Below are 56646 nucleotides of genomic sequence, written 5' to 3'. Positions count from 1 at the left end.
TGAAGGAGATGCGGTCATCGGTATCCGTAATCACGCAGGGCAGGCCCATGCCCCGAAGGAGCCCCTGGGAAAAGCCCAGTTCGGTTTTGAGGTGGGCGATCATGGCTGCCAGGCTGTCTCGCAGGCTGCGCAGCTCAAGACAGTTGGGCACGGGGAAGGGCGCGTCGAAATCGCCTCCGGCCACCTTGCCGGAAGCCGCGGCCAGTTCCGCCACGGGCCGGACCACGGTGCGGCGCAGAAAAAGCAGCAACGCGGCGATGAGCAGACACATCCCCGCCAGGGACAAGGCAATGTTGCTGAGCGTGCGCGATTTCAAGTCGTTGATGGTCGGGGTGACATCCTTGGACACCACCAGAGTGCCCAGAATGGCTTTGGACGCGCCGTGGCAGTGATGACAGTCCTTGCCGTTGGGAATGCTGGAAACCATCAGGAAGCGACTGAAGCCGTCCCCTGCGACCAGACGGCCGACCTTGAGGGGCGCACGCAGGGAGTCGGCGGCCAGTTGCCGCGCTTCCGGCGTCCGCAGGCGTTCCCGCAACGGCGCGCGCACGGCTGAAGCGTCCGAGGCATAGGTGATCTCGCCGTTGAAGCCCGCCAGATAGACGGACACGTTCTTGTAATTATCCGCCAGAAGACGCACGACCTCGCGGGTTTCCGCGTCATTGCCCCGCTTCATGGGGGCTTCCACAAGCCTTGCCAGCAGCTCGGCGTCCAGACGGGTGGAGGATTCCAGACTGCTCAGAGTGGCGTTGCGGCTCTGGATACTGTTGAAGACGATCAGGCAGCCGAAGACGACCACGGCCGTGATCACGACCAGCAAAGCGCATTTGCGGACCAACGGCATATTCCGGGTGGAGAAAAGCATGCTGTTCTCCTAATGTGCTCCGCTATGGATCAGCGGCTTGAAGTTGAAGGCTTTGACGCGGCTTTCATTGTGACAGGCGAGGCAATCCTCGTGACGCGGCGTGCGCCGGATGGCGGCGGGGTCACCACTTTCGGCATGCGCCGCTCCCGGACCGTGGCAGGTTTCACAGCCCACATCCGCAAGATGCGGCGTGGACTGATAGTCCACAAAGCCGCCCTTGCCGTAGCCTGTGCTATGGCAGGCGTAGCAGCCCCGCAGCTCTTCCGCCGTCAGCTTGGGAGCCATGGTGCTGATGTGTTTCCAGGTGCCGGCCTTCTTGGAATATTTCCGGAACGTCTCATATTCCTCAGCATGGCACTCGGCGCATTTCCGGGAACCCACATAAGGACCGGCGGCGGCGTTGATGGCTCCCGCGCTGGCCGGAACAGACGTCAGCATGCAGACGGCGACAGCGAGACACAGTAGGCAAGGGCGCATATGCATTCCCCCCATGCATAGAGGATGACGGCACGGAGCTGTGAACTCCCCGCCGTCCCGGTACGGCGGGGAAGAGCGCCGGGGCCGGAGCCCGGCACGCGAAGGCGGACTTCAGAAGCAGCTTACCGTTTTCAAAACAGAATGGTGTCGCGTCAAGCGGCACATGCCGCAAACCCGTCAGGAGTTGCGCGCCGCCCCGGGCGGCTAAGCACAGCAGAAACCACGCTTTTTTCGAAGTCGTTGCGGAAGCGGGAGCGTCGCGGGATCAGCGATGCTCTTCGTCCTGGAGATCCCGCACCAGGCTCCCCAGCAGGCGTGTCTGTTCCAGCAGATCCCTGACGGCTTTGGCGGAATGGTCCATGCCCGCCGTATTTTCCACAGCAATGCGGTTGACTCCGGTCACACTTCTGCTGATGTTTTCACTGCTCGCGGCCTGCTGCTCGGAGGCGGCGGCAATGGAACGGATCTGTTCGCTGGTCTTGTCCGACAGGGCCACGATCTCGCGCAGGGCTTCGTCGGACTGATGGGTCAAATCCGTAGTCCGGCTCATGCCTTCCACGGTCTGATCCACAGTGGCGATATTATGGGCCGCGTCCCGCTGAATGCCGGAGAGCACCTCGGCCACTTCCCTGGTGGCGGCCATGGTCTTTTCGGCCAGCTTGCGCACCTCGTCGGCCACCACGGCAAAGCCGCGCCCGGCCTCGCCCGCGCGGGCAGCCTCAATGGCGGCGTTGAGCGCCAGCAGATTGGTCTGGTCCGCGATATCCGTAATCACGTTGAGCACCTTGTCGATGTCCCGCACGCGCAGGCCCAGGCGGGTCATGGATTCCTTGAGTTCTTCGGTGTGGCGCAGCACCCTGGTGATATTTTCGGCCACTTCCGCCACGCTGGCCGAGCCCTGTTGGGCCTGCTTTCCGGCAACTTCAGCGGTTTCGGCGGCGGCCGAGCTGTTTTGGGCCACCCCGTGCACCGTGGCGCTCATTTCCTCCATGGCAACGGCTACCTCGCCCAGTCGCGCGGACTGTTCCTTGGCTCCCTTGTCGGACTGCTCGATCTGGCTGGAGATGCTCTGGGTGGCGGCGGACATGGCCGTCACGGCCGAGGCGATGCGTTCCGCCGCCAGAGCCATGCCGTCCTGTCGGCGCTCTGCCAGGGCGCGGGCCTCCTCGGCCGCAGTCGTCGAGGCCTGGGCCCGTTCGGCCTCGCGCTGCGCGGATTCCGCCGCCGCGTCGGCTTTTGCCAACGTTTCCCGGATGGAGACGACCATGGTCTGCAACGCCCTGCCGAGCACGCCGAACTCGTCCTTGCGGACCATCTGCAATTCGGCGTCCAACTCTCCGGCGGCCACTTTCTGGGCAAAAGCCACGGAGCGGCGCAGTGGTCTGGTGACGTTGCCGACCAGGCTGCGGGCCAACAGCAGCGTGCACAGGATCACCGCCAGGGTCACGCCCAGCGAAATATACAGACTTTGCCGGGTCGCATCGCTCAGCGCGTCCGCCGTCCGCTCCAGATCGCGCGCGGCGGCGGCCTCCACCTCGTAAAGGGCGTCAATATAGGCTGTGGAGGCCGCGAACCAGGCCTTGGCGTCGCCGCTGAGCCGAGGTTCGTCCTGGCTCTCGTAGGCTTCCCGGCGGAAGGTTTCCACCTTCTCCAGCAGAGGCGGCACCTTTTGCGCATAGACCCGCGCCAGTGCTTCGTCCCGCTCCAGAAAATCCTGAAGATAGGCCCGCTGCAAGGCGACATGTTCGATCCAGTCGCGGTACAGAAGTTTATTGAAACGCCGGGACGACAGCGCCACATTCAGCGTGGCCCGCTCCTGCCCGGCGAATTCCTTGGCATAGATGAGATTGAGGAAATTCACCGCCCGCGCGTAGAGCCCGACATCCAGATACCGGTCCAGTACGCCCCGGAGAATATCCTCCATATGGAGGATGAGGCCAGAGTACACGGCGATGGCCTCGGACGGGGCGATATTATAATCGTCGATGCGCGAGCGCAGATCTTTCAGGGATGCAAGTTTTTCCGTCAGCGGGGCGAATTGGGCATTGACCGCGGCCGTGGGATTGGCCGCGCTGAAAACAGCCATTTTTTCGGCCATGGCCTGCCGGGCTGCCTCGGTCTGTTTGCGCTGGCCCGGCAATTCCTCGGCATAGGCTCCCCGCCGGGCCACAAAACCGGCGGACAAACCGCGTTCTTTCTGGAGTTCATGGATCAGGGCGCTGCTGGCCGAGGAAAGGTCCACCACGTTTACCGCCATGTCCATGGCGCGCATGGTCTGGTATTTTTCCAGAGCATTTCCGGCGGCCAGAGCGATCAGCGCGGCCACGGGCAGAATAAGCAGGACAAAAAGCTTGGCGCGGACACTGATGTTTTTCAACATGACTTCCCCACCAGAAAGAAATAAAATGTTTATGTATTTTCAGTCTTACATAGGACCATTTAAAAAATCAAGCACAAGCCCCATATTCACCCAGACATGCAACATATTGCAATAACTATTAATGTATTTATTCTTATACCGGACAGATTTTATCAATTTTCATTCAGCAAACACCATGGCGTTGCACACAACAGCGACCATACACATCAAATCAAAATATTCCCACTCCGCGACAAATCCCCAGCCGTTCACTACGCTCCGCCGCCACGCCGGAATTATCGGATGCCGTTATGCCGTAACCCTTCCCTTTTCTTTACGGACGGTTTGCCGAAGAGTTTATCTATACATGTGCGTGGATATAAGATACGGCCCAAATCCGCAGGGGCACATGGACAAGCGGACGTAAAATCGGTAAAAAAAATTTTACGGGCCTGAAACAGGTCCGCCCGGCCCCGGCCGGAAGGGGGATAGCTATGCACCAGTATATACGGATATACGCGCTGCTGGCCCTGCTTGCCGTGACACTGCCCGCCACGGTCCAGGCGGAGGACAACGGCATGACGGCCAGGGGCATTTTCACCCTGCTGCCCGCCAGCATTTTTGAGAATACGGCTGAAGGCCTTTCCGACGCGGAAAAGCAGCAACTGCTGGCCGAAGGCCATACGGAATTCTGGGAAGTCGCCGGAGAGACCGAAGACGTGATTGTTTTCGCGGCCCTGCCCTTCCGGGACAGCGCCGTAGCCCTGCGACTCTTCCGTAATACGGCGGACGGCTCGGTGGAGGCGGCCATCGGCACCTTGGGCGGTCCCATCTGCACCATGGAATTATGGCGGGTGGACGCTTCGGGCCGTATGGTGCCCATCGACACCCCGCCGGAACCGGACATCAGGGATTTTCTGGACCAGGGGCAGAAGTTGCCGCCGGACATCAATCCCACGGTGCTGATCTGCCTGGGCCTGGGCGGGCTCAAGGCCGAACCCGTCTTCTGGAACAGCTCGGGCATGGCCCATGTGCCCCTGGCCAACGAGGTCAGCTTTCAATGGAACGGCAAGGCCTTTGAGAAGCAGGTGACTCCACGCAAGGAACAGAGCGGGGAACGCCCCTGATCCGGGACCAGAGCATTTCAAAGGCGATCTGTTCCGGTTTGATGAGCCGCGCCGCATGCGGCGCGGCTTTCAGTTCGTCCGGAAAGAACAGGCCGCCGCAAATCCCCGCCAATCATGCGGCAAAGCGCTACTTCTTCAACCATTCCTCCAGCTTGGCCTCCAGCTCGGCCTCGCTCAGCCGAGAGGAATCGTACATTCCGGCGCCCTCGCGCTGGCGCGCGGCTTCGGCCAGAATGATGGCCGCGGCCACGGAGACGTTGAAGCTCTGGATCATGCCGTACATGGGGATGTAAAGCTGGCCGTCGGCCAGGGAAAGCAGCTCCTCCTCCACGCCGCTGTGCTCATTGCCCATGATCACCGCCGTGGGACGGATGAAATCCCAAGCCCGCAAAGGCCGGGCCGTTTCCGAGCAGGAGGTCGCCAGCACCTGAAAACCCTGGCCGCGCAGAGTGCGCATCAGATCCGCGCTGTTCTTGTGACGCTCGCTTTCCACCCACTTGCGGGCCGAAGCCGAGGTTTTGCGGCCCAGCGTCGGAAATGGGGTGTTCGTATAATAGAGATGCACTTTGGACAGGCCGAAGGCGTCGCAGGAGCGGTAAATGGCCGAAACGTTGTGCGGATCGTGGATGTTGGCCAGCACCAGGGTCAGATCGTTCTGGCGGTGGCGCAGCACTTCAAGCAGGCGCGCCCTGCGCCTGGGAGTGGGTTCCTTGGGCATGCTGATGACTTCCTTACTCATGTGTACTTCTGCAACAGGCCTGCGCGCAGCGAAAAAAATACGGCTCTTGCTTTACCGCCGCAGGCGGCGTGCCCCGCACGCTGCGAATGACATGGCGGCAGCGATGCAAATGCTTGTGAAAGGTGTGTCAGAAAAAACTTTTTCAGGCAAGCGCATTGCCAAGGGTGTGGATTTAGCCTAAAAAAACGGAAAATATCTGTTTTTTTCGCGGCCCGGGGCCGCGACATTTTCCATTCAGGAGTGCCCAATGTCAAAACTCTGGTCTTTGTCTCTGACCCTGGTTACGGCCCTGTTCTCGGCCCTGGTTCTGCCCGGCGCGGCCCTGGCCGCCGCGGGACATCCCACCATCCCCGGATCCGAGCTCTCGGCCGTCTGGGTCATTCCCTTCGCCTGCATGCTGCTTTCCATCGCCATCATGCCGCTGGCCCTGCCGCACTTCTGGGAACACCATTTCGGCAAAATCGCCGTCTTCTGGGGTCTGGCCTTTCTGGTGCCCTGTCTCCTCGTTTACGGCTTCAATGTGGCTTTGTACGAATTTCTGCATATCATTCTGCTGGACTACATCCCCTTCATCGTCCTGTTGTTCGCGCTGTTCACCGTGGCCGGCGGCGTGCGTCTCAAAGGCTCGCTGGTGGGCACGCCCGTGGTGAACACTCTCCTGCTGGCCGTGGGCACCGTCCTGGCAAGCTGGATGGGCACCACCGGCGCGGCCATGCTGCTGATCCGCCCCCTGCTGCGCGCCAACGCCCACCGCAAATACCGCGTGCATTCCGTGGTCTTTTTCATCTTCCTGGTAGCCAATATCGGCGGCTCCCTGACCCCGCTGGGCGACCCGCCGCTCTTCCTGGGCTTCCTCAAGGGCGTCAGCTTCTTCTGGACCACCACCCATCTTTTCCTGAAGACTCTCTGCCTCTCCGTGGCCCTGCTGGCGATCTTCTTTGTGCTGGACACGGTGCTTTTCAACAAGGAAGGCCGCCCCACCCCGCCGCATGATCCCGATGCCGTGGAAGAAAAACTCGGCCTGGACGGCAAGATCAACCTGCTCTTCCTGCTGGGCGTGGTGCTGGCGGTGCTGGCCTCGGGCATGCTGCCGCTGGGCACCTGGATCGAAGTCTTCGGCGTGCCCGTGGAAGGCCAGAACCTGCTGCGCGACATCGTGCTGCTCTGCCTGGCCGGTCTTTCCTGGAAGTTCACCAGCCGCCGCTGCCGCGAGCTCAACGGCTTTTCCTGGGCGCCCATTGAGGAAGTGGCCAAGCTCTTCTTCGGCATCTTCCTGAGCATGATCCCGGCCATCGCCATTCTGCGCGCCGGTACGGACGGCGCCTTGTCCTCCCTGATCCAGATGGTTTCCACCCCGGACGGCCAGCCGGTCAACGCCATGTATTTCTGGCTCACCGGCGCGCTGTCGAGCTTCCTGGACAATGCGCCCACCTACCTGGTCTTCTTCAACACCGCCGGCGGCGATGCCGTTCACCTGATGAACGACATGGCCGACACCCTGATCGCCATCTCGGCGGGCGCGGTATTCATGGGCGCCAATACCTACATCGGCAACGCGCCCAACTTCATGGTCCGCTCCATCGCTGAAAACCAGGGCGTGCGCATGCCCAGTTTCTTCGGCTACATGGCCTGGTCCGTGGGCATTCTGATCCCGCTGTTCGCCGTGCTGACCTGGGTTTTCTTCATCTAAGCCGGATAAGCTTTTCACCAGCTCAAAAAAACGGCAGGCCGCAAGCCTGCCGTTTTTTTGAGCTCCACCCCCCGCACGAGACAAAGGAGAACCGCTCATGAACCACAAGGAGCGCATGCTTGCGGGCCTTCCCTACAAGGCCTGGCTGGACGGGCTGAGCGAAGAACGCCGGGCCTGCCGGGAAAAAATCTTTCGCTACAATCATCTGCCGCCCGACCGGGAAGGCGAACGGGACGCGCTGCTCCGCGAGATTCTCGGCGCATGCGGCAGGCATGTACGCATTGAGGGGCCGTTTTACTGTGATTACGGCTATAATATCGACGTGGGCGAAAACTTTTTCGCCAATTACAATTTCACGGTGCTGGACGTGGCCAGGGTCAGCATCGGCCGCTACGCCATGATCGCGCCCAATGTGGCTATTTATACGGCCGGGCACCCCCTGCATCCCGCATCCCGGAATTCGGGCTATGAATACGGCAGGCCAGTCGCCATCGGCGACAATGTCTGGATCGGGGGCAATACGGTGATCAATCCCGGCGTGCGCGTGGGCGACAATGTGGTGATCGGCTCCGGCAGCGTAGTGACCAGGGACATTCCGGACAATGCCCTGGCCGTCGGCAATCCCTGCCGCGTGCTGCGGTTTGTCACCGAGGCCGACCGCTGCCGTTATTTCAAGGATTGCCGCTTTGACGTGGACGACTATGAACACCCCTTTAACGCGGAGGAATGACCCGCGGCAGCGTCGGAAGCTACAATGTCCGCGTTCCCGCATGCCTTGACTCCCGGTTCAGGTCTGCGTACAGAGATTCAATGCTTGCATGCCGGAAATATTCACGCGAAATCTCGCTGAAATGCCAGCGTCTCAGGATTCTGAAGGACGCAGAGGGCATGCATGCGCGTACCGGCGCCACCTGACCGGCCGTTGGGTGGGGCTGGATGTCTCCCTTCATCCCTTAGCGGCCGGGCTTTCTTTCTCTTTCATGGCCGCATCAGGCATGACGCGGCTCCTTCTCCCTCCTGCAACGGCTCAGTGACGCCGCACTTGCGGCAATGGCCTGGTTCGGACACAGCTCCGGATCGTGTCGCTCACACGGCAAAACAGGAGAACTCTCATGCATCGTTGTCTTATGGCGCTGGCCTGCCTGGCTTTCAGCGCTTCCACGGCTCTGGCCGCCGGTCCTCTGGACGCTTTCAACGGCCTGAAAGGCAACCTCGACATCGCGGGAGGCACCGCCCATATCCCGGTGATGAAGGGCGCGGCCAAACAGATCATGGCGGCCAATCCGGACATCCGCATCACTGTGGCCGGGGGCGGCTCAGGCGTAGGCGTGCAGAAAGCGGGCGAGGGCCTGGCCCAGATCGGCAACACGGGCCGGGCGCTCAAGGAGTCCGAAATCAAGAAATACGGGCTGGTCAGCTTTCCCTTTGCCATCGATGGCGTGGCGGTGGCCGTCAATCCAAAAAATCCGGTCTCCGGACTGAGCAAAGCCCAACTCAAAGATATCTTTGCCGGTAAGATCACCAACTGGAAAGCCGTGGGTGGGGCTGACGCGCCCATTTCGCTTTACGTGCGCGAGGACGGCAGCGGAACCCGCGAAACCTTCGAGGAACGCGCTCTGGACAAGGGAAGTTCCTCTGCCGGGGCCAACGTGGTCAATTCCAACGGGGCCATGAAAACCGCCATTGCCCAGGATCCCAACGCCGTGGGCTATGTGGGCATCGGACATCTGGACCCGAGCATCAAAGGCCTGGACGTGGACGGCATGAAGCCTTCCCAGGAAAACGCCGCCAAGGGTACCTACACCGTGACCCGGCTGCTGTATATGAACACCAAGGGCGAGCCCGAGGGGCTGACCAAAGCCTTTGTGGACTATATCTACTCGCCCGCGGGCAAAGAGATCGTGTCCGGGGCCGGTTATATTCCCTATGAGAAAAAATAAGGACGCTGACGGCCCGGCGGCAGGAGAAGATCTGATCTTCACGGCCGCCGGGCCGACCGCACATCAGAGCGAACCGGGCGACCGGGCGGGCCTGGGCACACGGCTGGCCGCGATCCTGGCCGTCGGCGCGGTGTCCTTGCTCTTCGTCATGATTCTGGCGGCCGCCCTGCCCGCATTGATTCAGCCGGGACCGGGAAGCCCCCTGGACTGGGTCTGGCAGCCCTACCAGGGGCATTTCGGCATTTTGCCCATGTGCCTGGGATCTCTGGCCCTGGCGGGCTTTGCCCTGATCATCGGCTGGCCCCTGGCGCTGGGCTTGTGCTGCTGGCTGCTCACCGAAGAGGCCCGCGCCGCGCGCCCCCTGGTGAAGCTGACAGGAACACTGATCCGCTTTATGACCACCATTCCCACCGTGGTCTATGGCTTTGCGGCCGTGTTCCTGCTGACGCCCTTGGTGCGCACGGCTTTGGGCGGTACGGGCATGTGCCTGCTCTCCGCCGGAATCATGCTCACCCTTCTGATTCTTCCCACCATGGTTCTGGTGCTGGAAGCCGGGCTCGGCCCCCGCCTGGAACGGCTTTGCCCCTGGGGGCAGGCGCTGGGCTTTTCCCGCCTGGACCTGCTGCGCTTTTTTGTGCTTCCGAAAGCCCGGCGTAACCTGACGGCCGCGGCTGTTCTGGGTTTCGGCCGCGCCGTGGGCGACACTCTTATCCCGCTTATGCTGGCAGGCAATGCCACGCAAGTTCCCGGCGGCCTGACCGAAAGCCTGCGTACGCTTACCGCGCACATGGCGTTGGTCACGGCCAACGAAGTGGGCGGCGCGGCGTATAATTCCCTCTTTGTGGCCGGTCTGATTCTCCTGCTGGTCAACGGCGGGGTAAGCCTGGCCTTGCGCCGCCTGGAGACGGACGCGCGCCGCGGCAAGGAAATGCGGTCATGCTGATCCGCCGGGTGCCCTCCCTTGCTCCGTCCGGCGCTTTTTTCCGCTGGGCATTGCGCACATGCGCCCTGCTTCTGATCCTGGGAACAGGCACTTTGCTGGCCTTTCTGCTTTTCAAAGGGCTGCCCACATTGGGCGCGCGGCTTTTTTTCGGGGATGTCCCGGCCCTGGACGCGCTGCTGGGGCGCCAAGCCGTCTGGGACGGGCTCTGGCCCGCCTGCGCGGGTACGGCCTGCCTGGTGGGCCTTACCGTACTGCTGGCTGTTTTCCCCGGCGTGGGCTGCGGCCTGTATCTGGCCGAATTCGCGCCGAAACGTCAGGCCGCCCGCATCCGCCTGGCTATGGATGTACTGGCCGGAACGCCTTCCATCGTTATGGGGCTGTTCGGCTTTACGCTGATTCTCTTTCTGCGCAAGACCTTCCAGACGGAAGCGAACACGTCGTTGTTTCTGGCCGCCGCCTGCCTGGCATTGCTGGTGCTGCCCGTACTGGTGACCACCACGTGCGAAGCCCTGGAGGCCGTTCCCAAAAGCCTGAGAACTACCGCCACAGCTCTGGGCTTCACCAGGCGGCAGGCCGCGCGCCACATTCTGCTTCCCGCCGTTGTTCCGGGCATCCGGGGCGGCGTGATTCTCGCCCTGGGCCGGGCCGCCGAGGACACGGCCGTCATCATGCTTACAGGCGTCGTAGCCAATGCGGGCCTGCCCGCGGGCTTATGGGGCAAGTTTGAAGCCCTGCCTTTTTCCATCTTTTACACGGCGGCCCAATACCAAAGTCAGGAAGAGCTGCTCCGGGGCTTTGGCGCGGCCCTGGTTCTGCTTATGCTGGCCTCGGGCCTACTGTTCTGCGCCCGTCTGCTGGAAAACCGCTTTCACCGACGCTGGCGGGGGGAATCATGAAAATTGCCGCGCGCATTCATGCGCTGTGCGTTTCCTTCAACAAACGGCAAATCTTGCACAATGTGGCTTTTTGCGCCCCGGCCGCCGGGATTACGGTACTGGCCGGGCGTTCCGGCTCGGGCAAGACGACCCTGCTGCGGGCCTTGAACCGCCTTAATGAAACGTTTCCCCACAGCCAAACCACCGGCCGGGTGGAACTGGACCTGGGAAACGGCCTGGAGGCCATCTATGAGGCGTCCGGCCAAGACGGGGAACGGGCGCGTCCTCGCCCCTTGAGCGAACTCCGCCGCCGGGTGGGCATGGTTTTTCAGACGCCCAATGTCCTGCCGGTCAGCGTGGCCCGGAACCTTGCCCTTCCCCTGCAGGTAGTGGCGGGCGTTCCTGCTCCGGAAATACAGAGGCGTATGCAGCGGGCTCTCGTTGACGTGCGCCTGTGGGATGAGGTGGCCGACCGGCTGGATATTCCGGCGGAACGTTTGTCCGGCGGCCAGCAGCAGCGCCTTTGCCTGGCCAGGGCTCTGGCGCTGGAGCCCGCCGTGCTTTTGCTGGACGAGCCCACGGCCTCGCTCGACGTACACGCCGCCACCGGTATTGAGGATCTTTTGCTGCGGCTGGCAAAGCGCTATCCGCTGATTGTGGTTTCGCACAGTCCGGAGCAGGCGGTGCGACTGGCCACACGCCTGGTGGTGCTGCATCAGGGCCAGGTACTGCATGTGCTGGAAAAGGGGGAGATCCAGGCCCGAGAGCTGGCCGGTCTGCTGGCGAAGTGAGGACGGAAGGGTGCAACTCGCCGGAATGCAAAAAGCCCTTACGGACGCTACCGTAAGGGCATGATTTCATGGAGCCAGCTAAGAGACTTGAACTCTTGACCTGCTGATTACGAATCAGCTGCTCTACCAACTGAGCTAAGCTGGCGACCGGCTTCTATTGCCAAAAAAGAACCGCTCTGTCAAGAAGGACGTCAGGGCCGCTCCAGCACCAGCGGGATGGCGTGCAGCTCATGGCTGATTTCTTCCGTGGGTTCCAGGCTCCAGCGGCTGGTTTCGGGCCAGCCCAGGCGCGCCGCCACAGCTTTGGCCACACCGGCCACATTGAGCACCGGATGGCGCTGGAAAACCTGGGGCAGGCCGTAGGTCAGATTACAGACCAGGCATTTGCCCGGCCGCCGGCGCAGTTCAAAGGCCAAAACCGCCCGGTCGGGCGTCACGTTCCGGCAGACCAGCCGGATGTCGTAGGCCCCCTCCTCGGCGCCGCCGAACAGCGCGTCAAAAAAATCATCCGTCCGCTGGGCCGGAAAAGCTGCATCCAGAAAATCCTGATCAAGCGTTGCCACGGTTCTACACACTCCTGCTGAGAGATACGCGCCACTGGGGGCTGCTTCACAATACCATTGCTTCTTAGCGGTAAAAATGCCCGGCCATGTTTCACAAGGCCCGCGAGTTTTCCGCAGGAGGGCTTTGCCCGCCGTCAAGCGGAAATCTCAAGCGTACGATGCGTTATGACGCAAGCCGACGCAAATCCTGATCCGTCACGCGCTGGTCCGCGCCGGGCAGGCGCTCCAGAGCAAAATCCGGCAACAATTCCGCCGGGAGCACGGACCAACCGCGCGGGTTGAGCCCGGCCAGCCGGGCCAGCAGGCCCACAATGCGCCTGGGGTCCGCGCCCCGCTCGCGTAAAACCCGCAGCGACAGGCTCTGGTGGCGCTTGGCCAGGCGCTGGCCCTCGCCGTCCAGAAGCAGCGGAATGTGCGCATACGAGGGGACAGCATACCCCAAAAGCCGCAAAAGAGCGATCTGGCGCGGCGTGGAAGACAGGATATCCCGCCCGCGCACCACCTGGTTTACGCCCATAAGCGCGTCGTCCACGGCCACGGCCAGTTGATAGGCCAGTACGCCGTCGGAACGCCGCAAGGCGAAATCCCCACCGCATTCCACCAAACAAAAAGATTGGGGCCCCAGCAGCGCGTCCACAAAATCAACGCGCTCCGCCGCGCAACGCAGCCGCACGGCGGCCTTGCGCCCGGCCCGGAGCAGGGCCTCCCGCTGTTCCGCGCTCAACTCCCGGCAGATGCCGGGATAGGGCGCGCCCGCGTCATCCACATGCGGGGCCGCGGCCAGCAGGCGCAGTTCCTTTCGGGTGCAGAAACAGGGATAGGTCAGGCCTGCGGCCTCCAGCCGGGCCAATACGTCCGCGTATACGGCTGTGCGTCGGCTCTGCTCATACGGCCCGGCGGGTCCCCCCACATCCGGCCCCTGATCCCAGTCCAGACCCAGCCAACGCAGATCTTCCAATAAAGCCGTTGCGAATTCCGGCCTGGAACGCTGGGGGTCGATGTCTTCCAGCCGCAGAATAAGAACGCCCTTGCGCGCCCTCACCGCCAGCCAGGCCAGCAGGAAGGCCCAGGCATTGCCCAGATGGGCGTAGCCCGTGGGACTCGGGGCCAGCCGACCACAAATGCGGTCCGCAGGCTGTTGCGGCGGGCCGCCCTCATGACCGCGAGGCGGCATGGGCTTATTTTTTGTTCCAGGGCATGGCCGAAAGCAGCAAGCCCAGGCCGCAGAAGCCGGTCACTCCGGCAAAGACCAGACCCGCGCCCACAAAGGCGGACAGCCAGATCATGGGCGGCCAGACGAACACTCCGGCCAGGCCCAGCAGCACCAGCGCGCCCGCGCCGATCTGAATCTGGCGGAACAGAGGCATGCTCTGCCGACCGCGCTCCACCGGCAGGCCTTGCTTGGCCCAGGTGCTGACGCCGCCTTCCATCTGCAAGGCGGGTCCTCCGGCCAGTTCTTCCAGCAGGTCACTCTGCTTGGTGGTGCGGTTGCCGGAATTGCAGGTGAATACAATGGGCAGGTCCGGGCTGGCCGGGGCCAGACGCGTCCATTTGATGACGGAAAGCGGGGCCACTTCAGCGCCGGGCACGCGCACGGCGTTTACTTCATCGGGCTCCCGGATGTCCACGAGACGGATTTTTCCGTCCCGAAGTTTTTGCAGGGTTTCAGCGGGACTGATAACAGGAAGCATGAATATACCTATGATTGCTTGCGGCTCTTGGTGCCGGAAGATTTTTTACTTTTCTGGTGGGAAGAGGAGGCCACCTTGGGAGAGGCTTTCTTATCGGAGGCATGGGCAGCGGTTTTGCCGCCCTTGGAAGCGCGCTCGGCCTTGCTTTTCCCAACCTTGGCTGCCTTGGCGGGTGCGGCCTTGGCGCTGCGCCGCGTATCGTTGCTGGCGACCTGCACCACTTTGTCGCGAGAGGCGCGGCGTGTTTTCACACTGCGGCGGGATTTGGCCGGGCTTTTTTTCTGCACGGAGAGTTCGCGCACGGCTTTTTCCTCGGCATAGTCGTTGAGACGGCTTTCGGCCTGGGCCACCAGGTTTTCATTGCCTTCAAAATTCACACGGCGCGCGCCCAGAAAAGTGCTGCTGAAATAGGGGTCACTGAGAGAGTTGATCCGCACTTTGGTGCGGCGGCGCGGGCTGTGGATGAATTTGCCGTCCCCCACGTAAATACCCGTGTGATAACCCCGGCGGGGATGGCGGAAGGCCACAATGTCACCGGCACGCATATCTTCCTGATTCTTAATGCGCTGGCCCACCGCGGACTGCTCCCGCGCGGTGCGCGGCAACTGCACGCCCACGCTTTTGTAGGCCCAGCAGACAAAGCCCGAGCAGTCAAAACCGCCCGGACTGGACCCGCCCCGCACATAGGGGGTCCCGATGGCCGAACGGGCCTTGCGCAACAGCTGCCTGCTGGCCTGGGCCTGGTCTTCGTCCAGAGCCGCCTCATAGGAACGGCGGAAGCGCTCCACACGCATATTCTCATCGGCGGCATTCTGTTTGGCCGCGCACCCGAAAGCCAGGCCGCAGCCCATAATCAGCGCACACAGTTTCAGATATTTACCCATTCGCACTCCATTCCCAGCATGTTGCGCTTGAAATTGCCGCGTAACGGTGAAGTCAATTCACCTTGCGACAATTTCGCGGCGCGGATCTTGTAGAAATCCGCACAGAGCATTCAGACATTTTCAATGCAAGCCATTCCGGCAATGACCGTCCTACCGGCAAGCGGCGGGCAACGGGATAAAAAAACGGGCAGGTCCATCCCGCCCATTCCGGTAATTGCGTCATTCAGGCCTTAAGATCCAGCAGCGTCCCCAGCATGGCGTCGCCGGTACGGACAACCTGGGCGTTGGCCTCATAGGTCCGCTGCGTGGAGATCATCTGCGTCATTTCACGCCCCAGATCCGTGCCGCCGGGATTAACAAAGTCCGACTCCACAGACGCCGGAGCGGCGGATACGGCCGGGTTATTGCGGACCTCGGCGGGAAGCCGTCCGGCAACGCCGGAATCCTGAAGCACGGCATCCAGCCGCACGCCCCGGCCGCCGGGGCCCGTGGCATAGACCGCGTGTTGCGGCGCAAAGCCCGCCGTGTTCACGTTGGCCACATTGTGCGCCGTAACAGCCATACCCCAAGAATGGGCATTCATGGCCGACGCGCCCAGGTTCATACTGCCGGTAATGCCGCTCATCATTTACACCTTAGCGGCTTTCATAGCATAAAATCAGCCCACTGCAAAACGCTTTTTCCCGTGCCGGGCCGGATCCGCCAAACCCTACGGCCGAGCGCCTTTCCGGGCTCCGGATGCGGCCAGACTGCGTTCGATGCGGGCAAAGGCGTTATGGTTGTGGATGGACTCCATGCTCTCCACCTCCACGCTGAACCAGTCCACATGCGTGTGCCGGGAAAGGCGCTGCGCCACATTGCGCACCACGTCCTCCACAAAGGCCGGGGCGGCAAAGGCGTGCTCGGTGACGAATTTTTCGTCCTCGCGCTTGAGCAGGGTATAGACCGCCGAGGAACCCGACTCCTCGGCCATCTCGATGAATTCCTCCAACCAGGAAAAGCCGGTCATGCGCACGCGCATGCGCACGATGGCCCGCTGGCTGTGCGCGCCCTCACGGCTGATGGCCTTGGAGCAGGGGCAGACGGTCATCACCGGCACGTCCAGATCCAGCAGAAATGACTGCCCGTTTTCATCCAGTTCGCCGGTAAGGCGGCAGGCATAGGCCACGGTGCCGGGGCTGCCCGAGGCCGGGGCCGCCTTGCGGATGAAATAGGGAAAACTGAAGCGCGCCCAGGCCCGCCGCGCGCCCAGGCGTTCCTTGATGTTTTCCAGCAGGCGGCGCACCGACTGGTAGCTGATTTCCTCATTCCACTCCTCCAGGGCTTCCACAAAACGGCTCATGTGGGTTCCCTTGAAGGCCGAAGGCAGGTCCACGCCCAGGTCCACGCTGGCCACGGTCTGCTGGCTGCCCCGGGCGCGGTCGCGCACCAGCAGGGGCAGCCTGAGTTCGCGCACACCCACGCGGTCGATATTCAGAGGCACTGTGGGGGCATGGCTTTGTACGTCTTCCATCAGGCCAGATCCTGTCCGGTTGTGGTCACGCTGAACGTGCCGTGTTTGACGCCGCGGCAGGAGATCAGCCGATCGGCCAGAGCCCGCACGCGCTCGGCCTCGCCCTTGAGCACCAGCACCTCCAGGCAGTTGTAATGATCCAGATGCACATGCAGGGTGGTCACGATGATGTCGTGATCGTCGTGCTGAATACGCATCAGCCGCCGCGCCAGATCGTTTTTGTGGTGGTCGTAGACCAGGGTCAGCGTGCCCGCGCCCTGCCCCTGGGATGTCCGCCAGTCCTCTTCGACCAAAGCCTTGCGGATCAGGTCCCGGATGGCTTCCGAACGGTTGGAATAGCCCTTGCGCGCGCAGAGCGCGTCAAAAGGCCCCAACAAATCCTCATCCAGCGATACGCCGAAACGCGCCAGTTTGCCCATACATTCCGCCTGCCGTCTGTAGAAATAATTCCAGCCCGTGCGCGCTCAGTCCGCCCGCCGCCGGATTTCCCATACCTGCACGGTCACCGGCACGGGCTGGGCATAAAGGGGCTCCACCCGCGCGGTATGCACACGCCGCCCCTGCCAGCCGCCGCAGTGCAGGGCGTGCAGAAAAGCCTCATACACCGAGCGCCCCGGCTCGGCCACCCAGGCCGCGCCGTCCGGGGCCAGGGCATGCTCCAGAAAACGCAGCACCGGCGCCACAAAGCGCTTCTCATACATGATGTCCCCGCCCCAGATCCGCGCCATGCTCCGTGCGCGCACCGCCGGGCGCCGCCAGTCCATGAGCGCCCAGCACGGCTGCGTCACGCCATTGAGAGCCGCGTTGCGCGACGCGAAATGCAGGGCGGCTTCCTCGTAATCCACAGCCGTGACCCGCGCGCCCAGCCATTGGCCCACCAGAGCGGTGAGTCCCAGGCCGCAGCCCAGATCCAGGCAGACGCGGCCCGCGATCTCCTCTTGCCGGGCCGCCAGCCAGCCGGCCAGAGCCACGCTGGAGGGCCAGAGCTCAGTCCAGTAGGGCAGCCGCTCGTCCTCGAAATTATGAGGATCGGCGGTCATGGCATCCCAGAGTTCCTCCAGGTCGGCGGCCCGCGTCAGACGCCATTGCCGCCCCGCCGCGGCCACGCTGATTTCCGGCGTGTAGGCCTCAAGACCGGCGCTCCGCCCTCCGGGCCCTTGGGATTCCGCCGGGGCGGATGCTGCGGATACGTATTTCACGCGAAGGAATATAGCCCAACGTCCGGGGGCTGTACAGCGGGCCGCATTGTCTCACAGCGGCGCTTCTGCTATGGTGCGTCGCGGAGGCTGAGGGAACCGCATATGGGGCAAGACATTTTTGATCTGATCATCGTCCTGGCGTTGGTCTTTTTTGCCGGACGGGGCTTTGTGCACGGTTTTGTGGGCGAAGTGGCCGGGGTGGTTTCGCTGGTGGGCGGCTTCTGGGCCGCGCACGCCTATCACTCCCTGCTGTCCCCGCGCCTCACGGCCATTGCCGACCCGGCCTGGCGGACCATCGCCGCCTACGTGCTGATCTTTCTGGCCGTGATTCTGGTCGTGGCCGTGCTGGCCCGCCTGCTGCAGAAAATCCTTTCATTTTCCTTCGTCTCCTGGGCGGACAGGCTGGCGGGCGGCCTGCTGGGCCTGGCCAAGGGCGTTCTGCTCTGCGCGCTGGCGCTGCTGGTGCTGCAAAAATTCTTTCACGACGCGCCGTTCATGCAGCATTCGCGCGTCCTGCCCTATTTCAACGCCCTGATGGAACAGGTGCGCACCTGGCTGCCGCCCGATCTCGTGTCCCGCCTGGGAATCTGAACCGGCGCGTCATATGCCCATACTCATACCAAGGATGCACAGCGTTATGGAAAAAAGCGCATTGGAAGAGTTGCAGAACGTCATCGAACGCCTGACGGGTCCGGACGGCTGCCCCTGGGACAAGGAACAGAGCCCGGAAAGCCTGGCCGACTACATTATTGAGGAAAGTCACGAGCTGGTCAGCGCCATCCGCTCGGGCAAAACGGACGACATCCGCGAAGAGCTGGGCGATGTGGCCTTTCTGCTGCTCTTCGTGGCCCGTTTGTACGAAAAGCGGGGGCAATTCAACTTCAGCGACGCCCTGAACACCAGCCGGGCCAAGATGATCCGCCGCCATCCGCACGTCTTCGGGGATACGGTCTTTGAAAACCTGGACGAGCAGCTCAAAACCTGGGAGGCCATCAAACGCGCCGAACACGCGGACGCCGACGGCGCGCCCCAGGGCATTTTCGACAGCCTGCCCGCCAGCCTGCCGCCCCTGGTCAAGGCCTACCGCATCCACTCCAAGGCCGCGCGCGCGGGCTTCACCTGGCCCGAAGACGAAGAAGTGGAACAGCAGGTGGAGGCCGAATGGCTGGAATGGCTCGACGCCTCGGCCAACGGCGACGCGGAGGCCCAGAAGCACGAACTGGGCGATCTGCTGTTCAGCATTACGGAGCTGGGCCGCCGCAAAGGCATCAAGGCCAATGAGGCTCTGGATCTGGCCACGTTGCGTTTCCTGCGCCGCTTCGCCCGCATGGAAGAACTGGCCCGGGAGCAGGGCCGGGACTTCACGGAGCTTTCCCTGGACGACAAGGACGAGCTCTGGAACGCGGCCAAGGCGGAGGAAGAAGCCCAATCCGCCGCCAAGGCCTGACGGAGACGGCCCATGCCGCTGCGGACGCGACCTTCAGCTTCCTCCAGGGCCGGACGGTCGGCCGGGCTGTCCGTCCTTCTGTCGGCCGTCATGGCCTGTTGTCTGGCCTCTTGCCTAGCCTGTTGTCTGGCGGCCTGCACGCCCTCAAAACACGCGGCGCGCCCGGCCTCCGGCGCAACGGCGGCCCAGGCCGCAAGCAACGGCCTGCCCAGAGCCGACCCCGGCTATCTGCAATGGCTTGAGCGGCAATCCATGCTCGGGGCCGCGCCGGAACTCACCGCCCAGGTTTCCGGCACGGAACGCATCTGGCGCAACAGCAGCACGGCCCGGCGGTTGCCTGTGCTGCTGGGGGCCGCGCCCAACTGGTTCGCGCTCAATCCGTATACCGTCAGTACAGGGCAGCCCGTGTTCCGCGCCCTGGCCGGAGGGGCCGGGGCCGGTTTTCCGGACGCGCTGCCCCAGGCCGGGCTCAATGGGCTGTTCGTCTCCCCCACCGGCGAGCGCGGCGACCTCTGGAACAAGCATAACCAGTCCTCGCCCGGCGGGGAAAACGTCGCCTCCCTGCGTTTTGACCCGGCCCTGGGCTCGGACGCGGACTTCGAAAAACTGGCCCAACGCCTGGAACCGTTGCAGATCCAGATGGGCGGCGAGCTGCCCCCGGCGGCCACGGGCCTGGGACCGGACTTCATTCTTCAGGCGCGGCGGGCCGCGCGCTTTGACGGCATCTACGCCATGATCGCGGTGCCGCAGAAAGACTGGGATCTTTTGCCCCGCCTGCCGGACGAGTGGGAATGCCTGCCCCTGCGGCCCGAAGCCGTGGCGCAACTGGCCCAGCGCGGCCTTTTGCCCGACGCCCTGGTGCGCGATTCCCTGCCCTGGGCCACGCCCGGCGGCTGGGCCGCGACCGGCGAAGTGCGCGGGGCCGACGGCCGGATCCGGCGCTGGGTCTACCGCTACAGCGGCGACGCCCTGCGGCCGGTGCTGCTCTGGCAGGACCCATCGGGCCAAGCCAGGCGCATTTTTTCCGCCGCCATCATCCGGCATACCGGCCTGCAGCAGCAGACCCTGACCGGCCTGCGCCTGGAAGCCCTCATGGGCCTGGACGTGCCCGCCGGAGCGGCTGAAGACGCGGCCGCCGCGCAGGCGGCCCATCCCGGCGCCGGGGATGCGACCCGCTTCGCCCGACTGACGCCGGGCCTGGACGCTCTGGATGAAGCCGCGCGCGAAGTGCATCGCTACGGCGGCTGGGCCATGCAGGACGATGTGCTGCCGCCCTCGCTCACGCCCGTTGTGCTGGCCGGGGCCGTGGATTTCAGCCGCGACAGCATCACCCCGGCGGCCGCCGCCTATGCCCTGCTCAGCGGCGACGCGGCCCCGCTGGCAGCCCTGCTGCGCGCCTCACAGGCCTCCGGCGTGGACCAGAGCCGCCTGGCGCGCGGTCTGCACGACTGGCAGGCCGTGGACTGGCGGCCCCTGCTGGACCTGCCGCAGGGCCGGGAACTGATCCGCAAGGCGCAGCGTCTGGCCGGAGCCCCGCCCGAGGCCATGCAGCTCTGGACCACGCCCGCCTCTCTGGCCGCGCGCGCTCTGGGCCTGAAAACGGCGGAAGCATCGGCTTCGGCGGCGGACGGCAGCGGCAAAAGCGCGGCCCTGCGCGAGGCCTGCCTTTTGCTGCTGGGCTGGCGTGTGGGCCTGCCGGGCCTGAGTTTTGTGAGCCCCCAGGATCTCAGCGGGGCGCTGGACCTGTCGCGCTCCACGGCGGATCTGCCCGCCAGCCTGGGCCTGACGCCTCTCTGGGGCGGTAATCCGGGCGGCGTCGCACCGGACGCGCCGTCGGCTTTCGGCGCTCTGGAACAGCAATGGGCGGACAGACAAAGTTTTCTGCACAGTATGGCCCGCCTGTTGCGCGCCCGCCGCGACGCGGGTCTGGCAGAGGGCAAACTGCTGGCGGTATTCAGCGGACCGCCGGGCTGCGTGGCCGTGCTCAGCGCCCTGCCCTCGGGCGGCTGCTGGCTGCTGGCAGCCAACTTTTCCGCTGAAAAACGCATTTTCCCTCTGGCACTGCCCGCCGGTATTACGGCGCGCACTGTCCGGGACATCGGCGGCGGCCAGGACCTGTCTTCCACCTTGACGCGGAACGGGCACGGCCTTGAACTGGAGCTGGACGGCCGCCATTCCCGCCATGTGCTGCTGGACGGCCCGGCAGCGGGCCTTGGCCGATAGTATTTTAAAAGCATCCACCCTTGCAGCAAGGAGCGACGCCATGACTTCAGACAAAGCCCCCACCCCTTCCCCGGACGCTTCTCCGGAGAGCAGGACGGACGCCATGCCCGACGCCGCTCCGGAGACCACGCGGGCCGGAAAGCCGGATGACACATCCGCCGCCGCGGGCACGCCCGAACAGGCGGAACAGACAGGACCAGGCGGACAGGACGCCGTTGCCGGTCAGCCTGAAGCTGCCGCAACGCCGAATGACGCGCACGCCGATAAGAGCAATGGCGGCCATGTGCCGTCGCGCGCGGAAAAACAGGCCGCGCCGGTCCCGCCTGCGGGCCGGGCCGAAAAATTCTTCCAGACCCTCTGCTGTCTGGGCCCCCTGGTCTTGTTGGCAGTGCTGGCGGCCCAGGCCTGGCCGGATTTCTGGCAGGGCTGGCGGGGCGATGCCCTGTATTGCCCGGCAGAGGTCCGGAACATCCAGATATTCCTGCACGCGCAACAGGACGGGCAATGGCTGGCCCCAGGGGCGGGCCTGGCAACAGAGTCGGCGGCAGGTTTGGCGGCGCAGTGGCCGGGCTTCACCTGGTTTTTGGCCTCCCTTGCCGCGCTGCTCCCGCCCGCCCTGCTCTTTCCCCTGTCCGGGGCTCTGGCAGCCGCCCTGGCTCTGCTGGGCGTCTGGGGCCTGAGCCGCGCGGCGGGCTTCGACTCCAAGGCGGCCCTGGCCGCCGGGCTGATTCTGCTCTGCATGCCTATTTTCGCGCCTCTGGCCCATTTCACGGGTCCGGCGGCTCTGGCGGCCGCGCTGCTGCTCTTCTCCCTGATCTGCTTCTGCCGGGGCTGGCAGGCGCAACGCGCCTGGTTCTACCTACCGGCGGGCTTTGTGCTGGCCGGTCTGGCAGGCCTGACCGGCGGGCTCTTCCATCTCTTGCTGCCCCTGCTCGCCAGCGCCCTCTTCCTGCTCTGGCGGGCCACCTTCCGCCGGGCCCAGGCTCTGGACGCCCTGACCGGCTTTGTCCTCCTTCTGCTGCTTCTGGCCCTCTGGCTGGGCGGGATCATCCTCTGGACCAACGCCGAAGGCTATATGCAAGGCCTGTTCGCCACAGTGAGGCAATGGCACGGCCCGGTGACCGCCCGCTGGTGGCTGCCCCTGTCCGTGGCCGGTCTGGGCCTCGTGCCCTGGATCGGCATGGTGGTCTGCGTTTCCTGGCAACGGGTGCTGCGCTCAGCCTGGAGCGATCTCAAGGCCTCCCGAGCGGAACGCGCCGGTTCGGCCTTTGTCTGGATAGGTATGGTGCTGGCTTGTCTGCTGAGCCTGTTCATGCCCATGGCGCAGCTCCAGAGCGTGGCAGTCTGCCTGGCCTGCCTGGCCGCGCCCCTGCTGGGCAAGGCCCTGCTGCGCCTGCCCCATCTGGGCAGCCGCCTGTTTTACCTCATCGCGGCTCTCTGCCTGCTGCACGCGGGCATGGCTCTGGTAGCGGCGAGCTTCGGCTTTTCCCTGGACTGGATGGCGCGCTTTTTCTCCTGGCCCCTCAGCCCGGAACAACGCGAAATGATTCTGGGGCTCAGGGCCCTGCCCGTGCTCGGCACGCTCTGCCTGCTGGCCGCCGTGGCCATGACCCGTTTTATCCGGCGGGACCATCCGGGCGGCGCGCTGCTGTTCTGCACTCTGGTGGCCGTGATTCTCACCCAGCCGGCGGCCCTGATGCTCGCGCCGGAGCTGGCGGCCCTGCCTGAGGCCCATCTGAGCCGCCTCCAGGACATCCGGATGCCGACCATGCCGGAAAACGCCGTGACGCCCGCCGCGCCCGCGACGCCGCAGGAAGAAGGCACGCCGCCCGTCCCGGCCGCGCCGGAAGCAACTCTGCCGGACCAGGCCCCGAACCAGGCCTCGGACCAGGCACGGGAGAATACCACACCCGCGCCGGAACCGACAGCGCAGCCCGAGGCCGCCCGGCCTGAAACACAGCCGGAAACGCCGCAAGCCGTCGAGCCCCTGCCGGAAACCGCGCGCGAAGCCGGGCCGGAACAGACGACCGCTCCCGCGCCCGCGGCAACGCCCGAGGCCGTTCCCCAACCGCTGCCGCAAAGTGAGGAACAGGAAAACGCGCCCGCCGCGCCCTCTTCCGCCAACTGATTTATTCCATAACACAAGAAGCCAAGAGAGCCGCTCCGGATGTGTTCCGAAGCGGCTCTCTTGGCTTACGCCGCGATCAGACGCGGAAGTCAGGGAATTTCAAGGTTGAAATGCTCTAGGGCCTGTTAACGCTATGCCTTTTTGCCCTCCTGCCGCGTCAGATTTCACCTGCTTTTTCGGTCGAGTACCAGAAGAGTACACTCCCTCAAAGCAGATTTATCTTCCTTGCAGGCGAACAAAAATTCTATAGTGTTAACAGACCCTAAGGGAGCTGCGAGAGCAGTGCTTCTGCTACGAAGCCGAAGCGCAATTTATTTGCGCTGTTGCCTCTCCCGTTAGCGAGTCTTCGAGCGTTACGGACGAGGACAACATAGCCAAGCGGCAAAGTAAGCGTGTTTTTACCTCTGGAATGCGCAGCATTTCAAAGGTAATCCGCTCTGAAGCAATTCACCTTTGAAATAAGCGAATTCTATCTGTTGATGGGCGGCGCATTGCCCCCGGCCTTGAGCATGGTGCCCAGATGGCGACGGGCCAGAGCCAGCTCTTCCTCGGTGACGCCGGGCATGTCGCGCGGGCGGGTGCCGCTCATGTCGTTGCCTTCTTCCACAATGACCAGGGCCGCGGCCATGCGGCCCATGACGCAGAAAAAGCGTACCGGGTCCCAGCCCTGGGCGCGCACCCATTCCGCCGCTTGGGGCGAATAGAGGAAGTCCGCCTTGCCGTTGCGCAAGACCGGATGGGCCTCTTCCTTATGCTCCTTGGCCCAGGCCCGGAAGCGGGGCAGAATTTCCAGAAAACCCACCAGTTCCTTGTCGGTGACCGGCGGTTGATTCTCATACACCGTGACGGCCTGGGCGGCCTTTTTCTGGACGGCGCGCGCCGCCAGGGCGTCCTGGGCCAGGACCGGCGTCAGGCTCAGAGTCGCGACCAGCACCGCGACCAAAGCCAGCCCGGCCCGAAAAAGCCGACGCCGCAACGTCGGCGTTCTGTGATAACCGTTATTCATTCAATACCGAACCGCACTAAATTTAGAGAGTCTGTCCATATTGTGATAGGACTCCACATACCGCAGTGTGCCGGTTTTGCCGCGCAAAACCAGCGAATGAGTCACCGCGTGGCGGGCGCTGTAGCGCACGCCGCGTAAAAAGTCGCCGCCGGAAATGCCCGTGGCGGCGAAGAAACAGTCGTCGCTGCGCACCAGGTCATTGACCGTGAGCACTTCGCGCAGATCTATACCGGTCTCGTTGATAGCCTCTTTTTCCACATAGGACTGCGGGTCCAGCCGGGCCAGAATCTGCCCGCCCATGCCCTTGATGGCGCAGGCGGCCAGCACGCCTTCCGGAGTGCCGCCCGTGCCCATCATCACGTCCACTTCGGAACGCGGGTCCACAGCCATCAACGATCCGGCCACGTCGCCGTCGGTCTGCAACTGGATGCGCGCCCCGGCGGCGCGGATTTCCTCGATCAGGCGCTGGTGACGCGGCTTGTCCAGCACAAAGACCACCAGATCCTGCACGCTCTTGCCCATGGCTTTGGCCACATTGTCCAGGTTGACCCTGACCGGCGCGTCCAGGTCGATAACGTCGCGCGCCTCGCGCGCCACCACCAGCTTCTGCATATAGTAACTGGGACCGGGATCGAACATGCTGCCCTTGGGGGCCACGCCCACCACGGAAATGGCGTTGGGCCGCCCGTAGGCCAGCAGATTGGTGCCTTCCACCGGGTCCACGGCCACGTCCAGACGCGGACCGTCGCCCATGCCCACCTTTTCGCCGTTGTAGAGCATGGGCGCGTTATCTTTCTCACCCTCGCCGATGACCACCATGCCGTCGATGTGCAGGGTGGAAAAACTGATGCGCATGGCGTCCACAGCCGCGCCGTCCCCGGCCTCCTTGTCGCCGCGGCCAAGCCAGCGGGCTGATGCCAGGGCCGCGGCCTCGGTGATGCGTACAATATCAAGGGCCAGATTTTTCTCCGGTGCTTCCGCCATGACATCCTCCAGCTGATGGAACTGCATTGTTTGAGAACTGATTTTACTCCACTGCGCGCCGGGCTTCAAGGGAAAAGCCCGGTGGCTCCGCCCCGGCCCCGCTTACGGCAGCCGGTAGCGCCCGGCCACCGGCGCCTGCCAGCCCGCACCGAAGGGCACACGGCTGACGTGCAGGGCCAACGGTTCCTGGCGGCGCTTGAATTCCGCCCGGAACAGCTTGTCGCGTACCTCGCGGCAGACATCGCTCATGGGCTTGTCCCGCCCCTGGGCGGCAGGCTCCAGCAGTTCCTCCAGCATGGGGTCCAGCTCCTCGTAAGGGGGGATGCTGTCCGCATCCTTCTGGCCGGGCCGCAATTCGGCGGAAGGCGCTTTGTCAAAGACGTTCCGCGGGATGATCTCCGCGCCCCGGTGGGCATTGTACCAGCGGGCCACGGCATAGACCTGGCTTTTGGTCAGATCCGCGATGACCCCCAGCGCGCCCACGGCGTCGCCGTACAGGGTGCAGTAGCCCATGGCCCCTTCGCTCTTGTTGCCGGTGTTCAGCACCAGGGCCCTGGCCCGGTTCGCCAGGGACGTCAGCAGCGTGCCCCGGATGCGGGCCTGCACGTTTTCAAAGGTCACCTCGCCCGCATACGGCGGGAAAAGATCCAGGCCCGGCTTGAGCGTCGCTTCAAAGGCTTGCATCAGAGGCTCAATGGGCAGGGTCACGGTGGACACGCCCAGATTGTCCGCCAGCCGACGGGCGTCGGTCAGCGAATCCTCGCTGGTGTACGGCGAGGGCATCAGCACGCCGGTGACCTTGTCCGCGCCCAGGGCTTCCACCGCGATGCAGCAGACCAGGGCCGAATCCATGCCGCCGGAAAGCCCCAAAATGGCTCGTTCCGCGCCGCACTTGCGCACAAAGTCGCGCGTGCCCAAAGTCAGGGCGCGCCAACCGGCTTCCTCGGCGCTTCGGCAAAGCTCCTCCACCCTGCCGGACCCCCGGGCCGTGTCCACCACCAGTACGTCTTCGGCAAAGGCCTTGCCGCGCGCCAGGAGCTGGCCGGTGGGATCAAAGGCCAGACTTTGGCCGTTGTACACGCGGCTGTCGTTGCCGCCCGCCGGATTGACCGAAAAAAGATGTATGTGATGCCGGGCCGCCACATGCGAAAGCATGTGCTCGCCCGCCTCCTGCGCGCCCACGCAATAGGGCGCGGCGGCCATGTGCACCACGGCGTCCACCCCGCGCTGGACCAGCTCCATGAGCGGATTGTGGCCACTGGCGTACTGGGTTTTCCAGAACGCGCCGTCCTCGGCCACGGCGTCCTCGCAGAGCACCACGCCCAGCCGCCAGCCGCCCAGGCTCAGGATGCCGCAAGACACCCCGCGGTCGAAATAGCGCACATCGTCGTCCTGGCCCGAATTCCGGCCCATATTCTGATAGACCTTGCGCGAAGCCACCTGCCACTGGCCCTTGTCCACCAGCACGCCCGCGTTGGAGAGCAGACCGGCGGCATAGACGCTGGGCACCGGCGCGCCCACCAGCAGGGGCGGCCCGTCCTTCAGGGCCTCGGCCAGATTCCGCAAGGCCGTGCGGCAACCCTCGGCAAAATCAACGGCGCGCAGATAGTGGCCGGGAGCCACGCCGCAGAGGGCCAGTTCCGGCGTGACGCACAGATCCGCCCCTTCCCGCGCGGCCTGGCGCGCGGCCTCCAGAATGCGCTCCTGATTGCCGGCCACGTCGCCGGTGACGCTGTTGCACTGCAATAAGGCGATTTTCATTCCACGGCCTCCCCCGCGATTAAAAAATAAAGGAACTACTGATTAATGAAGATTTTTATTCTCCGCCAAGAAGGGCGAACTCCGGGCGGAGGGAGCATATTCAAACATATTCGACCACCGCACGGAGTTCGCCCGACACAGGCGGAGGGCAAAAAGACCATGAATCAGTGTTTCCTTAAAAATATCCATGCAAAGGCCCACCCGGCGCGGCCAGCGCTTCCACTCCGCGCGTGACGGCCGGATCCTCTTCCAGAGGGGGGGCATGGAAGGGCTTGAGGCGGGCGTCCAGAACCAGGGGCGCGGCGCAGGACCAGTGCTTGGCGCGTGTCTGGGCATGCGCGCCGTAGCTGTCCGTGGCCGGGTCCGAACGGGTGAAGACCACCCAGAGAAAATTGTCCAGCCCGGCGGCGCAGAAAGCGGCATCGTCCACCACGGCCATCAGCGGAAAGGCCTCCCGCTCGGGCCAGGCTTCCAGGCGGCGGGCCAGTTCCTCCATACGTGGGTCCGGTTCGCCGCGCTCCAGCGAGTGCGCCGGGCCGCGCACGACCAGCAGGCCCGGTCCGGCCACACGCGGCTCGGAAAAGCCCTCGGGCAGATCCGGAGCGCCGCGCAGTTCCAGGCCCAGCTCGCGCCGTTTTTCCCCGGCCGAGGCCCAGATCAGCTTGGAGCCCTCGTGCAGGCCGCAGCCCGTATAATCCAGGGTATCACTGGTACTGCGGGTCAGGAAATGCAGGTCGCGGCTGAAGTCGGTCCGCTCCAACAGGTGACGCAGAAAAGCGGGCACGTCGCGGGCGCACAGGCCAGGCGCGTCCTCATGCGCGGCCAGCAGCACATATTTGGCAAGGGCGGTCTGGGTGGCCCCCAACAGATGCAGGGCCGCCGTGAGCAGTTCGCGCGGCCTGCGCCGCGCCTCGTAAGGAGTGTAACGCTCGCTGCCCAAGGCCAGCAAAAGAGGATGCACCCCGGCGACGTCCACGGCATGCACCTCGCGCACGCCCTGGAAAACCTGGGGCACCAGGGGCGCGGTGAGTTCGTGGATGAAGTCGCCGAAAACCGTATCCTCCTGCGGCGGGCGGCCCACGGCGGTAAAAGGCCAGACCGCGTCCCGCCGGTGGTACACGGCGTCCACCTTGAGCACCGGGAAATCGTGCCGCAGGCTGTAGTAGCCCACATGATCCCCAAAGGGACCCTCGGGCTTGAGGCCCGGCACGAGACGCCCGCTGATGCAGAAATCCGCCTCGGCCAGAACGGGCAAACGCAGCTCCGGGGCGCGCGCCAATTCCACCCGGCGTCCGCCCAGCAGACCGGCGAAGCGCAGTTCCGAGAGTCCCTCGGGCAGGGGCATGACCGCCGCCACGCTGAGGGCGGGCGGGCCGCCCACATAGACATGCACCGGCAGTTCCACGCCCCCGGCGATGGCATTGGCGTGGTGCGCGCCGATGCCCCGGTGGATCTGATAATGCAGGCCCGCCTCGTCGGACGCGTAGGCGTTGCCCGCCAGCTGCACCCGGTACATGCCCAGATTGGAGGCGTTCAGGCCGGGGCGGCAGGGGTCTTCGCTATAGACCAGGGGCAGGGTGATGAAGGGTCCGCCGTCGCCCGGCCAGCAGGTCAGGCGCGGCAGATCGGCGAGATTGCAGTTGCACTCCAGCACCGGAGCGCCGCCGTTCCGCTTCGCGCGCGGCAGCATGCGGACCAGTCCGGGCAGCGCGGCCAGCGAACGCCAGGGCCGCCGCAGGGCCGCCGCGGGATCGGCCTTGGCCGCCAGCACGGCGTCCACGGCCCGCAGACTGTCCCGAAAAATATAGCGCAAACGCTCGCGCGTGCCGAAGAGATTGGCCAGCATGGGAAAACGCGTGCCCTTGACTCTGGTGAAGAGCAGAGCCGGGGCCTTGGCCCGGAATGCCCGGCGCTGCACGGCGGCCAGTTCCAGATAGGGGTCCAGTTCCACATCCACGCGCCGGAGCTGCCCTTGGGCCTCCAGATCCGCCAGGCACTGGTTCAGATTGGCGTAGCCCATCAGCAATCCCCTTTTCGCGCCGGGAGCTCCACCGCGCCCAGCGTCCGCCGTCCCGCGAGAACCTCGCGGAAGTCGGCCAGGATGCGGGCGTGGTCAAAAGCCAGTGGTTCCGGCAGATCGTCCGGCGGGTAAAAAGCAGCTCCGGCCGCGTCGTCTCCGGCGCACAGGGCTTCGGGATCACGGGGCCTGCCGGTGAAGACCACGCTCAGGGTATGTTGACGGGGATCACGGTCCGGGCGGGAATAGACGCCCAGCAGGCCGGTCAGTTCCACATCCAGACCGGTTTCCTCATGCATTTCGCGCACGGCGGCGGCCTCGGCCTGTTCGCCCTCGTCGATAAAACCGCCGGGCAGGGCATAGCCCAAAGGAGGATTAGCCCGCGTAATGATCACCACGCCGCGTCCCGGCTCATAAATAACCACGTCCGTGGTGGGCGTGGGATTGCGGTAACAACTGTAGGGCTTGCCGCAATGCGGGCAGATCACGTCTTTCTTCATGCGCTTTCCCGGAAAAATGAAGTGCGGCCGTATGGTAAGCCAGTCCGGCCCGCGCCGCAAGGTACAGCGCCGTGCCGGGCCATTCCGCTCTTCGTCCGTTGTTTTATTCTGCCCTCCGGGCATTAGGGTTCTCGCTTCGCTCCGGCTTGGGCCGCCTCCGGCGCGGGCAGGCGGCCCAAACGCCGGGAAAGGCCGACGCCCTGACCTTACAGACAAAGAAAGCCCGCATCCGTGAGTGCCCGAACGCCGACCGCGCCGACACGCAACAGGCGCAGGCGCGCGCAACCGCCTTCCTCGCCCGCCGGAGATTCGGGCAGCGGTTCCGGCAGAGGTTCCGCCAAGGTGGAGGGCTCGCCCCCGGCGGGCTGTTCGGCCTCGCTCAGAGCGGGCAGCAGGCCGCCCGCATCGCCCGATTCCGCCAGGGCGGACAGCAGTTCCGGGTCCAATTCCTCCAGAGTGCGGGCCGGGGGACGCCCGCTCAGATTGGCGCTGCTGGCGGTCAGCACGCCGCCCGCCAGATGCGCCAGCCGGGCGGCCAGCGGATGCGGCGAAACGCGCACCGCCGCCTTGCCGCCCGCACTGAGCAGAGGTTCGGGCAGGCCGGGCCGGGCCGGGAGCAGCAGGGTCAGCGGGCCGGGCCAGAAACGCGCGACCAGCTCCGGCGGCGCGGCTTCCAGCCGGACCACGTTTCCGGCCTGGGCCGCATCGGCGGCCAGCAGGGGCAGGGGCCGCTGGACGGGCCGCCGCTTGAGCTGGTAGATACGGCCCACGGCCGCCGCGTCGGCGGCCAGACAGCCCAGACCGTAAAAGGTTTCGGTGGGAAAAATCACCACGCCGCCCCGGCGCAGGCATCGGGCCGCGGCTTCAAGATCAAGCACGCGGCAGGGGGAATCGAACATGACAGGCAAACCTTTGCGGCTGATCAGCGTGGGCCGTCTGAAGACGCCGTTCTGGAAAGACGCCGCCGCCCACTATCTGGCGCGGATCACGCGCTGGCGGCGTCTGGAATGCACGGAAGTGCGCGACGGGGACGCGGCTCTGCCTCCGGACCGGCGCAACTCCTTGGAAGGCCGGCGGATTCTGGAGGCCCTGGCCCCGCAGGACGTGCCCCTGGTGCTGGACGAGCGCGGCCTCAGCCTGACTTCGCCGCAGCTGGCGGCCCTGCTGGGGCAACTGGACCAGGAGGCGCGCGGCCGGGCCTGCTTTATTGTGGGCGGGGCCTGGGGCCTGGACGAGGCCGTGCGCGGCCGGGCCTACCGCCTGATCAGCCTCTCGGCCATGACCCTGCCGCACGAGCTGGCCCGCGTGGTCCTGCTGGAGCAGCTGTACCGGGCGGAGTGCATCCTGCGCAAGGTGCCGTACCATCATTGATCCGGCGCTGGTCCGGCGCTTCCGGGCCGCCGCCGGTTTCCGTTTCTTGTAGAGATTGCCGCCGTCGCCGTCAATGTGCGGCGGGCGCACCCTTTCCGCTTCAACCTCACCTATTTTCAAAACGGGCTTGACTCGCCTCTTGTATCAGCATAGCTTCGATAGCACGTTTTTTATATACATAACATATTTTGCATACGCATATAAAAAACGTAGCACTTCGGCAGGCTGACGCGCCGCGTCATGGGGGAAACACCACAATAAACGCGGCTGGAGGCCGCAAGGGGGGAGGTTTCGGCATGGGGAAGGTTTTCAAGCTGATGCTCGCGCTGGCCGCGTGTCATGTTCTGGCGGCAGGCCCGGCGGCGGCTGCAGGAGATACCGCAGCGGCGCAGCCCGCCGGGCGCAAGGAGGCGCTCACCGAAGGCAGCCTGGCGGCGTACACCCTGCCGCCGGTAACCATTTACGGAGTGGCCGATCAGGCGCCCACCGTGCCGGTCATGACCCGCTTCGGCACACAGTTCAACGTACTCACCGAAGAGCAGATTCAGCTCCAGAACTCCCTGGATTTTTATGACGCCCTGCGCAACGTGCCGGGCGTCATGTACCAGAAAAAGAACATCATCGGCGGCCAGACCGGCCCCAGCCTGTATATTCGCGGACGCGGAGCCAGCCATCCCAGCCCGGACCTGAGCATCTTTTTCGACGACGTGCCCCGCAGCGGCGTGCTTTACGGCCAGGCCCTGGCCGACGGCATTCCGGTCTACGCCCTGGGCGGCATGGAAATTTACAAATCGCCCCAGCCCTCGCGCTTCGGCAGCGGCTACGGCATGATCAACTTCATTCCCAAATACATGACCGAAGACGGCTACGAATTGCGCCTGGGCTTTGAAGCGGGCAGCTTCGGCACCGTGGCCGAAAACCTGGGCATGGGCGCGAAGAAAGACGGCGTGGACATTTACGCGGCGCAGAGTTTCATCAGCACCCTGGGCCACGAGGAACACACCGCCGCCCATCAGGCCAGCTATTACGCCAATCTGGGCTTCCAGTTCAGCGAAAACTGGAGCCTGCGCCTCATGGCCAACCGGGTGGACGCCGAAACCCAATCGCCCAACAATGCCGTCACGGGCAGCAGAACCCAAGGACCCAGCACGTACCTGATGGCTGACCGCTACGACACCGGCACAAGTCTGGCGACGCTGTCCCTGAACAACACCTATGCCAATGCCCGAGGCTATCTGAAGGGCTATTACAACCACACCCTCTTCCATATCCGGGGTGAAGACGGCGAGGCCGCCACTTCCCGCCAGACCAATGTGCTCTATGGCTTGCGTGGCCGGGAAACTTTCAGCCTCTGGGAAGGCAATGAAATTGTGGCCGGTTTCGACCTGGACGTGACGGAACTGCAAAACGACCAGCGCAAATACGCCACCGACACCACAAAATCCTGGGATTTTCCCACCCAGACACTGTTCTCCCCCTATCTGGCCGTAAGCCAGACCTTCGGCAGCGAAGAAGGTTTCCACGTCACGCCCTCGGCGGGCATCCGCCTGTACACCAGCGACGTTTTTTCGGACTACGCCTCGCCCCAGGCCGGTCTGGTGCTGGGCTACGCCAACACCAATCTGAGTTTCGCCTACGCGCGCGGCGTGAATTACCCCAGCCCCGTGGTCCTGCAGGGTTTCCTGGCTGACCGGTCCCTGCCCGGCTACCTGAACACCAAGGACATCAAGCCGGAAGTGGTGGACCATTACGAAGTCGCCCTGAGCCACGTCCGGCCCGGCCTGTTCAGCGCGAGCGCCACCTATTTCCACGACGACGGCAGGGACCGGCTCAGAGCCAATATGGCCATGGCTATGCCCGTCAGCGATTCCTTTTTCAACTCCTCTACCGCTGAATACAAAATCGACGGCCTGGAACTGGCGGGCAGCGTAACCCCGCTGGACGGGCTGGAAATTTTTGCCGGGGCCACCTGGCTCAAGGCCTGGGCCAAGGGCGACGACGGCAAAAGCACGGACAAAATGCCCTATACGCCCAGCTTCGCCCTTCAGGCCGGTTTCAAGTGGAAATTCTGGGAGCACTTTCTGCTCAGCGGCGACTACCAGCACCTGCAAAATGTCTACGCGGGCAATCTGATGCGGGGCACTCCCCCAAAAAATCCGAACAGCAACTTCACTGAACTGCACGACGTGGACAAACTGCCGGACATCAATGTGGTCAATCTGCGGCTGGACTACCTCTTCAGCTACGACGACCTGCATCTGGAAGAAGGCCGGGTCTTTGTGGCCGTCAACAATGTGCTGAACACGCCTTACGCCTACGCGATGCAGAAAACCGCCGACAACACGGACCGGCAGCTTTATTACATGCCCGGCACCTCCTTCATGGCGGGATTTGAACTCAAATTCTAGACCCACGCCTCTCGAGGCCGCCGCTCTTTGCCCGGAGCGGCGGCCTCGTCAGCCTGGAACTTTTATGGAAACATTTATGGTGGACGAAGAACACTGCGCCGCGCGGCGGCATTTTTTTGAGGACCATGCCGAAGGCTGGGAGGATCGCAACTATTCCCCGAAAAAGTTGCGGCGTCTGGAGAGCCTGCTGGCGCGTGTGGATTTGGACAGGGGCATGACCGTCCTGGACGCCGGTTGCGGCCAGGGGGTGCTGCTGCCCTTTCTGCGCCGCCGGGTCGGCGGAGAAGGCCGCCTCATCGCCCTGGACGCCTCGGCGGCCATGCTGCGTTGCGCCGCGCAACGCCATCCCGACGCCTGGATACTGCATGCGGGCGTGGAAGCCATTCCCCTGTTGGACGGCTATGTGGATGCGGTGATCTGCTTTTCCGCCTTTCCCCACTTCAGCGACAAGGAAGCGGCGGCGTGTGAATTTTACCGCCTGCTCAAGCCCGGAGGCGCGGCCTATGTCCTGCACATCGACGGCCGGGAAAAACTCAATGACCTGCACGATCAGCATCATGCGGTATGCGGCGACCATTTGCCCTGCCCGCACGGGATGAAGAAAATCTTCAGCCAGGCGGGTTTTTCGAAGATGCGGGCGGATGAAAGCGCGGAGCACTATTATTTTGCCGCTTGCAAACAGGAGTGAGACATGCGGGTCACTTCCATTCTTTCCCCGGTTTTCCTGCTGTGCGCGACCCTGGCCGTCTTTCTGGCGACGGCTGCGTCCCCGCAGGCCCGGTCACTGAAAATCATCGCCGGTACGTCGCTCATTGAGGACATCGCCAGAGATCTCACGGCCGGAGAAAGCGAAATCCTCACCATTATCCAGGGTTCCAGCTGTCCCGGCCATGAAAACGCCAAAACCTCGGACTTCGTTTTCGCGGCCAAGGCCGACCTTCTGCTGATCCATACTTTTCAGAGCCGCATGCCGCAGATCACGGGCATGCTGGAGGCCATCGACAACCGGCGACTGCGCGTGACGGCGCTGGGTCCGCACGGGAGCTGGCTGGTGCCGGAAAACCAAAAGGAGGCCGTGCGCCGCATTGCCGCCGCGCTGATCGACATTGCCCCGGATCAGGCCCCTGCGGTGGAACAGCGCATGCGCCGACGCCTGGAGCGGGTGGATGGCGCTGCCGCCGCATGCGGGCGCATGCTCGCGCCCGTACGGGGCAAGGCCGTGCTGGCCGCTGAAATGCAGGCGGAATTCGCCCGCTGGGCCGGGCTGGACGTGCTGCGGACCTACGGCCGGACCGAAGACCTCAGCGCCGGTGATCTGGCCGGACTGCTGGACAACGTGCGTGACAAAAACGTGCGCGGCGTGATCGACAACCTGCAGAGCGGCGCGGACGCGGGCCTGCCCCTGGCACTGGAGCTGAAGGTGCCGCATCTCGTGCTGTCCAATTTCCCCGGCTCCGCCCCGGACGTGCCGGATTACTTCAGCCTGCTGCGCGCCAATGCGGAACAGCTCGCCCGGCTGTAACACGGCAGCCGCCGCCCGGCCCCGCGCTCTGGCCCGTCTGATCGGGGTGGACGTCAGATTCGGCCCGCGCCGTGTGCTGCGCGACATCACACTCGAAGTCGCGCCCGGCGACTTCTGGACTCTGATCGGCCCCAACGGCGCGGGCAAGTCCACCCTGCTGGGGCTGTTCAACGGCCTGACACCCTGCTCCACAGGCCGCGCGGAGTATGCGGGTCTGCCGGTGACGCCCAAAACCGCGCCCGCCGTCCGTCTGAAAATCGCCCACGTTTTCCAGACCTCGGACCTTGACCCCAAGATGCCGCTCTCGGTCTTTGAATCCGTGCTGGGCGGCACCTACGGCCGCCTCGGCCTGTTCAGGCGACCCGGCCCGAGGGAAAAGGACCTGGCCATGCACGCCCTGGAAACCGTGGGGCTGGCCGATCTGGCGGGCCGTCCCATCGGCCACCTGTCCGGCGGCGAGCGCCAGCGTACGGCCCTGGCCCGCGCTCTGGCCCAGGAGCCGGAATTGATTTTGCTGGATGAGCCCACCGCCGCCCTGGACTGGCAGGCCCAGAGGGATATCCTCAACGCCGTTGCCGCCCTGCGACGGGACTTTGCGCTGACTGTCTTTATGGTGACCCATGACCTCAACGCGGTCTTCAATCTGGCCCGAAAGGTCGCCATGCTGCGCGAAGGGCGGCTGATCTGGCAAGGCGACGTCAAGGACGCCATGCAGCCGGAACTGCTCAGCTCCCTGTACGGCGTGCCCATCGCCATCGCCGACTGCAACGGCCGCAAGGCAGCGCTTTTTTAGGGCAATTCACCGTTAAGCAGGCGAATTGCCCTGGCGGTCGCGAGAGCCGAAGCATGCGGCCGACGTAACATTTGAAATACCTTACAAGGCGTTCAGGCAAATCCTTGCCCGAGCAGCCGGAGGCGGCATTACTCGCCGTTAAGCCCATTTGAAGTGTTGATTGCTGTTGGAGGCGCTTTGGAATCCTTCCTGAGCTATGAATTCCTGCAACGGGCCCTGCTCATGGCCCTGCTGGGCGGCGGCGTGTGCGGGGCCATGGGCGTCTTTGTGGTGCTCTGGCGCATGAGCCTTGTGGGCATGTGCATATCCCACGCGGCCTTTGCCGGAGCTCTGCTGGGCCTCTGGCTAGGGCTGCCGCCCCTGGCCGGGGGCCTGGCCGCCAGCCTGGGCGCGGCCTCAGCCGTGGGTCCGCTGGCCGAGCGTCCCGGCTTCAGTCTGGATACGGCCATGGGCGTGATCTTTTCCGTGGTCATGAGCCTGGCCATGCTGGCCCTGGGCCTGCTGCCCGGCGCGCGGACCGAGGGCTTGAGCCTGATCTGGGGCAGCCTGCTCACCGTAACCCGCCTTGATCTGGCGCTTATGGGCGGCACGGCCTTGCTGCTCTTTGCCTTCATCTTTGTATTTTTCAAAGAAATCCAGGCCATCATCGGCCAGAAACAGGCGGCGCTGGCCTCCGGCATTCCGGTCCGTAAAATCCGCTACGCCAGCCTGATTCTCATGGGGCTGGTGGTGGCCTTTGCCCTCAAGGCCATCGGCGGCCTGCTGATCTTCTCGCTTATCGTCACTCCGGCGGCCACGGCCCTGCAACTGACCTACAGCCTGCGCCGCATGTTCATTCTGGCGGCCCTGCTGGGCGCGGCGGCTTCGGCGGCGGGGCTCTGGTTCTCCTTCCATTTTTCCGTGCCGCCCGGTGCGGCCATTGTGCTGACTGCCGCCGCTTTTCTGCTGGCCGCCATCCTGCTCTCTCCCAAAAAACGCGGAAAAACGGTGTGAAACACGGGGAAATCCAGGCGGCACAAGTCAGCCGGGACGGTCTGCCCCCAGTCTGGGACGGACATCAGGCACCCGCGCCGGTTCCGGGCACGCGAAACGCGGCGTTTGCGTTCCCGCCCGCCCGGCCGCGCGGTCCGGGCCGCGCCTGGAAAGGCTGGCTGCTTTCCTGCTGCCTGCATTTCTGCCTGCTGGGCGGCATTCTGGCCTTCGCCGCATATCAGGTGGAGAAAGAAGAACCGGTCTATCGGGTTGCTCTGGTCGCCCTCGGCGACATGAGCCCGGCGGGAACAGGCGCGGGACTGCCGGGTGGCACAAGAGGCGGCGCGCCGGACACCGCACCTGTCCAGGCCCCCGGTCCCCCGCCCGCTCCGGCGGCCGAACCCGCCGCCGGTAAAAACGCAGTGACGCATAAAAGCGCGGATGCGCCGCACCCGGTTGCGCCCGCAAAAACACGCTCTCCCGGAAAGGCCGCCGGGAAAAACAAAAAAAGGCCCACAGCGCCCTCCCAGGAACGGATGCCATCTCCCGCCGGGCCGTTGACGCCGCAGGCATCAGGCGGCCAAGCCGCGACCGTGCCGACAGGTTCCGCCGGGACGGGTACGCGGCACGACACGGCGGCCAGCAGGGCGGGCACAGGCGGAAGCGGAGGTTCCGGGCTTTACATGCCGGGACAACTGGACCATCTGCCGTCCGTGCTGCGGCCCGTCAAACCGGACTATCCTCCGGACGCCAAAAAGAAAAGGATTGAAGGCCGCGTGGTCGTGCGCCTGATTGTGGACAGCACGGGCCGCCCGACGGAATGCGCCGTCCATGCCGCCGAACCGTCAGGCTACTTTGAGGAAGCCGCGCTCGGCGCCGCGCGCAAAACGCGCTTTATCCCCGGCAAAAAAAACGGACGGCCGGTGAGAACCCTGGTATTGCTGCCGTTCGCCTTCCGCCTGCGCTAGGATCTGTTTCCGGCTCGTCCTTTCGTCCTCTGCCCGCGTCAAGCGCCTTCCGCGCGAAAGTAGTTTCCGGACGACCTCAGAGCACCTCGTAAATCCGGGCAAAGACATTGTCGTAAACCAGCTTGAAGTAGGGCGAGAAGCGCGGATCCTGCGGGTCGCCCACCAGCAGCTGGACCATCAGCGAATTGTACAGGCCCTGATCCACGGCCAGTTTTTCGTCCGTGACCCGATTAAAGAGGAAGTTCACGTTCCGCCGCCCGGACAGAAATTCCTTCTGCTCCTCGGGCGTGGCCTTGGGGTGGGCGTCGAACCATTCCTGCACGTAATTGCGGCGGGTCACGCCCGTTTCCTCGAACACGCTGATGGACGAAGCGTAAATGGTGCTGGTGCTGCCCTCCAGGCGCACTTCGCCCGTGTCCAGGCGGTAGGCCAGGGCCTGCGGCACAATGGACAGCGCCCCGCCCTCGCCCTGGCGGGTCACGAAATTCCAGTTGCCGAAATTGCTGATCCAGAAGCCCAGACGCAGCATTTCAAAGCTGACCACCACAAAAAGCCGCCCCTTGGCTTCCACCAGCGGGGTCTCCGACGAGCGCAGCTTGTCCATGAGAGCCTGGGCCGCCCGGCCGTCCAGGCCTTCAAAGACGTTGCCCGGCTCGTTGCCCATCTTGGCTGTGTAGCGGATCAGCTGCCGGGCGAAGCGCGCGTTGTCCGTGGCAAAGACCGCGGCGGGCAGGTAGAGCGAAGGCCCGGCGTGCTGCGCGCCGTCCGCGATGGTCGAGCGCCGCGCGAAATGGTGGGCCGCATAGCCCCAGTCCCACCAGAGCCAGAGCTTGGCGTCCTCGGGGGTCATGGTCCGGGCGCGGGTCAGCGCCTCGGCGTGGCGGCGGTTGATTATGGGCCCCTGGGAGATGGCCTGGATCATATCCGCGAAAGGAGCCACCAGCAGGGCCAGCAGAATACAGGAGGTCGCCGCGCCCGCCACGGCCCCGCGCAGATCGGCGCGCAGCAGGCGCTGCAGCAGCCAGTACAGGGGCAGGGTCAGGCCCACGGCCACCACCGGCGCGCCGAACATGACCATCCGGCCGCCCAGCTTGGTGCTCAGCAGGCCCAAGGCCGCCAGGGGCAGCAGAAAAAGCGCGCCGGGCCGCCGGAAAAGCACCAGGACAAAACCGGCCAGGCCAACGACGGCGGCTTCCATCCAGGGATGGAAATAGGGGAAGAGCGCCGCGAAGCTCAGATCCTGCACTTCAATAATGGACTGGGCCACCGAGGGATAGACCAGACTCATGCCCTCGCCCGTGCTCCTCACGTCGCCGCTGTGCTTGAGATAGGCGTTGGCATGATTGATCAGGGTGGTCAGGATTTCGCCCTGCACCAGCAGGACCGCCGCGCCCAGCCAGAGCAGGACCAGAACCAGAGGACGGCAGAGCAAATGGCGCAGCCCGCGCCCGGCCTTGCTTCCGGCCAGGAGCAGAATCAGGCTGAAACCGAAGCCCGCCGGTCCGCCCAGGGTGGGCAGCGCGTAAGCCAGCCCGCCCAGCAGCAGAATGCCGCGCCGACCGCGCGGGGCCATGATCAGGGCCATCAAGGCCAGCAGCACCACATTGTAACGGATCAGATAGGGAAAAACCGAATGCCATTCCTGGGTCCACCAGGAAATGACGCCCGACGCGCCCAGCAAGAGCACCCACTGCCAGCGCAGGGGATTTCCCAGGCGCTCCAGGTGCGCCTCATCCGCGCCGCGCTCGCCCCAGAGGCGTTGCGCCGCCTTGAGGCCGGATCCCAGGGCCAGCCGCCGCAGGATCATCCGCGGCAACAGCATGTAGCGCATGGCCCAGCAGGCCGGAGCCAGGGTCATCAGGAGCGGAAAAAACAGGGTCACCAGGTCGGTATCATAATAGCCCAGCAGGGTGCGGGCCAGAAAACCGGGAGCCAGAGAGGTGATCAGCCCGGCGGCCACGCCCGCCTCCATGCTGCCCAGGGCCCAGACCCAGGCGAAGACGATCACCGCCACCAGGCTTGCCAGCACCGCCGGGAACCAGAAGGCCACGGCGGCCGGATAGGTATGCAGGGTTTGGGCCATGAGCCGCAGCATCTCGGCCATGGGATGCCCCACGCCCAGACCGAAACCCTCGGCGGCGGCCACCCAATGGTAGGCGTCGTGGGTTGCCAGCAGCCATTCGCTGCCCAGACGGTATTCCGGATTCTGCCAGCAGGGCCACTCCATCATGCGCAGGCCGAAAGCCAAGCCCAAGGTCAGCAGGCCCCAGAACAGGCCCCGCAGCCAGTAGTGAGGCGCGTCCTGCCGCGCGCCGGACGCGCCTACCCCAGGCACGGCCCGTCTTCCCCGGCCCGTTCGGTCCGCTCGGCCAATACGGGTTCAACGGCTTTTCCTGTCCCGCCGGAGATGTCCCCCGACGGGCTCAGCGCCCAGAACCAGCGTCCGCTGCCCGCCGCCGCATAGGAGCGCACGCCCGCCAGCCGCCAGGGCGCGGGCAGACGTTCGGGCGCGGGAGTCAGCGCCAGGATGACCAGCACTCCCTCGGGCCGCAGCCGGGGCAGGGTCAGCTCAAGCAATTCGGGCCAGGGCATGAAGGCCCGGCTCACAATGCAGTCCGCCTGATAATACTGGCCCTGAAAAAAATGCTCCACCGAACCGCGAAATACATGGGTGGCGGACAACTGCAGGCGGGCAAGGACGCTGGACAGAAACAGGGCGCGCTTTTCGCGCACTTCCACCATATAATAGCCGCCCCTGGTCCAGGCCATGCGCAGGGGAACGCCGGGCAAACCCGCGCCGGAACCCAGATCCCAGCTCAAGGGCTCTTCCGGCAGGGGCAGTTCCTCCAGAAAGGACGCCAGATGAAAGCTGTCGGCCACCAGGCGGGCCAGGATGTCCTGCCAGGAGCGCGCGCCCACCAGGTTCATGGCCGCGTTCCACCGGCACAACATTTCCAGATAGACGGCCAGCGGCTCCAGAGCCGCCGAGGGTACGTCCGCGCCCGTGGCCGCCGCGAGCCGGGCCAATTCCTTTCTGTCCACCGTCTGCTGCTCTTGCATGATCCTCTCTCCGCATTCTCCGGCGGATGCGCCGGGCTTTCAGTCATATCCCCGGCAAGCGGGACTTGCAAGCCCCGCCCCGATAACGTAAAAAAAGCAATTCGGCAGCCCGATGCGCATCCCGCTTCACGGGTTTTGCGCCGCCCGCGACGGCGGAGCCGCCGGGCGGAGAGGCGCAAAAACCAGCGGTTGACGGCGCGGCCAAGCGCGGCCCGCTCCTGGTTTTCAGTCGTGTTGACGCCGGCACTATTTGAGTTCACACGCCTTTTGGAGAGAACGCACTTATGACGCAACCTGTTCTGCTTTTTCCCGGCCAGGGCTCGCAGGAGTCCGGCATGGGCCGCGACCTGGCCGAGGCCTCGACCGAAGCCATGAACCTCTGGAAGCAGGCCGAGCGCATCAGCGGCCTGCCCCTGCGCGAAATTTACTGGGAGGGCGACGAGGCCGCCATGAGCGACACCCGCGCCCTGCAACCGGCCCTGACCGTGGTCAACTGCAATCTCTGGCGGGAAGCGGCCGGGCGCGTCAGCCCCTGTGGGGCCGCCGGACACAGCCTGGGCGAGTTCAGCGCCCTGGCGGCGGCGGGCGTGCTCTCGCCGGAAAACGTGCTGGAAATCACGGCCCTGCGCGGCCGCTTGATGGCCGAGGCCGACCCGGAGGGCAAGGGAGGCATGGCCGCCCTGCTCAAGCTGGATGAGCCGCGCGTGGCGGAAATCGTGGCCGAGGCCGCCGCCGAAAGCGGCGAAATGCTGCTCACCGCCAATTACAACACTCCGGCCCAGCTGGTTGTCAGCGGCGCCAAGTCCGCCGTGGCCCTGGCCTGCCAAAAGGCCAAGGAGCGCAAGGGGCGCGGCATTGAACTCAAGGTCAGCGGCGCGTTCCACAGCCCCATGATGGAAGAGGCCAATAAAGAGCTGGCCCCCCTGCTGCGCAAGGCCGTCTGGCGGAAGCCGCGTTTTCCGGTTTACTGCAATCAGCACGGCAAAGCCGTGCACGACGGCGAAAGCGCCAGGGAAAGCCTGCTGCGGCAGATGGTTTCGCCCGTGCGCTGGATTGAAACCGTCCGCAACCAATACGCGAACGGCGCGCGCTTCTGGCTGGAGCTGGGCCCCAAGGCCGTACTGGGCAAGATGGTCGCCCCCTGCCTGAACGGCATCGCCGTCGGGAGCGACGCGTTGCGCGTGGAACTGGTCAGCACTCTGGAAAGCCTCACGGCATTCAGCCTGTAATATTTTTAAGGATACGGAAAAGATATGCGCGCCACCGACACCCTGCGCACGGCCCTCGCGGCCATTCTGGAAGAAGAAGGACTGGCCTGGCCGGTCAAAACCGTGATTGAGCCCCCGCGCGATCCCAAACACGGGGATCTCTCCACCAACGCGGCCATGCTGCTGGCCAAGGAAGCCAAGTGCAATCCCCGCGAACTGGCCCAGAAGTTCGCGGCGCGGCTGCTGGAGCGCTGTCCGGACCTGGAAAAGGCCGAGGCCGCCGGACCGGGCTTCTGCAACGTGACCTTCAGCCAGGCGTTCTGGCGGCGCACGGTGCTGGATGTGGAGGCTGCGGGCAAAGCCTACGGCGCGAGCGGCACGGGCGCGGGCCGCAAGGTGCTGCTGGAATACGTCTCGGCCAATCCCACCGGACCCCTGCATGTGGGACACGGCCGGGGCGCGGCCGTGGGCGACAGCCTGGCCCGGCTGCTGCGCAAGGCCGGATATGCCGTGGATACGGAATATTACATCAACGACGCGGGCCGCCAGATGCGCCTGCTGGGCCTTTCGGTCTGGCTGCGCGTGCTGGAGCTGGCCGGGCGTCCGGTGGACTGGCCCGAGGATTACTACCGGGGCGAGTACATCATCGACATCGCGCGCGAGATGCTGGCGGACGATCCCCATCTGCCGGACCTGCCCGAAGCCGAGGGTCAGGAGTGCTGTTACCAGCGGGCCATGAACGAAATTCTGACGGGCATCAAGGCGGATCTCAACGAATTCCGGGTGGAGCACCAGCGCTGGTTTTCGGAAAAAACCCTGGTGGAGCGCGGCGCTGTGGACGCGGCCTTTACCGCCCTGGGCCGGTCCGGGTACACTTATGAGAAGGAAAACGCCTTCTGGTTCGCCACGGAACAGTTGGGCGACGACAAGGACCGCGTGCTGAAAAAGTCCGACGGCAGCCTGACCTATTTCGCCACGGACATCGCCTACCACCATGACAAATTCGAACGCGGCTACGACTGGCTCATCGACATCTGGGGCGCGGACCACCACGGCTACGTGCCGCGCATGCGCGCGGCCATTACGGCCATGGGCAGGCCGCGCGACAGTTTCGACGTGGTCCTGATCCAGCTGGTCAATCTGCTGCGGGACGGCAAGCCCGTGAGCATGTCCACCCGCGCGGGCACCTTTGAAACCCTGGCCGACGTGCTGCGCGAAGTGGGCGCGGACGCGGCGCGTTTCATGTTCCTCTCGCGCAAGAGCGACAGCCCCCTGGATTTTGATCTGGAGCTGGCCAAGCAGCGCAGCCTGGACAACCCGGTCTATTACGTGCAGTACGCCCACGCCCGCATCTGCGCCGTGCTGCGCCGCGCCGGAGAGCGCGGCGTCGGCCTGCCGGAAACCGTCACGGAAGAGATGCTGGCCGGCCTGGACACGCCCGAAGACATGGCCCTGCTGCGCAAGGCCGCCGCGTTCCAGGATATGCTGGCCGCAGCGGCCCGGGCCCTGGCCGTCCACCACGTGAGCCACTATCTGACCGAGCTGGCGGGCCTGCTGCACAGCTACTACGCCAGGCATCAGGTGCTGCTCGCCGACGATCAGCCGCGCACCCTGGCCCGTCTGGCCCTGTTGCGCGCCGTGGCCCAGGTGCTGCGCAACGGCCTGGACGTGCTGGGCGTCAGCGCGCCGGAGGCCATGTAATGAATGCCGTCCAAATCGTGTTGCATATCAGGTAAAAGCATGCCCCAGCCCCTACGTAAAAGTTTTCAGAAAAGCGCCGCTTCCGGCGGCAAGCCCCGCCGCTTTACCTTCAGTCTGTCCGGTGTGGCCGTTGCCGCGCTGGGTCTGGTGCTGGTAGCCGCCGTGGGCTGGGCCTTTTTCATGGGTTTCATGGTCGGACGCGGCCAGAATCCGGAAAAAAGCGTGGAGCAGATGACCGGCATGCTCCGGGATGAGCAGGCGCAACCCGCCGCGCCCGCGCCGCAAACAGCCCCGGCCGCCCCAGGCGCGCAGAGCGCGCCGACGGCTCAGCCGGAGCGGGCGGAACAGCCGGAACAGGCGGGGAGCGCGGCCGAAGTCCCGGCTTCCCCGGCCGACGCGGCGCACGCGACGCAGGCCCAACAATCTCCCCAGGCCGCCCCGCAGGCCGCCCCGCAGGAGGGGTCAGCCTTTCCGTTCAGCCGCCCGCAGGGCGCGGGTCTGGCCGCCTGGGGCATCAGCCCGGCCACGCCCGCGCCGGGAGCGGCCGCCGCGCCGTCCTCGCCCCCTCAGGGCCAGCGGGCTGACCCGCGCCAGGCCCAGCGCGCACCGGCGGCGCAACCCAAGGCAGCGCAGGCCGAACCCCTGTTCGACTACAGTTTTCAGGTGGCCGCGTTCAAGGACAAGGCCGACGCGGACAAGCTGCGCGCCCGCCTGGAAAGCAAAGGCCTGCGCAGCCGCCAGCAGAAGAGCGGCAAGGTGCTGCTGGTGCTGGTCAATCTGCGCGGCACGGAGCTGGATGCCGCCAATCTGCGCGAGGAGCTGCAACGTATGAAACTGGGCAAGCCCATTCTGGCTTCCAAAAAAGCGGTTTCCGGCAAGAGCCGGAAGACCGGACGCTGAGGCGGACCGTGGACGGGCACAGCGCCAAGCCGGGCTTTTTGCGTCTTCTGGGCCGTCCCTGCCTGCGCGGCATTGACGCCGTGGGCGGCATGACCCTGTTCATGCTGGCCGGGCTGGGCCAGATCTTCACCAGCGCCAGGATTTTTCCGCGCAGCCTGCAACAGATCTATGTGATCGGCTACAAATCGCTGTTCGTGATTCTGCTGATCGGCATCTTCTGCGGCATGGTGCTGGGCCTGCAAGGCTACTACACCCTGATCCAGTTCGGATCGGTGGGCATGCTGGGCTCGGCCGTGTCCCTGACCCTGATCCGCGAGCTGGGGCCGGTGCTCACGGCCATCATGCTCACCGGGCGGGCGGGATCGTCCATGGCCGCCGAAATCGGGGTCATGCGCATCACGGACCAGATCGACGCCCTGGACGTCATGGACATCAACTCCCTGGGCTATCTGGTCAGCCCGCGCCTGGTGGCCGCGCTGATTTCCTTTCCCCTGCTCACGGCCATTTTCGACGTCATCGGCATTCTCGGCGGCTATCTCACCGGCGTGCTCATGCTGGGCATCAACGAGGGCGCCTATTTTTACCGCATCGCCAGTTCCGTGACCATGACCGACATATCCGGCGGCTTTGTCAAAGCCCTTGTTTTCGGCCTGCTGGTCACCACTGTCTGCTGCCACCAGGGCTACTACACCCACCGCCGCCGCGACAGCGTCGGCCCCGAGGCCGTGGGCAACGCCACCACCTCGGCGGTGGTCATTTCCTGCGTGCTGATCCTGGCCGCGGACTATGTGCTGACATCATTCTTATTGTAGGCGGAAATATGCAGGCTTGGGACATTGAATTTCGCGACCTGAGCGTGGGCTACGGCGAGCATGTGGTGCTGCGCGACATCAACGCCGCGCTGCCCGCAGGCAAGGTTTCCGTCATTCTGGGCGGCTCGGGCGGCGGCAAATCCACCCTGCTGCGGCATATCATCGGCCTTTCGCGGCCGCTGTCCGGCAGCGTGTATCTGGGCGGCCGGGATCTTTTCGCCCTGAACCGCGCGGAATTCCGCCGCGTGCGCCGCCAGATGGGCGTGCTGTTCCAGGACGGCGCGCTGCTGGGCGCGCTCTCCCTGGCCCAGAACGTGGCCCTGCCCCTGAGCGAGCATCTGCGCCTGCCCAGGCCCCTGATCCGCGAGGCGGCCCTGCGCGTGCTGCGCATGGTGGGCCTGGAGGACTTCGCCGACTTTTACCCCAACCAGCTTTCCGGCGGCATGCGCAAGCGCGCGGGTCTGGCCAGGGCCATCATCGCCGAGCCGCGCATTCTGCTCTGCGACGAACCCACGTCCGGCCTGGACCCGATCACCGCCGCCCGCATGGACGAACTGCTGCGCTCCATGCACGAGCAGTACGCCGAAATGACCCTGGTGGTGGTCAGCCACGACCTGGCGAGCCTGCGCGCCATTGCCGACTACGTGCTGGTGCTGCGGGACGGCGGCGCGGTATTCGCGGGCAGCCTGGCCGAACTGGAGGCCAGTCCGGACCCCTATCTGCGGCAATTCCTCAGCCGCGAGGCCGGGGACCAGCGCCTGACCCTGCACCAACCGGCTGATCCCGTGGTGCGGGCGGCCCTGGACAAATGGCTGGCGTCATGACGGCCCCTTCGCCCCCACCCCGCGGAAGACGCGGCTGTCGCGGCATTGAAAGGCGCTGAACCACGGATCTGATTGAACCGCCCGGCGTCCTGCGGGCTTGAAACTTTGCCGCCGGGCAGATATACTAAAAAATGTCATGTTCTGTTATGCCGCAGTCTGGAGTCTGAAAAACGCATGAACAGCGTCCGTGAAACCGCCGTGGGCATCTTTGTGCTGCTGGGCCTGATCTGTGTGGCCTACCTGGCCATCAAACTGGGCCGCATGGAATTCTTCGCCAACCAGGGCTTCGAGCTTTCCGCCCGCTTTGATTCCGCCTCGGGCCTGCGGGTGGGCGCGGATGTGGAGCTGGCGGGCGTGCCCGTGGGCCGGGTGGTGGCCATCAGCCTTGACCCCGATCCCCTGCGCACCCAGGCAGTGGTCCATCTGCGCCTGGACAAAAACCTGCATCTTTCCGACGACAGCATCGCTTCCATTAAAACCAGCGGCCTGATCGGCGACAAATACGTCAGCCTCTCGCGGGGCGGCTCAGAAAAAACGATCCCGCCCGGCGGCACCATCACGGAGACGGAATCTCCGGTGGATCTGGAAACGCTGATCGGCAAATACGCCTTCGGAGGTGTGTAATATGCCCCGTATACCCGCGTTTTCACGCGTTCTTGTTCTGTTCTGCGGCCTGGCTCTGGGCTTGGCCGCGTTCTCCGTCGCGGTCCAGGCCGCGCCCGCGCCCTCCTCGCCTGCCCGCCAGGCGCTGGAAACAGCCACCAATCGCATTCTCGCCAGCATCAAGAATCCCGACTACGTCAATCCGGCAACACGCGGCCCCCTGCGCCAGCAGATTGAGGACGAGGTGCTGCATATCTTCGATTTCGGAGAATTTTCCTCCCGCACGGTGGGCGCGCGCTGGCGCTCTTTCACGCCCCAGCAGCAAAAGCAGTTCAGCGACGCCTTCGCGGATCTGCTGATCAGCACCTATGTGAACAAGATCGACGGCTACAACGGCGAGCAGGTCGTCTATGTGGGCGAGCTCTCCTCGGCTTCGGGCGACCGCACGGAAGTGCGCACCGTCATCACCATGAAGGACGGCAAAAAAGTGCCCGTGGCCTATCGCATGCTGCCCAAGGACGGCGGCTGGCGCGTCTATGACGTGCTGATCGAAAATATCAGCCTGGTAAAGAATTACCGCACCCAGTTTCAGGACATTCTGAACAGCGCGAGTCCGGACCAGCTTATTGAGCGGGTGCGGGCCAAAGCGCGGGAAGTACGCCAGCAACATGCCCAATAACACGTCCGTATTCCGCTTTGGCGGCCTGCCCTTTCCGGCGGGCCGCCGCATCGGCCCGGCCCTCTGTTTCCTCCTGCTTCTGGCCTGGTCTTGTCCTTGGGCCGTTTCGGCCGCTCCGGCGGACCCGCCCCGCGCGCCCTCAACGGTTTACGCCAACAGCCCGTCCCTGGCGCCGGGGGCCATTACCGTGCATCCCTACGGCCAGATGCAGCAGTCCGACAGCCTGGACGACTACGATACGGCCCCGGTGGACAGCATCTCGGACCCCCTGGAACCCTGGAACCGCTTCTGGTTCCGCTTCAACGACATTTTTTATCTCCACGTCGCCAGACCCGCGTATGACGCCTGGGTCTTCATAACCCCCCACCAGCTCCGCAGCGGCCTGAAGAACTTTTTTTCCAACGTGATGTTCCCCATGCGTTTCGTGAACAATATCCTTCAGTTCCGTTTTCTGGAAGCCGGGGTGGAGTTCGGGCGCTTTTTCATCAACACCACATCCAGCCTGGGTTTCGCGGACGTGGCCAAGGGCAAGAAAACCATTGTGCCCGTGGACCCCTCGGGCGAGGACTTCGGCCAGACCCTCGGGCGCTGGGGTATCGGCCACGGCTTTTACGTGGTCTGGCCTTTTATCGGTCCCAGTTCCGCGCGCGACACCGTGGGCCGGGCGGGCGACCTGTTCACGGATCCCTTTTTCTACGTTTACCCTTGGGAACTGGCCACGAGTTCGGAACTTTCCCTGCGTTTCAACGCGCTGGGCGACGTGTTGCCGCTGTATGAGGATCTGAACAACGCCGCCGTGGATCCTTATATCGCCATGCGTGAAGCGTATATCAACTTCCGCAATTCCCAGGTCAAACACTGAACGTCGGTATTTGCCCGTTCATTGGCGGCGTCAAATTTCGCGGCGCGTCCCGGTTACATAAAAGATACTCATGGCGACACCCTCCAGAAATTTTTTCAGCGCCCCTCCTGACGCCGCTCCCCTGCTCCGGCTGGAAGACCTTTCCGTGCACTTCCCCTTTGAGGGACGTCTGCTGCCCGCCGTGCGCGACGTGCATCTTGAGCTGCCCCCGGCGGCCATCACCTGCCTGGTGGGCGAATCCGGCTGCGGCAAAAGCCTCACGGCCCGCGCCGTGTTGCGCCTCACGCCGGAAACCGCCGTGCTCGGCGGCCGGGCGCTGCTGCGCGGCGAAGACCTGCTCAGCCTGCCGGAAAAGGAGCTGCGCGGCATCCGGGGCCGCCGCGTGGGCATGATCTTCCAGGAGCCCATGACCTCGCTCAATCCCGTTCTGCGCGTGGGCGAACAGGTGGCCGAGCCCCTGCGCCTGCACCTGGGCATGGGCCGGGCCGAAGCCCGCCGCGAGGCGGAACGCCTCTTCGCGGACGTGGGCATTCCCTCGCCGCACAGCCGCTATGACGACTACCCCCACCAGCTTTCCGGCGGCATGCGCCAGCGGGTGATGATCGCCATGGCTCTGGCCTGCCGCCCCGAACTGCTGCTGGCCGACGAACCCACCACCGCCCTGGACGCCACCATCCAGGGCCAGATCCTGCGCCTGATCCTGGACCAGAGCCGGGAACGCGGCATGGCTGTGCTGCTGATCACCCACGATCTGGGCGTGGTGGCCGAAGTGGCTGACGTGGTGGGCGTCATGTACGCCGGGCGTCTGGTGGAACGCGCCCCGGCGCGCGAGCTTTTCGCCGATCCCCGCCACCCCTACACCAGGGGACTGATGCATTCCGCGCCCAGCCGCCGCTCCATGGGTCTCAGCCGTCTGCCCACCATTCCGGGCAGCGTGCCCTCGCTCCAGAACATGCCGCCGGGCTGCCCTTTTCAACCCCGCTGCCCCGAGGCCATGCCCCGTTGCACCGAAGCCATGCCCCCGTCATTCGTGCGGGGCGAGCATGCCGTGGCCTGCTGGCTGGCTGAATCCTCCGCGCCATAGAGCATTTTGCTTTTGAGACGCTTGCTTCGGCGCTCCACAACGAAAAGAAACTCCATCCGCGCCTGCGTGACGAACAGGACGGCATAGCCCCCCCGCCAGGGCAAATTCAAGCTGAAATCACTCTGAACGTCCTTTTTTTGCCGCCACGCATAAAACATAGGCGGGAAAAACCGATAAGAAAAAACAATAGATGCAGTTCCGGCTGTTACCCGGATGCCAGGGCAGCCGGCAGCCGTTTTCCGCGCTCCAGGCCTTGGGGGATCTGGAGGCCGCTGTCTCGGCGTGCGTCATCCTTTCGGCGACCTTCGTGCGGGGTTACAGCATTACTCATGCCTATCAACCACGCCTCACTGTAGAATGGGGGAAACAATGAAGCTGTCCACAAAAATCTGCGTCAGTATGGGACTTTTAACGCTCCTCATGGCCATTCTCACAAGCTATCTGCTGATCCAGATGGCGGCGATCAACGGCGCATCCACGGAAATTGCCGATCAGAAAATGCCCATCGTCGATCTTGCCGGGAGGCTGAACGCCGAGGTCACCCAGTATCGCGTCATAGAAATGCGCCACATCTATGCCACGGACCCCAAGGCCATGGCCGAAGATGACAAGGAGCTCGACCAGCAGCGCGCAAAGATCTCCGACATCGTGGGCAATCTGGACAAGCGCATCTACGTGCCCAATGTCCGCGAAATTTTTGACCGTCTGGTCAAGGCGCGGGATGCCTACCACAGCATTTCAGAGCGCATTCTGGCCCTCTCCCGCAATATGGAGACGGAAAAGGCCATATCCATCATCCTCGGCGATTCGCGCCACGCCTACCAGGCCTTGAGCGACGCGCTTGTGGAGCTGTCGGACTCCGCCATGAAAAATTCCGTGGCCGTCAGCCACGAGGGCGACGCCATGTACGAGCGCAGCCGGATGATCGGCATCGGCATGACCCTTGCCGCCATTTTCATCGCCGTGCTGCTGACAGTGCTGACCGTGCGCAACACCATCCGCCAGCTCGGCAAGGACCCCGGTGAGCTGAATGCCATTGCCCGCCGTGTGGTGGACGGCGACTACAATATTGACGACGGCGGTAAAAAAATGGGCGTCTACGGCAATATCGTGGAAATGGTCGGCGCCCTGAAAAACCACATTGAAAACGCGCAACGCGAATCGGAAAACGCCAGGGAGCAGTCCCGCAAAGCCCAGGAGGCCATGAGCCAGGCCGAGGCCGCGAGCAAGGAGGCTCAGTCTAAGACCGAAGCCATGCTGGCAGCCGCCGACAAACTGGAAGCCGTGGGCAATGTGGTCTCCTCCGCCTCCACCCAGTTGTCCGCCCAGATCGAGCAGTCCGACCGGGGCGCGGCCGAATCCGCCCAGCGCCTGTCCGAGGCGGCCACGGCCATGAACGAGATGAACGCCACGGTCCAGGAAGTGGCCAAAAACGCCGGTTCCGCCTCCGCCGCCTCCGCCGAAACCAAGCAAAAGGCCGAAGCCGGAGCCCAGGTGGTGGAAAAAGCCGTGCACAGCATTGACCAGGTCCACCAGATGTCCCTGGTCCTCAAGGAAGACATGGTCCAGCTCAACGAGCATGCCCAGGACATCACCCGGATCATGGGCGTCATCTCGGATATCGCGGACCAGACCAACCTGCTGGCCCTGAACGCGGCCATTGAGGCCGCCCGCGCGGGCGAGGCCGGGCGCGGCTTCGCCGTGGTGGCCGACGAAGTGCGCAAACTGGCCGAAAAGACCATGGCCTCCACCAATGACGTGGGCAACGCCATCAAGTCCATTCAGGAAAGCACGGCCAAGAGCATGACCGGCGTGGACAACGCCGTGGAACGTATCGGCGAGGCCACGGAACTGGCCAACCAGTCCGGCGCGGCCCTGGAGGAAATCGTGGCCACCGTGGAGGCCACCGGCGACCAGGTCAATGCCATTGCCACGGCCAGCGAGGAGCAGTCCGCCGCCAGCGAGGAGATCAACCAGTCCATCGTCCAGGTCAACGACATGTCCCGCCAGACCGCCGAGGCCATGGCAGAGGCCGCCAAAGCCGTGTCCGACCTGGCCGCCCAGGCCCAGGGGCTCACCACCCTGATTCAGGAGTTGAAACAGGCATAAACGCAATGTTGCGGGCGCGGCTTGGAGCGTGCGCCTGGCTATCCACGACAGGCCGGACGTCCCCGACGTCCGGCCTGTTGCTTTATTCCCGGCGACGCAACCTCTCCCCCACTGCTCATGGCCATTTTCAGCAAAAATAACGTAGCGTTATGCCGATATTCACCGTATCAAACCGGTCACGTGCTGATCAAAATCATTGCAAAAAGAAAATATATGTATAATCGCTAAAGAAATATTTCTTACGTCCGATTATGTAAAGTGGCACGTATTATGTAGAGCGATCAGGATCGAGCGTTGCTTCATGCGGCTTCCCGCTGCTTATGAAGGAGAAACCAGTTTTACATCCGCATCCCGGAGTCCCCATGAACATGCCTGCCGCCCGCGCCGCCGATGTTTGGCCGTGTGCCGAGAGAGAGAGAGAGAGAGAGAGAGAGAGAGAGAGAGAGAGAGAGAGAGAGAGAGAGAGAGAGAGAGAGTCTGAACCGCTGAGCGAAGCGGATCTTTTTTCGTATATTTTTTAAAGGGTTGCATTCCTTCTGAGATGAGGAATGCAACCCTTTTTGTATTTACGGATACAGGCGCGTTCAACCGGACGTATCGGATCAGCGGCGGCGCCCGCACATACTTCAAGAGAGGAGATTCGGCATGAAACTGTCTACGAAAATTTCGTTCAGCATGGGGGCATTGACCGTACTGATCGCCATTCTGGCGGTCTATCTGCTGGTGCAGATGAAGAGCGTCAACGAGATGTCCACCACCCTGGCGGGGCGGAATATTCCGGTCATTGATCTGGCTGGCAAGCTGAACAATGACGTATCGGAATACCGCATCGCGGAAACCCGTTATGTTCTCAATCCGGACCCGGCCTACAGGGAGCGGAATGAAAAAGCGATGGCGGACTGGAAGGAGAAAATTGGTTCCTATCTCTCCGAACTGACCAATCGCGTAAAAGTGGCAGCCGTCAAAAAAGCTCTGGCAGAGGTCAACGCGGCGCAAAAAACCTTTTTTGACATTTCCGAGAATCTGCTGGACTTTTCCCGGCGGAATGAACTGGAAAAGGCGAAAGCCCTTATGCTCGGCAATTCGGAGACAGTTTACCGCGAGTTGAGCGACAAGCTCACAGCCCTTTCCGCCGCAGCCAAGAACAACGCCCAAGCCATGAGCGCCCAAGGCGACGCCATGTACGACAACAGCAATATGATCGGCACCGCCCTGGCCGTGCTGGCCATTCTCATCGCCGTGCTGCTCACCGTGCTGATCGTGCGCAATACCGTGCATCAGTTGGGCAAGGACCCCGGCGAACTGAACGCCATTGCCCACCGTGTGGTGGACGGCGACTATAACATCGACGACGGCGGCAAAAAGATGGGGGTGTACGGGGCCATTGTGGAAATGGTCAACGCCCTGAAAACCCATATTGAGAACGCCCGGCGCGAGTCGGAAAACGCCAGGGAACAATCAGCCAAGGCCCGGGAAGCCATGCAGCAGGCCGAGGCCGCGAGCAGGGAAGCACAAAGCAAGACCGAGGCCATGCTGGTGGCCGCCGACAAACTGGAACAGGTGGGCGGCGTGGTTTCCTCCGCTTCCACTGAACTTTCCGCCCAGATCGAGCAGTCCGACCGGGGCGCGGCCGAATCCGCCCAGCGCCTCTCAGAAGCGGCCACGGCCATGAACGAAATGAACGCCACGGTCCAGGAAGTGGCCAAGAACGCCGGTTCGGCCTCCACGGCCTCCGCCGATACCAAGGAAAAGGCCGAGGCGGGCGCGCAGGTGGTGGCAAAGGCCGTGCACAGCATTGAGCAGGTCCACCAGATGTCCCTGGAGCTCAAGGACGACATGACCCAGCTCAACGAGCACGCCCAGGACATCACCCGGATCATGGGCGTCATCTCGGATATCGCGGACCAGACCAACCTCCTGGCCCTCAACGCCGCCATTGAGGCCGCCCGCGCGGGCGAAGCCGGGCGCGGCTTCGCCGTGGTGGCCGACGAGGTGCGCAAACTGGCCGAAAAGACCATGGCCTCCACCAATGACGTGGGCAACGCCATCAAGGCCATCCAGGAAAGCACGGCCAAGAGCATGACCGGCGTGGACAATGCCGTGGAGCGCATCGGCGAGGCCAATGAGCTGGCCAGCCGGTCAGGTCAGGCATTGGAAGAAATCGTGGCCACTGTGGAAGTCACGGCCGACCAGGTCAACGCCATTGCCACGGCCAGCGAGGAGCAGTCCGCCGCCAGCGAGGAGATCAACCAGTCCATCGTCCAGGTCAACGACATGTCCCGCCAGACCGCCGAAGCCATGGCAGAGGCCGCCAAGGCCGTGTCCGACCTGGCCGCCCAGGCCCAGGGGCTCACCGCCTTGATCCAGGAGCTGAAAGAGGCGTAAGCGTGGGATTGCGACCGGGGAGGCATGCCCCTGGCGCGCGCAAACTTCTTTGACGGCGATCATATATCAAACGCGCCCCGTCATGAGGACGGGGCGCGTTTTTATTTTATTTTGGTGTTTATCAGTATTTACAGTAAATAATGTACTACTATACTATTATTAGTAATATAAATATTATTATTTTATATAACATATATAATTTTTCAATTAAGCATATCCTAATAAAATTATACCGTGATTATCTGTCTCAATAAATATTTATGATAAATTCTTGTATTCTGCATAAAGATATGTTCATTTATCCCGATATATAGATAATACATGGCCCACTCTCCCCCGCACGCCGGATTCAGGCATCTGTGGAGAACCTGAAAGGCAATTTTGTGATTTTTCAACCAATCATATTCTGGCCGGGCAACTGAGCGGCGGCATGCGCCGTTTTTCGATGTGAAGGGGGCTGCCATGAGTCAAACGCCTGCCGCGGGGAGAGTTCCATGTCCACAAAGCCAATGCCGGAAGTCTTCGCCATTGGCTTTGTGAGGAACCGCATCGGCAATTTGCAAACGCAAAAGGAGAGAGGAGATGAAGCTGTCCAGTAAAATTTGAGCCTGGGGGTGCTGACAATACTGGCGGGAAACCCAGGCCCCGGCCCGATTCACGCTCCACTCTCAGCAACTGCATCTTGCATGGCGCTCGCGGCATGCTGTTGTTCGGCGGCATACCGTTTCTTCTTCACATTTTGAATTATTGCAATGGAAAAACATAGATTTTGGGGGAACTCGTGACACTGCGGACCAAACTCACTCTTGCCACCGGCTTTCTGCTGGTCATGCTTTGCGGGCTGGGCGTCTTCAGCCTGACACAGATGAGCCGCATCAATGATGTGGCCGTGGAAATCATTGATGGGTGGTTTCCGTCCACCCGCTATGCCATGCGCCTCGACACCCTGGTATCAGACTTCCGCATCGCGGAAATCCGGCACATTTATGCCACGGAACAGGACGTGATGGCCGGGTATGAAAAACAGATGAATGAGCTGCTTACGGCAATCAAGGATGCCGAGACGAAATACGCCGCCCTGCTCGACACTGACGCGGAGCGGGGACTCTGGGAAAAATTCGAGGGAGAATGGAAAGAGTACATGGAGATGCATGCACGGATTCAGAGGCTCTCCCGGGACGAGCAGACCGAAAAAGCCATAGGCATACTCAACACCACCTCCAAAGAGCTGTACCATAAAACCTCCGAGAGCCTCGGGGCCATCGTGGATTTCAACGTGGAAGGCAGCAAAAAGACCAGCGACTCCGGCGACAAGGTCTTCAACGACTCCCGGAGCATGGTCATCGGCATGCTCATTGTGGTGCTGCTTATCAGCGTTGTGCTGATGGCCTTCATCATCCGCAACACCCTGCGCCAGCTCGGCAAGGATCCCGGCGAACTGAACGCCATCGCCCACCGCGTGGTGGACGGCGACTATAACATCGACGACGGCGGCAAGAAGATGGGCGTTTACGGGGCCATTGTGGAAATGGTCAACGCCTTGAAGCGGAATATTGAAAACGCTCAACGTGAATCTGGAAACGCCAAAGAGCAGTCCCGCAAAGCCCAAGAGGCCATGGAACAGGCCGAAGCGGCGAGCAGGGAAGCGCAAAGCAAGACCGAGGCCATGCTGACGGCCGCCGACAAGCTGGAACAGGTGGGCGGCGTGGTCTCCTCCGCCTCCACCCAGCTTTCCGCCCAGATCGAGCAATCCGACCGGGGCGCGGTCGAGTCCGCCCAGCGCCTGTCCGAGGCGGCCACGGCCATGAACGAAATGAACGCCACGGTCCAGGAAGTGGCCAGGAATGCGGGTTCCGCCTCCACAGCCTCCGCCGAGACCAAGCAGAAGGCCGAAGCTGGAGCCGAAGTGGTGGCAAAGGCCGTGCACAGCATTGAGCAGGTCCATCAGATGTCTCTGGAACTCAAAGGGGATATGGCCCAGCTCAACGAGCACGCCCAGGACATCACCCGGATCATGAATGTGATTTCGGACATCGCGGACCAGACCAACCTCCTGGCTCTGAACGCGGCCATCGAGGCCGCCCGCGCGGGCGAGGCCGGGCGCGGTTTCGCCGTGGTGGCCGACGAAGTGCGCAAACTGGCTGAAAAGACCATGGCCTCCACCCAGGATGTGGGCAACGCCATCAAGGCCATTCAGGAAAGCACGGCCAAGAGCATGACCGGCGTGGACAACGCCGTGGAGCGCATCGGCGAAGCCAATGAACTGGCCAGCCGGTCCGGCGCGGCCCTAGAGGAAATCGTGGCCACCGTGGAAGCCACCGGCGACCAGGTCAATGCCATTGCCACGGCCAGCGAGGAACAGTCCGCCGCTTCCGAAGAAATCAACCAGTCCATCGTCCAGGTCAACGACATGTCCCGGCAGACCGCCGAGGCCATGGGCGAGGCGGCCAAGGCCGTGTCCGAACTGGCCGCACAGGCCCAAACGCTCACGGAGCTGATCCGGGAGCTGAAACAGGCGTAAGTGTGGGATTGCGGCCGGGAGGCATGCCCCTAGCGCGCGCAAACTTCTTTGACGGTGATCATATATCAGACGCGCCCCGGTATTAAGACGGGGCGCGTCCTTTTTTGGGACATTTATCGCTATTTAACGTAAAACAGCATAT

52 protein-coding genes and 1 tRNA gene (1 of these 53 only partly in view) are annotated in these 56646 nt (G+C 63.9%); 32 read left to right on the top strand and 21 right to left on the bottom strand.

Annotated features, from left to right (window positions below; genetic code table 11):
• From AXF13_RS01925 to AXF13_RS01915, 3 genes are all read right to left on the bottom strand, one after another.
• Positions 1-865: the 5' portion of a methyl-accepting chemotaxis protein gene (locus tag AXF13_RS01925; RefSeq protein WP_062251444.1), read on the bottom strand. Its footprint begins 1223 nt before the window's first position; the window shows 865 of its 2088 coding nt (coding positions 1-865); it begins with the start codon at positions 863-865; its stop codon lies off the left edge, out of view.
• Between the two features lie 9 nt (positions 866-874).
• Positions 875-1348, bottom strand: a complete 474-nt coding sequence (locus AXF13_RS01920; RefSeq protein ID WP_150116051.1) for a cytochrome c family protein — start codon at positions 1346-1348, stop codon at positions 875-877.
• 259 nt (positions 1349-1607) lie between these two features.
• Positions 1608-3722: a methyl-accepting chemotaxis protein gene (locus tag AXF13_RS01915; protein WP_062251443.1), complete on the bottom strand. Its 2115-nt coding sequence runs from the start codon at positions 3720-3722 to the stop codon at positions 1608-1610.
• A 473-nt stretch (positions 3723-4195) separates the two neighbouring features.
• Between AXF13_RS01915 and AXF13_RS01910 the strand changes: the two genes are divergently transcribed.
• Complete coding sequence (locus AXF13_RS01910; RefSeq protein ID WP_062251442.1) at positions 4196-4828, top strand: hypothetical protein; 633 nt, start codon at positions 4196-4198, stop codon at positions 4826-4828.
• Between the two features lie 127 nt (positions 4829-4955).
• On the opposite strand, the gene AXF13_RS01905 is transcribed toward AXF13_RS01910, so the two are convergent.
• On the bottom strand, positions 4956-5546 hold the full coding sequence (locus AXF13_RS01905) for a TrmH family RNA methyltransferase (protein WP_062251441.1): 591 nt from the start codon (positions 5544-5546) through the stop codon (positions 4956-4958).
• Here AXF13_RS01905 and AXF13_RS16380 point away from each other — a divergent pair.
• From AXF13_RS16380 to AXF13_RS01875, 7 genes are all read left to right on the top strand, one after another.
• Positions 5545-5748: a hypothetical protein gene (locus AXF13_RS16380; RefSeq protein ID WP_150116050.1), complete on the top strand. Its 204-nt coding sequence runs from the start codon at positions 5545-5547 to the stop codon at positions 5746-5748. The two genes, AXF13_RS01905 and AXF13_RS16380, sit on opposite strands and share 2 nt — an antisense overlap.
• Before the next feature lie 66 nt (positions 5749-5814).
• Complete coding sequence (locus AXF13_RS01900; protein ID WP_062251440.1) at positions 5815-7257, top strand: sodium:proton antiporter; 1443 nt, start codon at positions 5815-5817, stop codon at positions 7255-7257.
• A 97-nt stretch (positions 7258-7354) separates the two neighbouring features.
• Positions 7355-7987 carry a sugar O-acetyltransferase gene (locus AXF13_RS01895; RefSeq protein ID WP_062251439.1) on the top strand — a complete coding sequence of 211 codons (633 nt, stop codon included), beginning with the start codon at positions 7355-7357 and terminating at the stop codon, positions 7985-7987.
• A 382-nt stretch (positions 7988-8369) separates the two neighbouring features.
• A complete protein-coding gene (locus AXF13_RS01890) occupies positions 8370-9197 on the top strand; it encodes a phosphate ABC transporter substrate-binding protein (protein ID WP_062251438.1) in 828 nt (275 codons plus the stop codon).
• Positions 9184-10140 carry a PstC family ABC transporter permease gene (locus AXF13_RS01885; protein WP_062251437.1) on the top strand — a complete coding sequence of 319 codons (957 nt, stop codon included), beginning with the start codon at positions 9184-9186 and terminating at the stop codon, positions 10138-10140. Before AXF13_RS01890 ends, AXF13_RS01885 begins: the two co-directional genes overlap by 14 nt.
• Complete coding sequence (locus AXF13_RS01880) at positions 10134-11036, top strand: PstA family ABC transporter permease (RefSeq protein WP_062251436.1); 903 nt, start codon at positions 10134-10136, stop codon at positions 11034-11036. The genes AXF13_RS01885 and AXF13_RS01880 overlap by 7 nt, the downstream gene beginning before the upstream one ends.
• Entirely contained in the window at positions 11033-11806 is a 774-nt protein-coding gene (locus AXF13_RS01875) for a phosphate ABC transporter ATP-binding protein (RefSeq protein ID WP_062251435.1), read from the top strand. Before AXF13_RS01880 ends, AXF13_RS01875 begins: the two co-directional genes overlap by 4 nt.
• A gap of 69 nt (positions 11807-11875) precedes the next feature.
• Here AXF13_RS01875 and AXF13_RS01870 read toward each other — a convergent pair.
• From AXF13_RS01870 to AXF13_RS01830, 9 genes are all read right to left on the bottom strand, one after another.
• Positions 11876-11951 (bottom strand) — tRNA-Thr (locus tag AXF13_RS01870).
• 46 nt (positions 11952-11997) lie between these two features.
• A complete protein-coding gene (locus AXF13_RS01865) occupies positions 11998-12369 on the bottom strand; it encodes a hypothetical protein (protein WP_009303586.1) in 372 nt (123 codons plus the stop codon).
• A 163-nt stretch (positions 12370-12532) separates the two neighbouring features.
• Positions 12533-13543, bottom strand: a complete 1011-nt coding sequence (gene gluQRS, locus AXF13_RS01860; protein WP_062251434.1) for a tRNA glutamyl-Q(34) synthetase GluQRS — start codon at positions 13541-13543, stop codon at positions 12533-12535.
• Positions 13544-13547: 4 nt separating this feature from the next.
• Positions 13548-14060 (bottom strand): rhodanese family protein, encoded by a 513-nt coding sequence (locus tag AXF13_RS01855; RefSeq protein WP_062251433.1) that lies wholly within the window; start codon positions 14058-14060, stop codon positions 13548-13550.
• 8 nt (positions 14061-14068) lie between these two features.
• Positions 14069-14944, bottom strand: coding sequence for a C40 family peptidase (locus AXF13_RS01850; protein WP_062251432.1), 876 nt, complete (start codon positions 14942-14944; stop codon positions 14069-14071).
• A 223-nt stretch (positions 14945-15167) separates the two neighbouring features.
• Positions 15168-15569, bottom strand: coding sequence for a flagellar basal body rod protein FlgC (locus AXF13_RS01845; protein ID WP_190276367.1), 402 nt, complete (start codon positions 15567-15569; stop codon positions 15168-15170).
• Between the two features lie 84 nt (positions 15570-15653).
• Entirely contained in the window at positions 15654-16457 is an 804-nt protein-coding gene (gene folE2, locus AXF13_RS01840; RefSeq protein WP_062251430.1) for a GTP cyclohydrolase FolE2, read from the bottom strand.
• Positions 16457-16876 carry a nickel-responsive transcriptional regulator NikR gene (gene nikR, locus AXF13_RS01835; RefSeq protein WP_008685371.1) on the bottom strand — a complete coding sequence of 140 codons (420 nt, stop codon included), beginning with the start codon at positions 16874-16876 and terminating at the stop codon, positions 16457-16459. Before nikR ends, folE2 begins: the two co-directional genes overlap by 1 nt.
• 45 nt (positions 16877-16921) lie before the next feature.
• On the bottom strand, positions 16922-17656 hold the full coding sequence (locus AXF13_RS01830) for a class I SAM-dependent methyltransferase (RefSeq protein ID WP_083521917.1): 735 nt from the start codon (positions 17654-17656) through the stop codon (positions 16922-16924).
• 102 nt (positions 17657-17758) lie between these two features.
• Between AXF13_RS01830 and AXF13_RS01825 the strand changes: the two genes are divergently transcribed.
• From AXF13_RS01825 to AXF13_RS01810, 4 genes are read left to right on the top strand one after another with little or no spacing between them, the layout of a single operon-like run.
• Positions 17759-18247: a CvpA family protein gene (locus AXF13_RS01825; protein ID WP_008685369.1), complete on the top strand. Its 489-nt coding sequence runs from the start codon at positions 17759-17761 to the stop codon at positions 18245-18247.
• A 46-nt stretch (positions 18248-18293) separates the two neighbouring features.
• The gene (gene mazG / locus AXF13_RS01820) at positions 18294-19103 is read left to right on the top strand and encodes a nucleoside triphosphate pyrophosphohydrolase (protein ID WP_062251429.1); all 810 of its coding nucleotides are present in this window, start codon (positions 18294-18296) and stop codon (positions 19101-19103) included.
• Between the two features lie 12 nt (positions 19104-19115).
• Positions 19116-21326 (top strand): hypothetical protein, encoded by a 2211-nt coding sequence (locus AXF13_RS01815; RefSeq protein ID WP_062251428.1) that lies wholly within the window; start codon positions 19116-19118, stop codon positions 21324-21326.
• A gap of 40 nt (positions 21327-21366) precedes the next feature.
• Positions 21367-23454, top strand: coding sequence for a hypothetical protein (locus AXF13_RS01810; protein WP_062251427.1), 2088 nt, complete (start codon positions 21367-21369; stop codon positions 23452-23454).
• Positions 23455-23923: 469 nt separating this feature from the next.
• Here AXF13_RS01810 and AXF13_RS01805 read toward each other — a convergent pair whose 3' ends face one another.
• The 6 genes from AXF13_RS01805 to AXF13_RS01780 all read right to left on the bottom strand — a co-directional run bounded on the left by AXF13_RS01805 (position 23924) and on the right by AXF13_RS01780 (position 30621).
• Positions 23924-24460 carry a hypothetical protein gene (locus tag AXF13_RS01805; RefSeq protein WP_062251426.1) on the bottom strand — a complete coding sequence of 179 codons (537 nt, stop codon included), beginning with the start codon at positions 24458-24460 and terminating at the stop codon, positions 23924-23926.
• Complete coding sequence (gene glpX / locus AXF13_RS01800) at positions 24461-25444, bottom strand: class II fructose-bisphosphatase (protein WP_008685362.1); 984 nt, start codon at positions 25442-25444, stop codon at positions 24461-24463. It abuts the gene before it with no gap.
• Positions 25445-25546: 102 nt separating this feature from the next.
• A complete protein-coding gene (locus AXF13_RS01795) occupies positions 25547-27205 on the bottom strand; it encodes an NAD+ synthase (protein ID WP_062251425.1) in 1659 nt (552 codons plus the stop codon).
• 175 nt (positions 27206-27380) lie between these two features.
• Positions 27381-29225, bottom strand: a complete 1845-nt coding sequence (locus AXF13_RS01790; protein ID WP_062251424.1) for a UbiD family decarboxylase — start codon at positions 29223-29225, stop codon at positions 27381-27383.
• Positions 29225-29722 (bottom strand): NUDIX domain-containing protein, encoded by a 498-nt coding sequence (locus AXF13_RS01785; RefSeq protein WP_062254663.1) that lies wholly within the window; start codon positions 29720-29722, stop codon positions 29225-29227. Before AXF13_RS01785 ends, AXF13_RS01790 begins: the two co-directional genes overlap by 1 nt.
• 206 nt (positions 29723-29928) lie before the next feature.
• A complete protein-coding gene (locus tag AXF13_RS01780; RefSeq protein ID WP_062251423.1) occupies positions 29929-30621 on the bottom strand; it encodes an L-threonylcarbamoyladenylate synthase in 693 nt (230 codons plus the stop codon).
• On the opposite strand from AXF13_RS01780, the gene AXF13_RS01775 reads away from it, so the two are divergent.
• The 7 genes from AXF13_RS01775 to AXF13_RS01745 all read left to right on the top strand — a co-directional run bounded on the left by AXF13_RS01775 (position 30620) and on the right by AXF13_RS01745 (position 37756).
• Positions 30620-31093: a 23S rRNA (pseudouridine(1915)-N(3))-methyltransferase RlmH gene (locus AXF13_RS01775; protein ID WP_062251422.1), complete on the top strand. Its 474-nt coding sequence runs from the start codon at positions 30620-30622 to the stop codon at positions 31091-31093. The genes AXF13_RS01780 and AXF13_RS01775 overlap by 2 nt on opposite strands.
• A 296-nt stretch (positions 31094-31389) precedes the next feature.
• On the top strand, positions 31390-33501 hold the full coding sequence (locus tag AXF13_RS01770; protein ID WP_062251421.1) for a TonB-dependent receptor: 2112 nt from the start codon (positions 31390-31392) through the stop codon (positions 33499-33501).
• A 64-nt stretch (positions 33502-33565) separates the two neighbouring features.
• Complete coding sequence (locus AXF13_RS01765; protein ID WP_062251420.1) at positions 33566-34189, top strand: class I SAM-dependent methyltransferase; 624 nt, start codon at positions 33566-33568, stop codon at positions 34187-34189.
• A 3-nt stretch (positions 34190-34192) separates the two neighbouring features.
• The gene (locus AXF13_RS01760; protein WP_062251419.1) at positions 34193-35023 is read left to right on the top strand and encodes a metal ABC transporter substrate-binding protein; all 831 of its coding nucleotides are present in this window, start codon (positions 34193-34195) and stop codon (positions 35021-35023) included.
• Complete coding sequence (locus tag AXF13_RS01755; protein WP_062251418.1) at positions 34998-35816, top strand: metal ABC transporter ATP-binding protein; 819 nt, start codon at positions 34998-35000, stop codon at positions 35814-35816. Before AXF13_RS01760 ends, AXF13_RS01755 begins: the two co-directional genes overlap by 26 nt.
• A gap of 177 nt (positions 35817-35993) precedes the next feature.
• Complete coding sequence (locus AXF13_RS01750; RefSeq protein WP_062251417.1) at positions 35994-36809, top strand: metal ABC transporter permease; 816 nt, start codon at positions 35994-35996, stop codon at positions 36807-36809.
• Positions 36806-37756: an energy transducer TonB gene (locus tag AXF13_RS01745; protein WP_062251416.1), complete on the top strand. Its 951-nt coding sequence runs from the start codon at positions 36806-36808 to the stop codon at positions 37754-37756. Before AXF13_RS01750 ends, AXF13_RS01745 begins: the two co-directional genes overlap by 4 nt.
• A 76-nt stretch (positions 37757-37832) precedes the next feature.
• Here AXF13_RS01745 and AXF13_RS01740 read toward each other — a convergent pair whose 3' ends face one another.
• Both AXF13_RS01740 and AXF13_RS01735 read right to left on the bottom strand, forming a co-directional pair.
• Positions 37833-40091 (bottom strand): STT3 domain-containing protein, encoded by a 2259-nt coding sequence (locus tag AXF13_RS01740; protein ID WP_062251415.1) that lies wholly within the window; start codon positions 40089-40091, stop codon positions 37833-37835.
• A complete protein-coding gene (locus tag AXF13_RS01735; protein ID WP_062251414.1) occupies positions 40079-40816 on the bottom strand; it encodes a 16S rRNA (guanine(527)-N(7))-methyltransferase RsmG in 738 nt (245 codons plus the stop codon). The genes AXF13_RS01740 and AXF13_RS01735 overlap by 13 nt, the downstream gene beginning before the upstream one ends.
• 284 nt (positions 40817-41100) lie before the next feature.
• On the opposite strand from AXF13_RS01735, the gene AXF13_RS01730 reads away from it, so the two are divergent.
• From AXF13_RS01730 to AXF13_RS01670, 13 genes are all read left to right on the top strand, one after another.
• Positions 41101-42045: an ACP S-malonyltransferase gene (locus AXF13_RS01730; protein ID WP_062251413.1), complete on the top strand. Its 945-nt coding sequence runs from the start codon at positions 41101-41103 to the stop codon at positions 42043-42045.
• 24 nt (positions 42046-42069) lie between these two features.
• Positions 42070-43725 (top strand): arginine--tRNA ligase, encoded by a 1656-nt coding sequence (gene argS / locus AXF13_RS01725; RefSeq protein ID WP_062251412.1) that lies wholly within the window; start codon positions 42070-42072, stop codon positions 43723-43725.
• Positions 43726-43764: 39 nt separating this feature from the next.
• Positions 43765-44625 (top strand): SPOR domain-containing protein, encoded by an 861-nt coding sequence (locus AXF13_RS01720; RefSeq protein WP_062251411.1) that lies wholly within the window; start codon positions 43765-43767, stop codon positions 44623-44625.
• An 8-nt stretch (positions 44626-44633) separates the two neighbouring features.
• The gene (locus AXF13_RS01715; RefSeq protein ID WP_008685327.1) at positions 44634-45437 is read left to right on the top strand and encodes an MlaE family ABC transporter permease; all 804 of its coding nucleotides are present in this window, start codon (positions 44634-44636) and stop codon (positions 45435-45437) included.
• A gap of 8 nt (positions 45438-45445) precedes the next feature.
• Entirely contained in the window at positions 45446-46261 is an 816-nt protein-coding gene (locus AXF13_RS01710; RefSeq protein WP_062251410.1) for an ABC transporter ATP-binding protein, read from the top strand.
• 174 nt (positions 46262-46435) lie between these two features.
• Positions 46436-46885, top strand: a complete 450-nt coding sequence (gene mlaD / locus AXF13_RS01705; protein WP_062251409.1) for an outer membrane lipid asymmetry maintenance protein MlaD — start codon at positions 46436-46438, stop codon at positions 46883-46885.
• 1 nt (position 46886) lies between these two features.
• Complete coding sequence (locus tag AXF13_RS01700; RefSeq protein ID WP_062251408.1) at positions 46887-47543, top strand: Tgt2/MlaC family protein; 657 nt, start codon at positions 46887-46889, stop codon at positions 47541-47543.
• Complete coding sequence (locus AXF13_RS01695; RefSeq protein ID WP_223299954.1) at positions 47533-48405, top strand: MlaA family lipoprotein; 873 nt, start codon at positions 47533-47535, stop codon at positions 48403-48405. The genes AXF13_RS01700 and AXF13_RS01695 overlap by 11 nt, the downstream gene beginning before the upstream one ends.
• A 70-nt stretch (positions 48406-48475) precedes the next feature.
• Complete coding sequence (locus AXF13_RS01690) at positions 48476-49489, top strand: ABC transporter ATP-binding protein (protein WP_062251407.1); 1014 nt, start codon at positions 48476-48478, stop codon at positions 49487-49489.
• A gap of 369 nt (positions 49490-49858) precedes the next feature.
• Entirely contained in the window at positions 49859-51598 is a 1740-nt protein-coding gene (locus tag AXF13_RS01680; protein ID WP_062251405.1) for a HAMP domain-containing methyl-accepting chemotaxis protein, read from the top strand.
• A 362-nt stretch (positions 51599-51960) separates the two neighbouring features.
• Complete coding sequence (locus tag AXF13_RS16375) at positions 51961-52119, top strand: hypothetical protein (RefSeq protein ID WP_190276366.1); 159 nt, start codon at positions 51961-51963, stop codon at positions 52117-52119.
• 124 nt (positions 52120-52243) lie between these two features.
• The gene (locus AXF13_RS01675) at positions 52244-53983 is read left to right on the top strand and encodes a methyl-accepting chemotaxis protein (RefSeq protein ID WP_062251404.1); all 1740 of its coding nucleotides are present in this window, start codon (positions 52244-52246) and stop codon (positions 53981-53983) included.
• Positions 53984-54764: 781 nt separating this feature from the next.
• The gene (locus tag AXF13_RS01670) at positions 54765-56504 is read left to right on the top strand and encodes a HAMP domain-containing methyl-accepting chemotaxis protein (protein WP_062254661.1); all 1740 of its coding nucleotides are present in this window, start codon (positions 54765-54767) and stop codon (positions 56502-56504) included.
• Positions 56505-56646 lie beyond the last annotated feature (142 nt).

The organism is Desulfovibrio fairfieldensis (assembly GCF_001553605.1).
Classification (GTDB): domain Bacteria; phylum Desulfobacterota; class Desulfovibrionia; order Desulfovibrionales; family Desulfovibrionaceae; genus Desulfovibrio; species Desulfovibrio fairfieldensis.
This window is presented reverse-complemented; position numbering and strand designations above follow the sequence as displayed.

Bases quoted from the DNA above. Each gene is read 5' to 3' on its own strand.
- AXF13_RS01895 (WP_062251439.1), top strand. From the start codon at position 7,355: ATGAACCACAAGGAGCGCATGCTTGCGGGCCTTCCCTACAAGGCCTGG.
- AXF13_RS01700 (WP_062251408.1), top strand. From the start codon at position 46,887: ATGCCCCGTATACCCGCGTTTTCACGCGTTCTTGTTCTGTTCTGCGGC.
- mlaD (WP_062251409.1), top strand. From the start codon at position 46,436: ATGAACAGCGTCCGTGAAACCGCCGTGGGCATCTTTGTGCTGCTGGGC.
- mazG (WP_062251429.1), top strand. From the start codon at position 18,294: ATGGAAAAAAGCGCATTGGAAGAGTTGCAGAACGTCATCGAACGCCTG.
- AXF13_RS16380 (WP_150116050.1), top strand. From the start codon at position 5,545: ATGCTGATGACTTCCTTACTCATGTGTACTTCTGCAACAGGCCTGCGC.
- gluQRS (WP_062251434.1), bottom strand. From the start codon at position 13,543: ATGCCGCCTCGCGGTCATGAGGGCGGCCCGCCGCAACAGCCTGCGGAC.
- AXF13_RS16375 (WP_190276366.1), top strand. From the start codon at position 51,961: ATGAACATGCCTGCCGCCCGCGCCGCCGATGTTTGGCCGTGTGCCGAG.
- AXF13_RS01690 (WP_062251407.1), top strand. From the start codon at position 48,476: ATGGCGACACCCTCCAGAAATTTTTTCAGCGCCCCTCCTGACGCCGCT.
- AXF13_RS01790 (WP_062251424.1), bottom strand. From the start codon at position 29,225: ATGGGCTACGCCAATCTGAACCAGTGCCTGGCGGATCTGGAGGCCCAA.
- AXF13_RS01900 (WP_062251440.1), top strand. From the start codon at position 5,815: ATGTCAAAACTCTGGTCTTTGTCTCTGACCCTGGTTACGGCCCTGTTC.
- AXF13_RS01730 (WP_062251413.1), top strand. From the start codon at position 41,101: ATGACGCAACCTGTTCTGCTTTTTCCCGGCCAGGGCTCGCAGGAGTCC.
- glpX (WP_008685362.1), bottom strand. From the start codon at position 25,444: ATGGCGGAAGCACCGGAGAAAAATCTGGCCCTTGATATTGTACGCATC.
- AXF13_RS01760 (WP_062251419.1), top strand. From the start codon at position 34,193: ATGCGGGTCACTTCCATTCTTTCCCCGGTTTTCCTGCTGTGCGCGACC.
- AXF13_RS01805 (WP_062251426.1), bottom strand. From the start codon at position 24,460: ATGAATAACGGTTATCACAGAACGCCGACGTTGCGGCGTCGGCTTTTT.
- AXF13_RS01850 (WP_062251432.1), bottom strand. From the start codon at position 14,944: ATGGGTAAATATCTGAAACTGTGTGCGCTGATTATGGGCTGCGGCCTG.
- AXF13_RS01735 (WP_062251414.1), bottom strand. From the start codon at position 40,816: ATGCAAGAGCAGCAGACGGTGGACAGAAAGGAATTGGCCCGGCTCGCG.
- AXF13_RS01710 (WP_062251410.1), top strand. From the start codon at position 45,446: ATGCAGGCTTGGGACATTGAATTTCGCGACCTGAGCGTGGGCTACGGC.
- AXF13_RS01890 (WP_062251438.1), top strand. From the start codon at position 8,370: ATGCATCGTTGTCTTATGGCGCTGGCCTGCCTGGCTTTCAGCGCTTCC.
- AXF13_RS01695 (WP_223299954.1), top strand. From the start codon at position 47,533: ATGCCCAATAACACGTCCGTATTCCGCTTTGGCGGCCTGCCCTTTCCG.
- AXF13_RS01905 (WP_062251441.1), bottom strand. From the start codon at position 5,546: ATGCCCAAGGAACCCACTCCCAGGCGCAGGGCGCGCCTGCTTGAAGTG.
- AXF13_RS01765 (WP_062251420.1), top strand. From the start codon at position 33,566: ATGGAAACATTTATGGTGGACGAAGAACACTGCGCCGCGCGGCGGCAT.
- AXF13_RS01920 (WP_150116051.1), bottom strand. From the start codon at position 1,348: ATGCATATGCGCCCTTGCCTACTGTGTCTCGCTGTCGCCGTCTGCATG.
- AXF13_RS01845 (WP_190276367.1), bottom strand. From the start codon at position 15,569: ATGAGCGGCATTACCGGCAGTATGAACCTGGGCGCGTCGGCCATGAAT.
- folE2 (WP_062251430.1), bottom strand. From the start codon at position 16,457: ATGGAAGACGTACAAAGCCATGCCCCCACAGTGCCTCTGAATATCGAC.
- AXF13_RS01785 (WP_062254663.1), bottom strand. From the start codon at position 29,722: ATGAAGAAAGACGTGATCTGCCCGCATTGCGGCAAGCCCTACAGTTGT.
- AXF13_RS01915 (WP_062251443.1), bottom strand. From the start codon at position 3,722: ATGTTGAAAAACATCAGTGTCCGCGCCAAGCTTTTTGTCCTGCTTATT.
- nikR (WP_008685371.1), bottom strand. From the start codon at position 16,876: ATGGGCAAACTGGCGCGTTTCGGCGTATCGCTGGATGAGGATTTGTTG.
- AXF13_RS01885 (WP_062251437.1), top strand. From the start codon at position 9,184: ATGAGAAAAAATAAGGACGCTGACGGCCCGGCGGCAGGAGAAGATCTG.
- AXF13_RS01720 (WP_062251411.1), top strand. From the start codon at position 43,765: ATGCCCCAGCCCCTACGTAAAAGTTTTCAGAAAAGCGCCGCTTCCGGC.
- AXF13_RS01910 (WP_062251442.1), top strand. From the start codon at position 4,196: ATGCACCAGTATATACGGATATACGCGCTGCTGGCCCTGCTTGCCGTG.
- AXF13_RS01780 (WP_062251423.1), bottom strand. From the start codon at position 30,621: ATGTTCGATTCCCCCTGCCGCGTGCTTGATCTTGAAGCCGCGGCCCGA.
- AXF13_RS01770 (WP_062251421.1), top strand. From the start codon at position 31,390: ATGGGGAAGGTTTTCAAGCTGATGCTCGCGCTGGCCGCGTGTCATGTT.
- AXF13_RS01875 (WP_062251435.1), top strand. From the start codon at position 11,033: ATGAAAATTGCCGCGCGCATTCATGCGCTGTGCGTTTCCTTCAACAAA.
- AXF13_RS01680 (WP_062251405.1), top strand. From the start codon at position 49,859: ATGAAGCTGTCCACAAAAATCTGCGTCAGTATGGGACTTTTAACGCTC.
- AXF13_RS01775 (WP_062251422.1), top strand. From the start codon at position 30,620: ATGACAGGCAAACCTTTGCGGCTGATCAGCGTGGGCCGTCTGAAGACG.
- AXF13_RS01795 (WP_062251425.1), bottom strand. From the start codon at position 27,205: ATGAAAATCGCCTTATTGCAGTGCAACAGCGTCACCGGCGACGTGGCC.
- AXF13_RS01810 (WP_062251427.1), top strand. From the start codon at position 21,367: ATGACTTCAGACAAAGCCCCCACCCCTTCCCCGGACGCTTCTCCGGAG.
- AXF13_RS01675 (WP_062251404.1), top strand. From the start codon at position 52,244: ATGAAACTGTCTACGAAAATTTCGTTCAGCATGGGGGCATTGACCGTA.
- argS (WP_062251412.1), top strand. From the start codon at position 42,070: ATGCGCGCCACCGACACCCTGCGCACGGCCCTCGCGGCCATTCTGGAA.
- AXF13_RS01815 (WP_062251428.1), top strand. From the start codon at position 19,116: ATGCCGCTGCGGACGCGACCTTCAGCTTCCTCCAGGGCCGGACGGTCG.
- AXF13_RS01825 (WP_008685369.1), top strand. From the start codon at position 17,759: ATGGGGCAAGACATTTTTGATCTGATCATCGTCCTGGCGTTGGTCTTT.
- AXF13_RS01755 (WP_062251418.1), top strand. From the start codon at position 34,998: ATGCGGAACAGCTCGCCCGGCTGTAACACGGCAGCCGCCGCCCGGCCC.
- AXF13_RS01880 (WP_062251436.1), top strand. From the start codon at position 10,134: ATGCTGATCCGCCGGGTGCCCTCCCTTGCTCCGTCCGGCGCTTTTTTC.
- AXF13_RS01855 (WP_062251433.1), bottom strand. From the start codon at position 14,060: ATGCTTCCTGTTATCAGTCCCGCTGAAACCCTGCAAAAACTTCGGGAC.